The organism is Halomarina oriensis (genome assembly GCF_009791395.1).
Lineage (GTDB): Archaea > Halobacteriota > Halobacteria > Halobacteriales > Haloarculaceae > Halomarina > Halomarina oriensis.
In genome coordinates this window covers 1-53049 of the sequence record NZ_WSZK01000025.1, presented here as the reverse complement: position 1 = coordinate 53049, position 53049 = coordinate 1, and the positions used below count along the sequence as shown (strand labels likewise).

Genomic DNA, 53049 nt, shown 5'->3' with positions numbered 1-53049 from the left:
GGGAGTCGACTCCGCGGGCGAACCGTTTTCTCCCGTCGTGTCATCTCATCCATCGATGCCCGTCGCAGCCGTTTCCGACCTGCCCGTCCGAACCGTCGACCTCCCGACCGGCGAGACCGTCGGCTACCGCCACCGCGAGGGCGACGTTCCGCTCGTCCTCCTCCACGGCAACATGACCTCCTCGAAACACTGGGACCTGGTCCTCGACGCCATCGACGAGCGCTTCGACGTCTACGCGATGGACATGCGCGGGTTCGGCGCGTCGAGCTACGAGACACCCGTCGACTCGCTGGCGGACTTCGCCGCCGACGTGGGGCCGTTCGCCGACGCCGTCGGCCTCGACAGCTTCCACCTCTGGGGCTGGTCGACCGGCGGTGGCGTGGCGATGCAGTTCGCCGCCGAACACCCCGAACGCGTCGAGCGTCTCGTGTTGATGGACTCGGTGAGCACCCGTGGCTACCCGCTGTTCCACACCGACGAGACCGGCCAACCGACCGGCGAACCGATGACCACCCGCGAGGAGATAGCCGCCGCGCCCGCGCTCGCACCGGTCTATCAGGCCCACGAGACCGAGAACAGAGAGACGTTCAAAGCGGTCTGGAATCAGCTCATCTACACCGACGAACGGCCCGAAGACGACCTCTACGAGGACTACGTCGACGACATGCTCACCCAGCGTAACATCGTCGACGTCTACCACGCGCTGGCGCACTTCAACGTCAGCGACGAGACGAACGCCTACGGCGAGGGGTCGGGCCTGGCGAGCGAGATAACGCACCCGACGCTCGTCGTCCACGGCGACCGTGACCTCGTCATCCCGCGTGAGATGGCCGACGAGACGCTCGCTGACCTGCCGAACGCCGAACTCGTCGAACTCGAAGACTGCGGCCACTCGCCACCTATCGACGCGCTCGACGACCTGCTCGACGCGGTCGAACCGTTCCTGCTCGACGAGGAGGACGCGGAGGCGGCCGCGTAGTCGGTGTGTCCGACTACGGAATCCGAACCTCGTTTTCGAGCGTGCCGACGCCTTCGACCTCGATTTCGACCACGTCGCCGTCTTCGAGGGGGCCGACCCCCGCGGGCGTCCCGGTAGCGACGACGTCGCCCGGCTCCAGCGTCAGGTAGGTCGTTATCTCCTCGACGAGGTCCGGGACGGAGAAGACGAACTGGTCTCGAGAGCCGTCCTGTCGCGTCTCGCCGTTGACTCGCGCCCGGACGAACGCGTCGTCGGGCACCTCGTCGGGGGTGGCGACGACCGGACCGACCGGCGCGGACTGGTCGAACGCCTTCCCGCGGACCCAGTTTTGCTCTCGGTTCTGGTCGTCGCGGTTCGAGAGGTCGTTCAGGCAGGTGAATCCCTCGACGTACTCCATCGCGTCGTCGGCACTGACACCCTTCGCACGCTCGCCGACGACGACGGCGAGTTCCGCCTCGTGGTCGAGGCGCTCTTTCCCGCTCGGGAGGGTCACCGTCTCCCCGTGGGCGGCGACGCTGTTGGGTGGTTTGAGGAAGAGCAGCGGCCGGTCGGGGACGTCGTTGTCCATCTCGGCGGCGTGGTCGGCGTAGTTCCGGCCGACACAGACGAACTTGCTCGGCTCACACGGTGCGAGCAGTTCGACGGCGGCGGGGTCGAACGTCTCGCCGTCCGCTGTGAGTTCGGCCTCGTCGTCGAGGTCGCCGTGCAGTTCGCCGCGGTGGACGTTCCCCGTCGAGTCCCGGAAGCGTGCGAGTCGCATGCGGACGCCTTCGCGGCCGCCGAGTTAACTCCTGTTCAAACCGACCGTCCTGCCACCAAGCGTACCGTTAAGCCCGAGGCGTGAGTGGCCCCGACCGTCATGGAACTGAACTGGCACGGCCACTCGACGTGGTCGGTCACCGTCGGCGACACGGACCTGCTCATCGATCCGTTCTTCGAGAACCCGAACACCGAGATGGGTCCCGAGGACTTCGACCCGGACTACCTGCTGCTCACCCACGCCCACCAGGACCACATCGCCCACGCGGGGGAGTTCACCGACGCGACAGTCGTCGCCGTCCCCGAACTCTGTGGGTTCCTCGAAGACGAGATGGGACTGGAGAACCACATCGGCGGGATGGGGATGAACCTCGGCGGGACCGTCGAGTGCGGCGACGCGTTCGTGACGATGCACCGCGCCGACCACACCAACGGCGCGAACACGGGCTACGAGTACGACGTCGGGATGCCCGCCGGCTTCGTCGTCTCCGACGAACGGCCCGGTCCCGACAGCGACGCGACGTCGTTCTACCACGCCGGCGACACCGGCCTGATGACCGAGATGAAGGAGGTCATCGCGCCGTACCTCCAGCCCGACGCCGCCGCACTCCCCGTCGGCGACCACTTCACGATGGGGCCGTGGCAGGCGGCCATCGCCACGGAGTGGCTCGACGTCGACCACGTCTTCCCGATGCACTACGACACGTTCCCGCCCATCGAAGTCGACACCGACGAGTTCGTCGAACAGGTGGAGGCGACCGGCACCCACGCCGACGTCCACGTCCTCGACGGCGACGAGTCGTTCACGCTGGAGTGAACTGAACGACACGGGTCGTCGAACGGTCGGACGCGGCCCGTCCCCGTCGCCGTCGTGCAGTGCTGGTTGTTCGCATATTCAGAGAGTCCGACGGACAGTACATTTATCACCTTTTGTGCTCTGAATAATCACATCGAACGGCAGCGCTGCCGGTTCTCTCGGTCCATGGGTGAGCGCTCCGACTCTCCGGAGTGTGACCCACCGTCTTCGACGGGGCCGAGCCAGCAGCGTGCCGATATCGCATCCACCATGAGTAGCCAGAGCAGTCATTCACTCGCGGAGAACGCGTGGCAGAACGACGGGTCGGACCTCCAGATGCGGTTCGACCCGAGAACGGAGTCGGTCTGTGAGACCATCGTAGTCGCTGTCGCGGAGTCGCTCGGCGAGTCGCCACTGGAGATTCCGACGGTCCACGACAGCATCGACCCGGACGCACTCGACTCGCTGTTCGCGCTCAGATGCCCGGATTCGGGGGCCGCTCCACGGTGCAGGCTGGCGTTCAGGTACGCGGGCTGTCTCGTCCGTGTCTACTCGTCGGGGTACGTGACGGTAGACCCGAACGAGCGAATCTGACCGGCCACGGCTTCCGGCCGGGGCCGGTCCGTTCGGTCGGCGGACGGAGGGGCCCCCCGACGCACGAACGACCTATCTTTTTGGTCGGTCCGCGTAAGGGTCCGGACGCAATGGCAGACGTCGAAGCAACCACAACGTCCGAAGAGGGGTACACGAGTGTCAGTCGCGTCGGCGACTTCGAGTTGACCGTCGACGCGACGGGCGAGGACGGCCCGACGCCGAACCAGGTACTGGCGGCGGACTACGCCTCCTGTTTCATCCCCGCGTTCCGCGTCGGCGGGAACAAGGAGGGCCACGACGACCTCGGGAAGATCACGACGGAGGTCGAAGCCGACCTGAACGACGACGACGACCTGACCGCGATTCGCTTCGTCATGCACGTCGAAGCGGACCTCTCGGACGAGGAGTTCGACGCCATCGTCGAACGCGCCGAGGGGATCTGTCACGTCCACGACTCGCTCAAGGAGTCGCTCCACGCCGACATCACGGTCCACGGCGGCCAGTTCTGAACGACCGCTCCTCGAACCGTTGGGGCACACGACCGTCGCTCACCGACGGTCACGGGGTCGGCCGAGAAGGTGGGTCGTCGCTACTCCCGAGCGACGGCGATGTTCTTGATCGTGCCACCACACTCCGGGCACGAACCGACGTGCTCGGACGAGGCGGTGCGGTGCTGACAGTCTACGCACTCGAAGACGGCCTCCCCCGGTGTGTACGGGTCTACAGTGCTCATGCTCATACCGGACGCTCTGGAGCCGTCACGTAAACGTGTTACGTGTTAACACACTAGTATCGTCGGAGGAGGTATTAGGTGATTAAGGAGCGAGTCGGAGCGAGCAGGCGAACGTCTCCTGACGCTCGCTGGCGAACTCGACGGTGAATCCGGCGGCGGCGAACGCCTCCGTGCAGTCGTCGAGTGCGAACCGTTCGTCGAGGGGCGGGCCCTCTGCGCCCTCCCCGTTCGCGCTCCAGTCGACGATACCGACGCGAGCGTCCGGGTTCAGGACTCGGTGGAGTTCGGCGAGCGCGCCCTCGCCACTCGCGGCCTCCGTCCGCTCGTGCCGTCCGTCCGCGGGTCGCTCGGGCCCGAACTCGTGGTACGTCATCGTCGAGAACGCGCCGTCGAGGTGGTCGTCGGGGAACGGCAGGTCGTCGACGGCCGCCTCGACCGGTTCGACGTTCTGCGGGACGCCCTTCTCCCGGTAGAACTCGTGCATCTCCCGCTGGACGTCGACGGCGTAACACGTCTCGACGTGGGGGGCGACGTCGTCGGTGTAGAAGCCGGTTCCGCTCCCGAGGTCCGCGACGACGCCACCGAGGTCGAACAGCGCGCGCAGTTCCTCGGCCGAGCAGAACCGGTATCGGGACTCCGCTTCGAGGTTCGGCGCTCGGTCGGGGTCGTAGGTGTGAAAGCCCATGGTCGGTGGAAGCGGGCGACCCGCATAGTCGTAGCCCGTCCGAACCCCCGAGCCACGACCGACTGCCGGCCGTGCCGGCGTCGGATTGATACTGCTCCGTGCGCTGATTGGTGGTATGGTGCGAATCACCCCGCCCAGCGAACGGACGTGTGAGCGCTGTGGCCGCGAGGACCACTGGAACGCCGACCGACAGTCGTGGGTCATCGGCGGCGTCGAGGGTGACCCTTACTGTCTCCACGAGTGGGACATCAACGGTAACTACAACCCCGTCGCGGAGTAGACGCGGCGACGGGCGCGACGACTCCCCGGAACGAGACGAGGCGGCCCTTCAGAACGGGAGCGTGGCGACACCGGCGATGTCGAGGAGACCCAGACAGAGACCGAACAGGAACACGGCGGCGAACGGCGCGTCGAAGTGCGTCTCGGCGTGGGCGTAGAACACGCGCTGGAGAAGTTCTCCGAAGACGGCCACGACGACGCCGCCGACGGTTCCGACGACGACGGCCACCGGGAGGGACACCGACGCGGCGAACGTCGCCGCCGTCGCGTCCGCGGGTCCGAGTGCCAGCACGGCCATGCCCGACGCGAGCGCGACGTGGTAGCAGACCGGAACCTCCTCACGAACGACGAACCCCAGCAGCGCGGCGGCAGCGAGGCCGAACGCCAGCAGTGCGCTCGCGGTGAGGGACGCGAGTACCGACGCGGGGAGGCCCACCACGACGCCGAGTGCGAGGGCGCTCCGCCAGTCGGCCTGCCACGGCGCGAACGGTTCGACGACGAACCGCGTGGTCACGTTCGGGACGCCGCTCGACGACTCGGCGGGCCGGTCGTTCGACTCGACGACCCGTCCGCCGTCGGTCATCGGTTCCCGACGCTCGCCACGCTCGTACGGCGACATGTCGAGGAGTCCACTGCGAACCTCGCCGACGAGCGGGTAGCCGAGGAGGACGCGGTGGGCGAACGCAGAGAGGACGACGGCGGCCGTGATAGGGTCGAACGGGACACCGAGGGTCGCGTAGCCCCACGCGAACACCCCGCCGAGGACGCCGAACGCGCCGCCGACGGCGAGCGCCTTCGGGTGTGCCGACAGCGGCGTCGTGACGTCCTTCGCGGGATGGTAGCGGTACCCCTCGTCCATGTACCCGCGACGGACGGCGTAGGCCGCCGCCGCCACACCCCCACCGAAGAGGACGTGCGGGCCGAACCAGACGGTGTAGCCCAGCGGCGTCGGCACGGCCGCCGGAAGCGCCACGTCGGCGTACGCCAGCAGTTGACCGACGACGACGAGACAGCCGAGGACGCCGAGGGAGAGATACCCCCCTAGCGCGGCACCGAGTGCGCCGCCGACGGCAGCGACGGCGACGACTGCGACTACGCTCACGGGGTCGACCACTCACCGCTCACCTCGACGCCGTCCGTACATGTCACCCACTGACGAATCGGGATAGAAAGGCGTGTCTACTTCCCGCGACGGGGGGCCGTTCAACGGGTTTATGTTCCTCAACCGATGCAGGCGAGGTATGGAACGGCCTGGGGGACAGCGAGGGAACACCGATGCGTGATTCGCTCTGTCGAGACCTGACGGGGACGTTCGTCGGATGCGACGGGGAGCCGACGCGTGCGACCTGTAGTTTCCACGACCGACCCTGTGGACTCGCGGCGGGCGACGTCCTCCAGTTGGAGGTCGAACGGATGGACGGCGAGTGGACACCGCTCTTCCACCGCTGTCAGGGTCACGCCGTCGAGGAGTTCCCCGACGAACACACCGTCCACGGGACGGCCCAAGCGCTGGTCACCGCCCGTCTCGAACCGACCGGTGCGCATCTGCCGGGAACCGGCCGCTACCACCCGGAGGCGCTGACCATCGGTGAGGTCGAGGTACAGGACGTCTCGACGGTCGAACACGGCCGCCGCTCGCCGCTGTCGGACCGCGACGAGTTGCAGTAGACCGGTTCTCGCCGCTCAGAGCAGTCCGTCGGTGGCGTCGTCGTGGAGCGTCCGCGAGAGGTCGTCCATCAACGTCCGAAGGTTGACCGCGTCGTCACGGTTGTACGAGACGAGCGTCTCCAGGGAGTCCTCGGACCCACCTTCGTACTCGTGCCAGAGACGCACCGCGTCGCGCCCGGAGATGTCCGGTCGGTCGCGTTCGATACCGACGTCCTTCTCGATAGCCTTCAGCCCGCCCGACAGGCCGACACGGCCACAGGCGTAGCGCAGGTCGAGGTGCGGCACGTCGAGGTCCAGGTCGTAACTCGTCTCCAGGAACGGCACGTCGAACGTCGTCCCGTTGAACGTGACGAGCAACGGCGCGTCGAGCGCCTCACGAAGCGTCTCGCGCGTGAGCGGTTCCCCGACGACGGGGTCGGGGTCGTTGACCAGCGTCCGGACCTCGCCGTCGTGGAGCAGGCTGACGGTCGTCACCTGGTCGCGGTGGTGGGAGAGGCCGGTCGTCTCGATGTCGAAGAAACACGCCCCCTCGCGGAAGTCCTCGTAGAGTCGCCAGCGGTGCTGACTGGGGAACGCGGCGTCGAAGAACTGCGCGTTCCCGGACGCGAGGTGGTCTCGCCCCTCGTCGATGAACGAGGCGATGCGCTCGCCGGTCACCTCCCCAACCGCGTCTCGCTCGAACTCGTCCCAGTGGGTGATGCCCTGCTCCCACAGACGGCGTTCGGTCGTCTCCCCGACGCCCTGAACGGGGATGAAACTGTTCTCGATTCGCACGAGTCCACTCGGGCGTGACGACAACTAAGGGCTTCGATGAGTTCGAGCGCCGCCGGGGTCATCTCCTCGACGGACAGTACCGTCTCGTGGATTCTCGAACGCTCCCCGCGGTCCTCGTAGCGTGCTGTCTGCTCCTCCCCGGCTGTCTCGGCGTCGGCCCTGTCGACGCGGCGACCTGCTCGGACGGCGGGGTCGTCACGAGTCTGACCGTCTCCGTCGAGAGCGGTGCGTCGGTCGCCCGTTCGCAGTCGGTCCGAGGAGTCCCGACTACTCCTGAATGACTTCGGCCTCGGGCGACACCCGGATGAGGTGGGCGACTTCGGCGGGGAGGCTCTGCTGACCGCTCGGCCCGTCGACGGTCACCATCCCGAACGGCGCGACTTCGACGACGGCGAGCGTCGCTCCCGGACTCACGCCGGCGTCGGCGAGGTAGCGCAGTTCGTCGCTCGTCCGGTGGCGGACCCGCTGGACGACGACGCGGTCACCGACGGCACACTCGTCGAGTCGGTTCCCGGGCGCGTCGTCCAGCGGCGAGAGGTCCGCTCGCGGGATGGGGTCGCCGTGGGGGTCGACGTCCGGGTCGCCGAGCACCTCGGCGATACGGGCCTCGAACGTCTCGCTGATGTGGTGTTCCAACCGGTCGGCCTCCTCGTGGACGTCCGTCCAGTCGTAGTCGAGCGCCTCGGCGAGGTACGCCTCGATGAGCCGATGGTGTCGGAGGACCTCCAGTGCGACCGTCTCACCCTCGGCCGTGAGCCGGACGCCCTTGTACTTCTCGCGGTCGACCAGTCCGCGCTCGGCGAGTTTGTCGAGCATGCTCGTCACCGTCGGCGCGGTGACGTCCAGACGCTCGGCGATGGCGGAGGTGGCGACACGCTCGGCCGACGGGTCGTCACCCGCCTCACGCTGGAGGACGTAGATGGTCTTCAGGTAGTCCTCCATCACGGCGCTGAGCATACACGGAGAGAGCGGACAGGCGGTTAAAAACGGTTCCCCTCCGAGAGGGGCGCGGCACCGACTGTCACGCCGCCGTGAGCGTCGTCACTTCACGGTCGGGGCCGGGCGCTCGTCCACGTCGCCGTCGAGGTCGATGTCCCCGGTGACGTGGTCGACGACGAGGACGACGGCCGCGCCGACGACGGCGGCGACGAGGATGCCGGCCGTCGCCGTCGGCGTCCAGACGGTGACTTCGTCGGCCACCTCGGCGGCCGGGTAGTAGAGCGCCCCGACCATCAGCGCGACGAGGAACGTCAGCGTCGCCTCGCGGTAGTGTTCGAGCGCGTAGTCGACGGCGTGGGCCACCGAGAACAGCCCCACGACTGCGCCGAGACAGAACGTCACGACGACGGTGCCGTACTCGACGACCGGGTCGACGCTCCCACCGCGGGCCACGCCGATGAGCGAATCGACGAACGACGACAGCGTCCCCGTGAGGTAGACGTACTGCCCGAACAGGAGCAGGATGAGCGACCCGGAGACGCCCGGCAGGATCATCGCCGAGATGGCGATCGCCCCGACGACGAACAGGACCGGGAGCGTACTCGGGAGCGCGTTCCCGACTACCGCCGAGACGAAGACGCCGAGCGTGACGCCGAGGACGCCCGCGAAGAGTCGCCACGAGGTACCTACGTCTATCTGGTCGCGCAACACGACGGCGCTCGCGGCGATGAGGCCGAAGAAGAACGCGAACAGCAGTGCCGGATAGGCGTGGTACGCCCACTCGACGGCCCGTGCGACCGTCACGAGCGCCGTGACGATGCCGAGACCGAGCGCCATCAGGAACGGTACGTCCATCTCGATGAGCCGTCGGCGCAGTCGCGTGCGACCGTCGGCCGTCGTCACGCCGGGCAGGAGCGCGAGCGCCTGCGGGTCGAGGTCGGCGATGGCCGTCACCAACCGACCGTAGATGCCCGTGATGAGGGCGATGGTCCCCCCCGAGACGCCCGGCACCGCGTCGGCAGCGCCCATGGCGATGCCCCGGAGGTAGATGCCGAGGTACTCGCGGACGACCATCAGGCGACCCGTGCGACGACCGTCTCCGGGGCGGCGAGCGTCGAGGCGTTCGCCGACCCGTTGCCCGAGGTGTTCGTGCCGTTCCCGGAGGCGTTCGTGTCGTTCGACGCCGAGTCGCCGGTCGTCTCGTTACCACCGTCGGGCGAGGCCGTCACGTTCGTACCGTTGCCCGACTGGTTGCCGCCGGCCTGGACGGTCCGCTCCTCTTCGAGCGTCACCTGTGTCGCCGCGTCGTCCTCCCCGAGGACCTGCCCCTCGGTCACGGTGGCGTTGGCACCGTAGATGGTCCGGGAGAGGTCCTCACCCTGGGTGACCGCGCTGAGGCGGTACTGGCCGGTCGACCGGACGCTGACGTTCGTGTGGCCGTTCTCCGGCCCGAACTCGTCGTAGCCGGTCGTCGAGTACGGCACCGTCATGGTGAACGACCCGTCCTCGCCGGTCTGGACCTGCTGGTAGTAGGTGAACCGCTCGAACTGCGTCCCGTTCTGCGTCGGAATACGCATCTGGACGCTGGCGGTCACCGTCGCGTTCGCGGGGCCGGTTCCCTCGATGGTCGCACCGTCGACGCGCTCGAACGTCTTCACCCACGGCCCGACCTGGTTGGCCTCCTCGCTGGCGTGGACGAGGCGGTACTGCTCCAGTGCGGGCACGTACTCGGTCGGGACGCCCTGGAGTCCACCGATCTGTGCGGTGGTGTCGGTCTCGACGTACTCCTGTGCGTCGGCCATCGTGGGGAAGCGCTTGATGCTCGCGTTCTGGGGGTACGGCTGGGTCTGCTGCCCGTTGACCGTGAACGCCTCGCGCTGCCAGTCGACGACGACGACCTGCCCGTTCGTCCGCGGGGAGGCAGCACTCCCGTGGAACTGGTAGAGACGCGTTCGCATCGAGTCGTAGTGCGCCTGGTTACGGATGTAGACCTGGGGCTGGGGCTGTGTGCCCTGGAAGTACTGCTGGTAGGTGAGCGTCTCGATGAGCGCGTTCTCGCCGGGGCCGGAGGCGCTGATACCGTGGTCGCCGAACGCCGTCGGCGCGGTGTACTTCTGGGAACGCGGGTCCGCGAGTTTCCAGTCTATCATGACGTACCGGCCACCCTCGCCGTCGCCGTCGCCGTCGGTAGTCAGGACGTCGGTCGCGGCCGACTCGTTCTGGGCGAGCAGGAAGTTCGCCGCCTCGTTCGAGCCCTGCTGGAACGGGTTGGCGTTCGGGATGCGGTCACCTTCGACGGTGATGAAGTGCCCGTAGTCCCACCACGACATCACGCCGTAGGTCCCCGGACCGTACTCGTAGTCCGCGGTCCGCTCGAACGTCCCGTAGTACTCCATCGGGGCGTTGTCGGCGTTCTCGGTGCCGTACTGCCCCTCGTCGGGCGTGCTGTTGGCGAGCCACTCCAGACTGCCGTCCCACTGGGTGACCTCGCCGGGCCCGTTGGACTGTGCGGACTGTGCGGACTGGAGCGGGATGCCCTCCGTCAGCGGCCCCGAGACGGCGACGAACGGGGCGACGACGACGAGGACGACGGTGAACACGACCATGACCTGCGCGGCGCTGATGCCGTCGCCCGTGCCCGTACTGCTCTGGAGTCGGGTCGCCACGACGCCGACACCGAGCGCCGTCAGCGTTGCGACGGGAACCGCGAGGTAGTACTCGAAGCGGTTCTGGGTCAGCGTCGCCAGCACCATCAGGACGAACCACGTGACCAGCAACAGCACCTCGCCACGCGGGTCGTCGTCGAGGAGGTACAGTGCGAGCGCGCCGACCGCGACGACGACCGCCACGAAGAACGTGAAGCCGTAGCGGGCGGCGAAGAACTCGCCGGCCTGTTCGAGCGGGATGGGGCGAGCCTCGTTGACCGTCCGGACCTGTGCGTTCGCGTCCAGTCCGTAGACACGGAGGAACTGGTCGACGAAGTAGCCGAACGTGTCGGGGACCGCGAGCCACGCGACGAGTGCGACGAGCGCGATGGCACCGACGATAGCTCCGGGGAACACCGTCGAGGCGTCGGAGCGACCCTCGACGGCACGCGAGAGGCCGACGATGGCGGCCAGACCGACGGCGAGGCCGAGGAAGGCGACCGGCTGGAGGAGCGAGAAGTCCGAGGCCGAGAAGGCGAACTCGCTGACCTTCACCGCCGAGAGGAGGGCGGCCACGAGGGACATGACGATCCCCGCGATAGCGACGTGTTCGGGGCTGTGGCCCTTGAGGAAGACGAAGACGGCGTGGACGAGGAAGAACAGGCCGAGCACGGAGACGAAGAACACGGCGGGCGGCCACACCCAGACGTACAGTCCGAGGGCGACCCCGGCGAGCACCGAGTAGACGACCGTCGAACGGAGCGTGCCCCACTCGCGGGCGCGGAACTGCTCGTAGACGGGCAGGTCACGCTGGGCGACGCTGACCGCGACCATCACGCCGAGGACGGCGAGGACCTGGAACAGCACTTCGGCGATGTGGTGGTCCGAGAAGCCGACGAGACTTCGGAACAGGAACGCGCCGGGCGTCAGCGCCAGGACGAGGACGGCGATGACCCCACCGAGTTTGCCGCCGAAGCGGCGGGCGATGAAGTACGCCGGGATGGCGACGAGCGTCCCGAGGACGGCGGGGGCGAACAGGAGGGCCATCGTCGTCGCCTGGTCCTGGGGCATGAACAGGCCGAGGACGAGCGCACCGAGTGCGACCAGTTGGTCGAACAGCGTCCCGAACTGGCCGGAGGCGGTGCCGGTCGGGAAGTTCGTCCACGGGTCGAACGGCATGGTGAACGGGAAGTTCTGGACCGTGTAACTCGTCTGTCGGAGGTGGTACCAGGCGTCGTTCCCCCGGAACAGGAACTCGCCGTTCGACGAGAAGTTCTCCCACGTCTTCACCCGGTTCCACAGCATGAACGCGAGAAGCAGGGCGACCGCAGGGATGTGATACAGCTCCCGGACACGGCCGAGGACGGAGTCCGCGTCGAACGTCAGCCCGTCCTCACGCTCCGTTGGCTGACTCATTGGTTGTCAGAACGGCAAAACCCGCATAAGCCTTTTGACCTCGTGTCGGGGTGAATGGAAAACACCTTCCCACGGGACGATGCAGGGGCCTCTATGCGAGTCTCGGTCGTCGTCTGTACACACGCCACGAAGCGGTACCCGGACCTGCGAGAGGCGGTCGAGAGCGTCCTCGCCAGCGACTACCGGGACCGGGAAGTGGTCGTCGTCAGCGACGGGAGCGAGGCCGTCTACGAACGGGCAGTCGACGACTTCGGCGACCACGACGAGGTGGTCGTTCACCGCCACGAACCGAACTCGGGGCTGCTCACGGTCCGGAACGTCGGTGCGGCCCTCGCCACCGGCGACGTCGTGGCGTTCGTCGACGACGACGCACTCGTCGCCGAGGACTGGCTCACCGAACTCGTCGCCGTCTACGAGGGCAGCCTCTGGCCGTGGTCGAGTGCGGTCGACGGTGGCGAAAACGAGGTGCTCGCCGCGGGCGGCAGGATGGTCCCGAAGTGGGTCGCCGGTGAACCCGCGTTCCTCCCGGCGGAGTTCTACTGGCTCGTCGGCGTCACCCACCGCGGGTTCGCCGAGACGCCGGGTGAGGTCCGCAACACGTTCGGCTCCAACATCTCGTTTCGCGCGGACGTGTTCGAGGAGTTGGGCGGATTCGACACGAACGTCGGCGGCCGGAAGGGCGACAGACACCTCCAAGGCGGCGAGACGGAACTCTGTGCCCGCCTCCGCGAGCGGTACGGCGTCGGCGTCGAGTACAACCCCGATGCGGAGGTGGCACACAAGATATTCGACTACCGGACCGACCCCGCGTGGCTCGTCAAGCGGGCGTTCTGGCAGGGCTACTCGAAACGCGGGATGGAGGTGTTCGTCCCCGAGTCGACCGGAGAGGAAGACGAGTTCCTCGCCGACCTGCTGTTCCGGTTCGTCCCGTCGCGCGTGCGCGGACTCGTCGAGGAGTTCTCGACGGCCAAACTGCTCCAGTTGGTGATGCTGTTCGTGCTGACCGGTGCTGTGGGGCTGGGCTATCTCTACGGCCTGCTCAAGTGGCGCTGAGCGACCGCCCACCGTCACCACAGGACTAACTCGCTCGTCGGCGAGCACCAGCCATGGGTGTCGTGAACGAGGACGACCTCGACTGGACCGACCTCGACGAAGGGAACGCGCGGTTCCGACGAAAGCAGCTCGGAGCGGCCGCCGACGGGCGTGATCTGGGCTGTAGCCTGTTCGAACTCGCGCCCGGCGACGGGGCGTGGCCGTACCACTACCACACCGCCAACGAGGAGGCGCTGTACGTCCTCTCCGGCGAGGGGACGCTCAGACTCGACGGCGAGACGCACACCGTCGCTGCGGGCGACTACGCCGCGTTCCCGGCCGACGAGTCCGGTGGGCACAAGGTCGTCAACGACGGCGACGAACCGCTCCGCTACCTGTTGCTGTCGACGATGAACGACCCGGACGTCGCGGTCTACCCCGACTCGGGGAAGTTCGGCGTCTTCGTCGGTGCGCCGCCGGGGCGACGGGGCGAGCGGAGTCTCCACGGCTACTACCGACTCGCCGACGACGTGGACTACTGGGACGGGGAGTGACCAGCCACGGGCGGCGAGTCACTCTTCGACCGTCTCGACGCCCTCGCTCTCGTACTCCCACGTCAGGTCGAAGAAGCGACCGAGGCCGGCGACGAACGCGCCGTTCTCGGTGATGGCCGCCTGTCGGAGGTGGTTGGGGACGTCGTCCTCCTGAACGAGCAGGATGGCCTCGCCGCCCTCGTAGGAGAACGTCGGGTCCGCGAACGTCCCCCGCCACGGGAGCTGTTCCGTCGAGAACCGGACCGCGACGTCGTGGTCGGTGAGTCGTTCGACGACCGTCCCCTGTCGCTCGCGCTCGTCGCTCGACAGCCGGTCGGGGTGGAGGAGGAGCACCTCCACCGTGACGTCACGTTCGAGCGCGGCGGTCAGCGCCGGTTCGATGGTGTGGAAGTACTCGAACCCCTTCGAGAGGATACAGACCCGGTCGCCCGCCTCGCGGTAGATGCGGCGCGTCTCGCGTTCGGAGGGGTCGCCCACGTCGACGACGTGGAACAGTTCCTCGGTGGCGGTGATGTCCTCGCCGGCCGCCTCGAACCGTGGCTGGAACTCGGCGAGAAACGACTCGCGTTCGGTCTCGACGGCCTGGACGAACGATTCGAGTTCCTGCCGGCGGTTCTCCTCGGCCCGGTCGAGGATGGCTGCGGGGTCGTGGGGCTGGTAGTGTTTCGGTCGGCCGGGGATGATCTTGACGTAGCCCTGGTCGGCCAGCGAGTCCAGGACGCCGTAGACACGTGCCTTCGGGATACCGGTCGCCTCGGCGAGGTTCGGAGCGGTCGTCCGACCGAGCGTCAGCAGCTCGATGAGTGCGGTCTGCTCGTACTCGGTCAGGCCGAGGCGCTCGAAGACGTCCGTCTCGCTCATACTGGGACTGTCCCGTACTGGGTGGTAAAACCGCCGGTGACGCGGGCGACGGCGAGCAGCGTCGTCCCCGGAGAGCGACCGTCCTCACACGAGGCGAGGAGCCCCGTCGGTCCGGACGGCGGTGCTCAGGGGCCGATTCGGCCGTCTTCGCGGTCGACCCGGCAGGAGCAGGGCTGTCTGCCCCTCCGCTCCTCCGACCGACACCCGAAGAGATTTATACGTCGGACCTGAGTTACTCAGATAGCGAGTAACCATGAGCGACACTACGAAGACGGCTGACGAAGACCGGGCGCATCTCGAGGGCGTCGAGGACGGGTGTGGCTGTGCCGAAATCATGGACCACCTCTCGGAGCAGCGTGCTGCCGCGGCCACCGACGACGACTGACGGGGATGGCCGACCGGTCACCCCGTCCGCTTCTCGCCCTCCTCGACGAACTCCAGATCGTCGCGCGCAACGGCCTCACCTACGGCGACGACCCACACGACCACTACGACCGTGAGCGCTACGAGCGCATCCTCCACGTCGTGAGCGAGGCGTACGCCCGCGGTCTGGACCTCCCTGCCGACGAGGTGCGTGACCGCCTCACCGCCGAGGAGTTCGGTCACGTGACGCCGAAGGTCGGCGCGACGGCCGTCGTCACCGACGACGACGGGCGAGTCCTGCTCATCGAGCGACCCGAGAGCGGCGCGTGGGCGCTGCCGGGCGGTCACGCCGCGTCCGGCGAGACCCCCGAAGAGAAGAGACGGTCCGTCGGGAGGTCGAAGAGGAGACGGGCCTCGTCGTGCGACCGACCGATCTGGTCGCCGCACCGTACATCGACGCGCCGGCGTACGGGCCACACGGGGCGGTGACGCTCCTCTATCGCTGTGTCGTCGTCGACGGGGAACTCCGACCGAGTCACGAGAGCGTGCGCGTCGCCTACCGGGACCCCGAGACGGTCGACTCGTGGTTCGGCGACCACGCGTCGTACGTCGAGCGGGCGGTCGGTCGGTGAGCGCCGGCCGGCAGCTTTTTCAGCGCGTACGGACGATTTCTCGCAACGAGATGACCAACACCGACGTGTGCGTACTCGTCCCGACGCTCGACGAGGCCGAGACCATCGGCCCCGTCATCGACGGGTTCGTCGAGCAGGGGTTCGAGAACGTCCTCGTCGTCGACGGTGGGTCGACCGACGGCACCAGGGACCTCGCCCGCGAGCGTGGTGCACGGGTCATCGAACAGAGCGGCGAGGGGAAAGGTCAGGCCGTCCGCGAGGCGTTCGACTACGTCGACGTGCCGTACGTGCTGATGCTCGACGGCGACATGACCTACGACCCGGCGGACGCCCCGAAGATGCTCGAACCGCTGTTCGAGGGCCGGGCCGACCACGTCATCGGCGACCGGTTCGCCGACATGCACGACGGCGCGATGCCCCGCCTCAACCAGTTCGGCAACCGGGTCATCAACAGCGCGTTCGCCACCATCCACGGCCGGAACCTCGGGGACATCCTCAGTGGCTACCGCGCGTTCACGCTCGACTCGATTCGCCGCATCGAACTCGAATCCGACGGGTTCACCATCGAGACCGAACTCGCCGTCGAGTGCGTCAAACACGGCGTCCGGACCGCCGTCGTCCCCGTCTCCTACCACCCGCGTCCGGACGACTCCGACACGAACCTCCACCCGGTCAAGGACGGCGGCCGCATCATCTTCGCGCTGTACAGTCTGGCGAAACTCAACAACCCGCTGTTCTACTTCGGGAGCGTCGGTGTCATCAGTGCGCTCGTCGGCGTCGGCATCGGCGCGTGGGTCGGCTACGAGTGGTGGGTCGTCGGCATCTCCCACCAGGTCTACGCCGTCGTCGCCGGCGTCGCCATCCTGCTGGGCGCACAACTACTGATGTTCGCCGTCCTCTCGGACATGATCGTCGCGGTCAACCGCGAGCAGACCCACCGTCTGGAGGCGGTCGCCGACCGGCTACAGGACGACCGTACCCGCGGCCAGCCGACCGCACGGTCGTACGACGCCCTCGACGAGACGGAAGAACGGGAACTCCGCGCCGAGGACTGAGCGCCCCGGCGTAACCGGACGACGGACTGCGGCCGGTCAGAACGGGACGAGCGACCGGAGTCGTCCGACCAGCCCCGTCCGGTTCGTCAGGCGGGCCTCCTCGAACACCGGGTGGAGCGCGTTGAGCAGCGCCTGTTCGTTCGAGAACTCCTGGTCGGGAACGTCCGCGAGCGCCTCCCCCACCGTCATCGTCCGTCCAGAGGCGTCGTAGGGGACGGCGACGTCGCCGACCGCCTCACGGACGGCCGCGGTGTCCGCCGGGAAGGCGAGGTCCGACCGGTCGAGGCGGGCGTCGAGGGCCGCGATACCGAACGCGACGTTGTCCGGCTCGTCGTCGATGTCGTCCGTCGGTGGCCGTGCTCTCATTACGCCCCACTAACGTCGACAGGACCGAAAACCCTGCGACTGACTCTCACTGCTCGGCGGAGAGTCGGACGGTCCCGCTCCCCGTGACGACGACCCGGAACCCGCCGTAGCGAAACCGAACCGTCGTCTCGGCCGTCTCTCGGAAGACGGCGTCGAGCGCGTCCGGGTCCAGCGTGGCCGCGAGCGGGGTCATCGTCGTCGGCGATGCGTTGGTAGCGACCGCGACCGCTCGGACGACGGCGACGCTCGGCCGGTCGGCGGAGGGGTCGAACGAGGCCGTCAGTTCGACCGGCACGTCGTCGCTGGCGTCGGCCGCGTCCGTCACAACCAGTTCGGCGGGAGGTGGCCGGGGTTCTCCGCGAGCAGTTCGAGGAGCGGCCGAATCGACTCGTAGCGGTCCCCGCGGTGGACGAACCCACCGTCTCGGTCCCAGTCGACGACGTCCGCCTCGTCCAGTTTCGGGAGGTGGACGTGGTGGAGTTCGACGGCCGGACAGTCGTCACCGAGCAGTGTCGTCTCCGGGTCGACGATGTCGTCGTCGAGCAACGAGACCAGCACTCGACGGCGGTGGACGTCGGTGAGTAGCGCGAGCGCTTCGTCGGTCGTCGGTGTCGTGACAGCTTCGCTGTCGGCGTTCGTTGCGAGCATGGTGACGGAACGCGTGTGAACCGTGTGATGCGGTCCGTCTGTAGGAAGGACCAGAGGTCGGTCCGAACCAGGTCGGTTCGAACGCACAGTGTGTAATTTCGGTTCCACGTGAACGTGGCGGCTCCCGACAGAAAAAGCTGGTGCCAGCCGACCACAAACCGATAAGCGGCTTCGTGCTGTGGAGTGGTTATGACCGAGTACACGACCGTCTCGATTCCGAAGGACCTCGCCGTGCGCGTCGAGGAGACCATCGAAGGCACCAGTTTCTCCTCGACGAGCGACCTCGTTCGGTTCCTGTTGCGGAGTATCGTCATCCAGCACCAGCGCGAGGGGCAGTTGAGCGAAGCGGAGTTCGAGGAGATAGCCAACCAGTTGCGGGACCTCGGCTACCTGCAGTAGCGACGACCGGTCAGGCGACCGATTCGGACGGTGGCACCGCGTCGACGACGTCGACGGGGAGGCGCGTCCCCGACCGGTCGAACGCTCGAAGCTCCTCCCACGGCGGGACTCCGACGAACACGACCTCGTGGAGGTCGTCGGTCCGCTTGAGGCGGTCGTTACCGTCGGGATGGGAGACGAACCGCCCCTGAGTGCGCGGACTGGCGAGGTCCATCCCGAACACCGCACGGACCGACCCGCCCGCGTCGGGGTGGTAGAAGTGCGTGAACACGGGCGTGTCGGGATCGAGGTCCACGTCGAGTGCCTCGGCGTCCGTGACGGTCAACCCGACGGTCACCACCTGCGGGTCACGGTCGCCGGCCATCGAGAGCAACAGTTCGACGAGCCCAGTCGTGATGTAGACCACGCCGTACCCACGCTTCGGACCGCCATGAGCGCGTCGGCCGCGGACGAGGTGGTGGTTTTCTGATGTAAAGACTGTTACAATATATTTATCAACGTCGAACACAACCGAACTGACACGATGGAGAGCAAACAGCTCAAATCGTTCCTCGAGTCGCACCCGAAACTGATGGAGTACGCCTTCGCCGGCACGATGGCCGCGGGCACTATCGGCGTGGAGATGTCCACGATAGCGGCGAACAACGGCCCTTAGAACCAGTCTCGGGGGAGCTCTTCGCTCCATCTCCACTCGTCGTCGACTCTGACCGGGCAGGAACTGATATCGAGCAGCGAGCGGATGTCTCGTCCGCTCGCCGAGTACGTCGGCGTCTCGTTCCCGGCGAGGATGCTGTCGGTGTACCCCTCCAGCACCGGCGTTCCGAGACTCCCCATCCCGTAGAGCCGGTTCGGGTAGAACTGGAACGACACCTCGTACGTCTCGCGGTCGCCCCCTCCGTCCGGCCGATTCTCGAAGTACATTATCGACGTCGAACCGGCCTCCGACTGCGCGATTTCGGTGTTCCCGTCCCCGACGACGAGGTACTGCGCGCCGAAGAGGCTCTCGTCGCTAGCGACGCTGAGTGCGGCCTGGAGCGGGAACCCGGCGTTGAGCATCCGGGTTAGCATCCGACCGACGGCGGTCGCACCGGTGTTGACCACGTCTGCGACGGTGACGATGCCCCCGACGGCACCGGCGTCGATGAGCGCCATCCCCTGCTGGTAGGACGTACAGGCGTTGAGGAAGAACGCGTCGACGCCGACGTCGTCCAGCGTCGTGGCGTCGAGGTGGCCGTCGGGACAGCGAAAGCCCGCGTCGTCGATGTGGCCGATGTAGTGGAGGAAGTCGACGTCGGCGGCGAACACCTCGGCGAGTCGGTCCGTCGTCAGGTCACGGTGGACGGTGACGTCGAACGGGAGCGAGTCCCGTGAGCCGTAGACGTCGCTGGCCGTCTCGTGTTCGTCGAGCATCGTGTCGTCGTTGCAGATGACGGCCAGCGAGAGGTCCCCCTCCGTCGGTTCCTGCCGGAGTCGGTTCCGGAACGCGGCGGCGGTCACCTTGCTCGCGCCGACCGGAACGTCCGGGCCGACCCACGCCTGTTCGAGCGAGTCCGTCGGTTCGGGACGGACGAGTCGTGGGGTCGGTGGCGAAGAGAACGACCGGGTCGTGCGCTCTCGCATGAACGAGTCGATAGCCGTCGACTGTGCTTCGGCGGGCGTCACCTCCCGAGCGTCCGGCGTCCGGATGAGCGAGAGGTCGTCGAGGAGGAACGGGAGCGTCTCCAGGTTCGCGGCGACCGGTTCCACGTGGCTGGTCAGCTTCCACGTCGGCATGTGTGGTTCGAGCGTGTCGTAGGGGACCGCGAGGTACTCCCGAAGCTGTTCGGCGAGCGGTCGGTCGTACACCGCCGAGAGGTCGAACGGCAGCGCGGATTCGACCATCTTCCGCTCCTGGAGTTCGACCGGGTAGTACCCCTCGGTCCGCACGACGCAGTCGAGAAACAGCACCTGCTTCAGGACGCGTTCGACGGTCGACTCGAACCCGTTCGGGCCGTCCAGCGCGTACTCGAACTCGTCGGCGACGAGTCGTGGGTCGTCGCCCGGTTCGACCGAGGCAGCGAGGTAGTACGCCAGCGGCGTCACCGGGTAGACGGCGTCGAGCGTCGGTGGCACCTCGATGGTGACCCCGGAGTCCGGCCTGTCCAGTCCGTCGGGAATCGACAGTTCGTCGCCGAGTTGGATGCCGGGCGGGTGGCCTCTGAGCGTCGGAAACGACCGTTCGGGGGAGGTCGTCTTCAACGCCGACCCGAGGTGGGAGACGGCGGCCATCACGTCGTGTGGGTCCGTCGTGGTCGTGATGGTCGTCGCGGGCCGTTCGTGGTACGACCGGGCACCGAGCAGTACCTCGACGTCACGGCCGAACGTGAGCGAGGTCCGGTTGCCGTCGGCGTCGATGGTGAGCGGCCCCTCGACCCGGAGGTAGAGCTTGATGGGCGAGCAGAGTTCGACGCTGTACTCGCCGGCGGGGAGGTCGTGGGTCTCGAAGTGCCGCATCCCGTGGACGACGGCTCCCGTCTCGTCTCTGACGTAGGTCTCGACGACCTCCGGGTAGGAGAGTTCGGCGACGTCGACGGAGACGGCGGTGTCGACCGGTGCGGCGAAGTGCTCGTCAGCGACCGGACGAGGCGTCACCGGTCGGTCGGCGAAGAGGTCACAGCGACGACGCTCGATACGGTCCCGGACGCGGAGCTGCCCGTCCGGGCCGCGTTCGATTCGCACGAACGTCACGGTGTGGTCCTCCGCCGACACGGTGCCCCTGACATAGATACCGGAACCTATCGATGTGCGAACGAAAAGGCTTCGCCTCAGTCGAGCATGCCGCGGAGCGCGCCGAGATACGCCTTCGGCGCGCGGCGTCGGGAGCCCTCGATGGCGTCGCGGACGGCGTTCGAAGCCCGGTCCGTAACGCCGGCTCCGTGGCCGACGCGCAGTCGCTCGACGTCGAACCGGGCGAGGTCACGCGGTGGCGTCATCCGCAGCATCGGGTGGACGCCGACCCGCTCGTCGCCGGCCCTGAAGTACGTCGCCGTCCCGAGCGCTTCCGGGACGACCAGCGTGCGCTCGTCGGGGTGATAGAGGTACGCCTCCCGCCAGACGGGGGTGTCGTAGAGTTCGTGGACCTCGTAGCCGGTCGTCCCGAGTTCCGACCCGAGGTCCTCGACCGTGGCCCGGTAGTTCGAGTCGATGGAGTCCATCCACCGCGGCCGGTAGACGGGGACGTCGTGGCGACGGGCGATGGTGTCGGCGTCGCGGTTGTGTCGGTCGAGCAGGACGACACAGCCGGCGACGTCCCCGAACTCGGCCAGGAGGTCGTCGAGTCCGTCGGCGTCGACGGGGTCGACCAGGTAGACGCCCTCCTCGGTCGCCAGCGCGTGACTCGCTCGTTGCATGTCCTCGTCGGGGAACGCGAGCCACCCGACACCGCCCGCTGAGCGGTCTATCTCGGCGAGCGTCGGTGTGCCAGAGCCTTTCATCGGCATACGTCGACACACGGTCGCTCGGCGTATAAACGGTGACGACGAGACAGAACGCTGGACGGTCGGACGAGGTCGGCAGTTATTACCGCGCGGACCGACCTGGGAGTATGCTGTCGCTCCGCTGGCTCGCACTCGAAGCGAAGTACCTCGACCGGATGGGCGAGTTCTACGACGCGCACCTCGACCTCCGGACCGAGCGGACCGGGGACGAACTCCGCTGTTCGGTCGGCGAGACGACGCTCGTGTTCCGCCGGCCGACGGGCGTCCCTCGCGGCGGCGTCCACACCCACTACGCCTTCTCGACGCCGTTCGACCGGTACGACGAGTGGTACGAACGGCTCTCCTCGCGGTTCGACCTCGAAGAGCACCGCTTCGGCGAGGCGCGCTCGCTGTACTTCTACGATCCGTCGGGCAACTGCGTCGAAATCGGACAGGTCGAACGGGAGTCGGCCGGCGGGTCGGAGACGACGGGCGGGTCGGGCGGAGCGTCGGCCGACGCCCTCACCGGCGTCTTCGAGGTGGTCCTCGAAGTCGAGGACCTCGACCGAGCGGTGGCGTTCTACACCGACCTCGGGTTCGAGGTGGTCGACGAGGGAGCGAACCGCCGCCGAGTCCGCCTCACCGCCGGCCCGTTCGACCTCGAACTGTGGGAACCGCACCTCGGCATCGCCGACGCGCGTGGTGGGGTGCACGTCGACCTGGGTGTCGGTGTCGCGGACCCGACCGCCACCGCCGAGCGAGTGCGTTCGCTCGCCGTCGACGTCCGCCCCGTGGAGGACGGGCTCCGGGTTCGTGACCCCGACGGCCACTACGTCACGCTCGTGGAGGAGTGAGCCAGGGCCGGGCCGACCGATTTACGTCTCGCACGCTTCGGGGGCCCCATGGGCTACGAGCACGTCCGTGTCGACGAGTTGCCCGACGCGCCGAACCCGACCCGCCACAAGAAGGAGGTCGACGAAGCGGTGGATGCGACCGCGTTCGGCTTCAACGTCCTCACTGCCGACCCCGGTGAGCAGTTGCCGTGGGGCTACCACCGTCACCCCGACCACGAGGAACTGTTCTACGTGATTTCGGGAACCGTCGCCTTCGAGACGCCCGACCGTGAGTACCGGGTCGATGCCGGGACGGCGTTCTTCGTCGAACCCGACTCACCACAGAAGGGGGTCGCGGTCGGTCCGGACCCCGCCGTCGTCGTCGCCACTGGCGCACCGAAGCGTAGCGACGACACGACCGTCGAGGAGGAGTGTCCGGCCTGTGGCGAGACGACGGACCGAACCCACGAAGAAGCCGTCGAGGACGGCCGGCGCGTCTATCGACTGCGCTGTACGGACTGTGGCGAACAGGTCGGGACGCTCAGGCCGGGGCCGTAGGCGACCCACTCAGTCCAGTCGGTCGGTGTCGATGAGGACGCCGGGTGGCGAGACGATGAGGAACCCCCGGAAGTGGACGAGGTGCCCGCCCATGTCGCGGACGTCGCGGGCGAACCCGGCGGCGAGTTCGCGGAGTTCGCCGTCGACCGAGAGTACCAGCACCGCGCCGTTGCGGACGAGTCGCTGCCACTCCGCCGCTCCCGTCTCGCCGTCGAGGATACCGAGGACGATCTCGCCGCTGGCCGCCTCGTCGTCGGAGATCTCGCGCTCGACCGCGCCGAGGTCGAGTTCGAAGTTGCCCATGCCTGTCGGTTCGCGGGCGGGGGTAAAAAGCTGCGCTCGTTCGACCGACGTCGGTCCCACCCACCCCACTGTCCTCACCGGATACCCGTCCGAGTCCCCCTGAGCCGTACCGGGCACACATACATATTTGATTGCAATACTGTTCCGAAACTCTATATGTATCGAACCACTGGTACGTATCGATGGTCACAGACCGGTGGGTCGTTCGGTGCCTCGACTGCGATTTCCGGGCCGAGGCCCCGAACCGGTCCCTCGCAGAGGGGTTCAGTGAGGTACACGAGTCCGCCAGCGGACACGAGACGACCTTGAGACGGCCCCACACTGACGACTCCTGACTCGGTTCGGGACGGCGACACGGCCCCCACGCCTGCCGCCAGAGGCCTCCGGACACCCGGTGACGGCGACTCCTCGGAAACGCCGAGCGGTCTCGGCCGGAACCGTCGCCTTCCGACACTGTATTTGGGTCATGTTTGTTTGGGTCAATTTTATTGGAAGCATTAATGTAGCTATGACATGACGTGTCGCAATGTAGTTGTATGTCGAGAGACGATACGGCGCCGACGGTGGAAGATTCGGTCTCGTACCGGGAACGGGCCGGCAGCGACGTCCACCTCGGCACCGCTATCGTCGAGGCCGTCGCGGAGACGGACGACTGTGCCATCGAGGAGGTCGACGAACTGCTCGGTGAGGCCATCGACGTGGACGCGCTCGAACGACTCTACCGCCGCCCGGTCGCCGAGGAGGCCCCGTACGGCTACCTCCGATTCACGTACTGCGGCTACGAAGTAGAGGTCCACACCGACCGAACCATCGTCCTCCGTGCGACCGACCGGTCCTGAGGGGAAGCCCCACCGACCGGTGGCACGAACTTCGGGTCGTACCGCCGGGGTTCTAGTCGTCGCGTCGGAGGTCGCCGCCGAGGTTCTAGTCGTCGCGCACGCCCGGATTCGTCACCGCGCCCTCCGCGGCGGATCCGAACGTCGCCGCGTACTTCGCCAGCACGCCGTTCGTGTAGTTCGGCTCCGGTCGCTCCCACGCCTCACGTCGCTCCGCGAGTCGCTCGTCATCGAGGTCGACCGATAGCTCTCGGGCGTCCACGTCGATGGTCACGACGTCGCCGTCTTCGAGCAGGCCGATTGGACCGCCGACGAACGCCTCGGGGGCGACGTGCCCGATGGAGAAGCCCCGCGTCGCCCCCGAGAACCGGCCGTCGGTGAACAGCGCGACGTCCTCGGCGTGGTCCTGGCCCGCGACGGCGGCGGTGACGCCGAGCATCTCGCGCATCCCCGGCCCGCCGCGTGGCCCCTCGTTGCGGATACACAGCACGTCGCCGCTCTCGAGGTGACCCTCCTGGACGTAGCGCATCGCCGCCTCCTCGCGCTCGAACACTCTGACCGGTCCCTCGTGGCGCAGGTCGCCCTTCCCCGTCACCTTCAGCACCGCACCGTCGGGCGCGAGGTTGCCCGTCAGGATACGAATCGCACCCTGTTCGCTGAAGGGGTCGGAGACGGGCCGGAGGAAGTCCGCGTCCGACCCCTCGGACCCGTCGAGTCCCAGATGGTCCAGTTCCTCCGCGATGGTCCGCCCGGTGACGGTCATCGCCTCGCCGTCGATCAGGTCCGCGTCGAGCAGGCGCTTCAAGACGACGGGGACGCCCCCGACGTCGTGGAGGTCCTTCATCACCCGAGAGCCGCCGGGTTGGAGGTTCGCTATCTTCGGCGTCGTCCGCGATATCTCGTCGAACGTCTCGATGGAGAGGTCGACGCCGGCCTCCGCCGCCAGTGCGAGCAGGTGGAGGACGGCGTTGGTCGACCCGCCCATCGCCACCTGGAGCGCGATGGCGTTCTCGAACGAGGACGTCGAGAGGATTTCGGAGGGGGTGCGGCCTTCCTCGACGCACTCCAGTACGAGTTCGCCAGCGCGACGGGCGGTGTCGAGTCGCTCCTCGCTCTCGGCGGGGGGCGAGGCGCTCCCGAGCGGTGCGAACCCGAGCGCCTCCGAGATGGACGCCATCGTGTTCGCGGTGAACATCCCGCCACAGGAGCCAGCGCCGGGACAGGCGCTGCGTTCGAGGTCGTCGAGTTCCTCACGGCTCATCTCGCCCGAAGCGTACGTGCCGACGCCCTCGAAGACGTTCTGGACCGTCACCTCACGACCCTCGTGCTCGCCGGGGAGGATGGACCCCCCGTAGAGGAACACCGACGGCAGGTCCGTCCGGATGGCCGCCATCATCATGCCGGGGAGGTTCTTGTCACAGCCAGCGAGGGTCACCAGCGCGTCCATCCGCTCGCCGAACGAGACCAGTTCGACCGAGTCCGCGATGACCTCCCGCGAGACGAGGGAGGCCTTCATCCCCTCCGTTCCCATCGAGATGGCGTCGGAGATGGTGATGGTGCCGAACTCGATGGGCATCCCGCCGGCCTCGTCCACCGCGTCGTAGGCCGCGTCGGCCACGTCGTCGAGGTGGACGTTACACGGCGTGATGTCGGCCGCGGGGTTGGCGAGGCCGACCATCGGCGCGTCGAAGTCCGCGTCGTCGTACCCCATCGCCCGGAACATCGCCCGGTGGGGTGCTCGTTCCGGCCCCTGTGTCACCTCGGCGCTTCGGAGACGCTTCTCGCTCCCGCCACCGTCTGTGCTATCGCCACTCATACGAACCCTCACCGCCCGCGTGCTCTTGAACCCCCACAGTGGGGCAGGTGTTGCACCCTTCTGCGGGACCGGCCGGTCGTGACTCGGCCACCGTGGGCCGCCGAGGTGTCCGAGTGCGGTGCGCGCGAGCCGCTGATGGACACCGACTGGCCGACTCGGCGTCGACTCCCGGCAAGCCCTGCACCGACCGCGCTGCCGTACCACACGGGAGACGTGGATACGCCTTCAGGTCCACCAAGGACGTATTAGGCCGCGCCGGGTTGCGATTCTCCCGACTCGTGCCGATTTCTGGACGAGTGTAAGGTTCGCCGCCGGAGCAACCCTTATTACTGGTCGGTCGTTTGCGAGGGATGCAATGTCACACACGACGGAGGATACGTCGGAGACCCCGGCGGGTCGAGTTCTTCGACGGTACGCTGAGAACTTCTGCTGAGTTCGGAGCCGCACGGATTTTCGACACCACGCTGCGAGACGGCGAGCAGTCGCCACGCACCTCGTTCTCGTACGACGACAAGCGCGACATAGCGGCGCTACTGGACGCGATGGGCGTCCACGTCGTCGAGGCGGGGTTCCCGGTGAACTCCGACGCCGAGTTCGCCGCGGTACGCGACATCGCCGAGAGTGCATCGGGGAACACGGACGTCTGCGGGTTGGCCCGCGTGGTCGACGCGGACGTGGAGGCGGCGCTCGACGCGAACGTCGACGTCGTCCACGTCTTCGCGTCGACCAGCGACGTCCAACTGGCGGACTCGATGCACGCCACGCGCGAGGAGGTGGTCGAACGCTCCGTGGACGCCGTCGAGCGCGTCCGCGAAGCGGGTGCCGAGGTGATGTTCTCGCCGATGGACGCCACCCGGACGGCCCCCGACTTCCTGCGGGAGGTCGTCGGGACCGTCACCGAGGCGGGCGTCGACTGGGTGAACATCCCGGACACCTGTGGGGTGGCCACACCGGCGCGGTTCGCCACGCTCGTCGAGCAGTTCACGGAGTGGACCGACGCACGCATCGACGTCCACACGCACGACGACTTCGGCCTCGCCAGCGCGAACGCGCTGGCGGGCTTCGAGGCGGGCGCGGCCCAGGCGCAGGTGTCGGTCAACGGCATCGGCGAGCGGGCGGGCAACGCCGCCTTCGAGGAAGTCGTGATGGCCGTCGAGTCCATCCACGGCGTCGACACCGGTATCGACACGACGCGTATCACCGAGTTGGCCCGGATGGTCGAGGAGAAGAGCGCCGTACCGGTGCCGGCGAACAAGCCGGTCGTCGGCGCGAACGCGTTCGCGCACGAGTCGGGCATCCACGCCGCGGGCGTCATCGAGAACGCCGCGACGTTCGAACCCGGCGTCATGACCCCCGAGATGGTCGGCGCGGAACGCGAACTGGTGATGGGCAAACACACCGGGACCCACTCGGTCCGCGAACGCCTGCGCGAGGTCGGTTACGACCCGACCGACGAGCAGGTCCACGCGGTCACCCGGAAGGTCAAGGACTGCGGCGCGGCCAAAGAGCGCGTCACCGACGAGCGGTTCGTCGAGTTCGCCGAGTCGGTCGGCGTCGACCGCGCCCGCGAGACGGTCACGGAGGGGACGCGCTGATGGCCCGCGAGACGGTTCGCACGTCCGGCGAGCGACGGCTCACGCCGACTCGTCGCGCGGCCGGCGAAACTTGCCCGCCTACAAACGGTTATCACCGTGCGCTCGTAGGGCACGGTAATGACGCACACTCGGGGCACCGACTCGCCCGCGGTGAGCGTCGCGCTCGTGATTATTGTAGGGGTCTAGCCCCTACTGCACCCTCTCCTCAGACCACGTCCGCACCGTACTCCGACCGAGCGACCAGCACGACACACGACAGCGAGCAATGAGCGAGCGCACGAGCACATCCAACGAACAACGGTATCGACGACGCACAGACGGGGAGGCGACGGAGCCACCCGGAGAGACCACCGCGGCGACGGAACGGGAGCCACCGACCGACGCCGAGGCCGCCGAGACGACGTCCACCGAACCCACGGACTCGACCGGCGATGACGAACCGGCCGACACTGCGGTCGGGGCCCGGCCTACGGGCGCACAGGCAACGGTCGCCGCCCTCGAAGCGGCGGGCGTCGAACACGTCTTCGGCGTGCAGGGCGGGGCCATCATGCCCGTCTACGACGCGCTGTACGACGCCGACCCGTACCACGTCACGATGGCCCACGAGCAGGGGGCGGCCCACGCCGCCGACGCCTACGGGCAGGTGACCGGCCGACCGGGGGTCTGCATGGCCACCTCCGGACCGGGGGCGACGAACCTCGTCACCGGCATCGCGGACGCGAACATGGACTCCGACCCGATGGTCGCGCTGACGGGGCAGGTGCCGACCGAGTTCGTCGGCAACGACGCGTTCCAGGAGACCGACACCGTCGGCGTCACGCGTCCCATCACGAAGACGAACTTCTTCGCCGGCGAGGCCGACACCGTCGGCGCGACGGTCGGCGAGGCGCTCGCCATCGCGGCGAGCGGTCGCCCCGGCCCGACGCTCGTCGACCTGCCGAAGGACGTGACGACGGGCGAGACGACCCGGCGACCACAACCGGCCGACGAGCCGGTGACCGAGGACCCGCCCGCGGCCGACGAGGAAAGCGTCGCGCGGGCCGCACGAGCGCTCGCCGAGGCCGACCGGCCACTGATTCTCTCGGGCGGCGGTGTGACGAAGGGTGACGCGAGCGCGGAACTGCGTGCGTTCGCCACCGAGTTCGGTATCCCCGTCACGACGACGATGCCCGGCATCGGGACGTTCCCGGAGGACGAGGACCTCTCGCTGTCGTGGGCCGGGATGCACGGAACGGGCTACGCCAACATGGCCATCAGCCACACCGACTGCCTGCTCGCCGTCGGGACGCGCTTCGACGACCGCCTCACCGGCGGTATCGAGACGTTCGCGCCCGACGCGGAGGTCGTCCACGTCGACATCGACCCTGCAGAGATTTCGAAGAACGTCCACGCCGATTACCCGCTGGTCGGCGACGCGGGGACCGTCCTCGACCAGCTCGACGCGGCGCTGCCCGACGCCTTCGAGACGGCGGGACGGTCCCCGGACGACTACGAGGAGTGGCGGCAGTCCTGCACCGACTGGAAGGCGGAGTACCCGCTGACGTACGCCACGCCCGACGACGAACCGCTCAAACCGCAGTTCGTCGTGGAGGCGACGGACGAACTGACGCCCGACGACACGCTCGTCACGACGGGCGTCGGCCAGCACCAGATGTGGGCCGCGCAGTTCTGGACGTACACCGAGCCACGGACCTACATCTCCTCACACGGCCTCGGGACGATGGGCTACGGTCTGCCGGCCGCCATCGGCGCGAAGGTGGCCGCCCCGGACCGCGACGTCGTGTGTTTCGACGGCGACGGGAGCTTCCTCATGACGCTACAGGAACTCGCCGTCGCGGTCCGCGAGAACCTCGACATCACCGTCGTCGTGCTGAACAACGAGGCCATCGGGATGGTCCGGCAGTGGCAGGACGCCTTCTTCGAGGGCCGCCGGATGGCCTCGGAGTACCCGTGGGTGCCCGACTTCGCGTCGCTCGCCGAAGCGTTCGGCGCGAAGGGGTTCACGCTGAGCGAGTACGACGACACCGCCGACACGCTCCGGGCGGCCATCGAGTACGACGGTCCGAGCGTCGTCGACGCGCACGTCGACCCCGCGGAGAACGTCTACCCGATGGTGCCCAGCGGCGGCGACAACTGCCAGTTCGCCCTCTCGGAGGACCAGCTATGAGCCAGCAGGGGTCTCCCGAACGGCCGAACACGGCCCCCAGGGCGACCGGTCAGCACCCCGAGCAGCGTGACCGGCCCGCCGGACGGCGCTCCTCACAGGGTATCCGCATCGACCCGCAGGCCGAAGCGACCCACGAACCGCGACGGACGACCATCTCGGCGCTCGTGCGCCACGAACCGGGCGTCCTCGCGGAGGTGTCGGGACTGGTGAGTCGCCGGCAGTTCAACATCGAGTCGCTCACCGTGGGGTCGACGACCAACCCCGAGACGGCGCGCATCACGCTCGTCATCGACGAACCCGAACCCGGCGTCCGGCAGGTCGAACGCCAGTTGGCGAAACTGCGCCCCGTCATCTCCGTCGGCGAGTTGGACGACGACGAGGTGCGCCGAGAACTGGTCGTCCTGAAGGTCCACGGCGACCGGCCGGGCGACGTGCGGGCCGTCACCGAGATGTACGACGGGACGACCCTCGACGCCGGGCCACGGACCATCACGGTCGAGATAACGGGCGACGAGCAGACCATCGACGACGCCATCGACGCGTTCGCGCAGTTCGGCATCCGTGAACTCGCCCGCACCGGCCACACCGCGCTGGCCCGTGGCGCGACGTGGACGACCCCGGACGAACAGGAGCGCTACGAGAAACAGCGCGGTTCGGAGGGAGCACAGTGACCGAGAACCGCACGGATACGAACGGGGAGCGCGAGCGCGGAACTCTCGCAGGGAGTCGGCAACACTGCTGCCGGCGACGAGTGCGACCCGTGAGCGGCCCCGTGAAGACGACTTCGACAGACGGCAACACCGACGATGACTGACAACCACATCTACTACGACGACGACGCATCGGACGAGCACATCGAGGAGAAGACCGTGGCCGTCCTCGGCTACGGGAGCCAGGGCCACGCCCACGCGCTCAACCTCGCGGACAGCGATATCGACGTGGTCGTGGGCCTGCGCGAGGGGTCCTCGTCACGCGCCGCGGCCGAAGACGACGGCCTCCGGGTAGCGACGCCCACCGAGGCCGCCGACGAGGCCGACCTCGTGGCGATGCTCGTCCCCGACACCGTCCAGCCGGCCGTGTTCGCCGACATCGAACCGCACCTCGACGACGGCGACACCCTGCTGTTCGCACACGGGTTCAACGTCCACTACGGGCAGATAGAGCCCCCCGAGAACGTCGACGTGTCGATGGTCGCCCCCAAGTCGCCGGGCCACCTCGTGCGCCGGAACTTCGAGGCCGGCGAGGGGACGCCCGGTCTGCTCGCCATCTACCGGGATGCGACCGGTGACGCCCGCGACGAGGGACTCGCGTACGCGCAAGCCATCGGCTGTACTCGTGCCGGTGTGGTCGAGACGACGTTCCGCGAGGAGACCGAGACCGACCTGTTCGGCGAGCAGGCGGTGCTCTGTGGCGGCGTCACGGAACTCATCAAGGCGGGTTACGAGACGCTCGTCGACGCCGGCTACAGCCGCGAGATGGCGTACTTCGAGTGCATGAACGAACTGAAGCTCATCGTCGACCTGCTCTACGAGGGCGGCCTCGGCGAGATGTGGGACTCGGTGAGCGACACCGCCGAGTACGGCGGCCTCACTCGCGGGGAGGTGGTCGTCGACGACCACGCCCGCGAGCGGATGGAGCAGGTCCTCGAAGAGGTCCAGAACGGCGAGTTCGCCCGCGAGTGGATCACCGAGAACCAGGCCGGGCGGCCGGCCTACACCCAGCGCCGTACCGCCGAGAAGAACCACGACATCGAGGACGTGGGCGCGGAACTCCGCGCGCTGTTCGCGTGGGGCGAGAACGGCGGGACGAACGACGGGAACGAGGAGGCCGACGCGCCACCGGCACCAGCCAACGACTGACCATGACCGAACACACGACACGAGACGGCCGACGAGACGACGAGCATCGAGCGCGCCACCGACCGACACTCGGCGACCTCTCCCACACCAACCCACGGACCGGCGAGCGCTTCGGTGACGCGATGGTCTACCACCGTGGCCCGACGGTCGCCGCCGACGGCGGGACCGAACGGGTCGAGGAGGGCGAGCCTACCGAGGCGGACGACGAGACACTCTCCGACGTCGAACACACGCCACCGCGGGACGCCGCCGACGCGAACGGGGTCCACGAACGCGGCGGCGAACACGACGAGGAGCAGTCGGACGACGCCGACGAACAGGTATGACTGCGGCGCGTACAACCACACCATGAGCCAGCACACACTGTACGACGACGTGTGGGAGCGCCACCGCGTCCGAACGCTCCCCTCGGGACAGGACCAGCTGTTCGTCGGTCTCCACCTCGTCCACGAGGTGACGAGTCCACAGGCGTTCGGGATGCTCGAAGAGCGCGGACTGGAGGTCGCACGACCGGACCTGACCCACGCGACGGCCGACCACATCGTCCCGACGGACGACCGCTCGCGGCCCTACGGCGACGACGCCGCGGAGTCGATGATGAGCGAACTGGAGCGCAACGTCGGCGACTCGGCCATCGCGTTCGACCACCCCGACACCGGACGGCAGGGCATCGTCCACGTCGTCGGCCCCGAACAGGGGCTCACGCAACCGGGGATGACCGTCGTCTGCGGGGACTCGCACACCGCGACTCACGGCGCGTTCGGCGCGCTGGCGTTCGGTATCGGTACCTCACAGATTCGGGACGTACTGGCCACACAGACCATCGCCATGGAGAAAAAGCGGGTCAGGCGCATCGAGGTGACCGGCGAACTCGACGAAGGGGTCACCGCGAAGGACGTGATACTGACCATCATCCGCGAACTCGGCACCGACGGCGGCGTCGGCTACGTCTACGAGTACGGCGGCCCCGTCGTCGAGGCGATGGACATGGAGGGACGGATGACCGTCTGTAACATGTCCATCGAGGGGGGTGCGCGGGCGGGCTACGTGAACCCCGACGAGACGACCGACGCATGGCTCCGCGAGACGGACGCCTTCCGTGACGACCCGGAGCGGTTCGAGGAACTCCGTGAGTACTGGGAGTCCATCCGCTCGGGTCCGGACGCCGAGTACGACGACGTGGTGACCATCGACGGGAGCGCCATCGAACCGGCCGTGACGTGGGGGACGACGCCGGGACAGAGCGTCGGCGTCACCGACCCCGTCCCGGACCCGGACTCGCTCCCCGAGGGACAGCGCGACGTCGCGCGGCGCGCACAGGCACACACCGGCGTCACGCCCGGCGAGTCGATGCAGGGCTACCCCGTCGACGTCGCGTTCCTCGGGTCCTGCACCAACGCCCGCCTCGCGGACCTGCGCGACGCCGCTCGCGTCGTCCGTGGCCGGGCGGTCCACGGCGACGTGCGCGCGCTCGTCGTCCCCGGCAGCCAGCGCGTCGCCGCGAACGCCGAGGCGGAGGGGCTCGACGACGTGTTCCGGGACGCCGGCTTCGAGTGGCGTGCCCCCGGCTGTTCGATGTGTCTCGGGATGAACGACGACCAGCTCGTCGGCGACGAGGTGTGTGCCTCCTCGTCGAACCGGAACTTCGTGGGTCGGCAGGGCTCGAAGGAGGGCCGGACGCTGCTGATGAGCCCCCGGATGGTCGCCGCGGCGGCAGTCACCGGCGAGGTGACCGACGTACGTGAGCTGTCACTGGTCGGGACGGATACCGACGACCCCGCGGAGGTGACGCGATGAGCAGTGACGCGGCCGACGGCGAGACCGAGACGACCGCCACCGACCCCGTCGAGCACGTCTCGGGGACCGGTATCGCCGTCCGGGGCGACGACATCGACACCGACCAGATACTCCCCGCGCGGTTCCTGAAGGTGCTCACCTTCGAAGGGCTGGGCGAGTTCGCCTTCTTCGACCAGCGGTTCGAGGAGGTCGAGACCGACCACGGTACCGAGGAGGTGGAGACCGACCACCCGTTCAACGACCCCGAACACCGGCGGGCGTCGGTGCTCGTCGTGAACTCGAACTTCGGCTGTGGCTCCTCGCGCGAGCACGCCCCGCAGGCGCTCCAGCGCTGGGGTATCGACGCCGTCGTCGGCGAGAGCTTCGCCGAGATATTCGCGGGCAACTGCCTCGCACTCGGCGTCCCGACGGTGACGATGGACGGCGAAGCCATCGAGGCCCTCCAGTCGTTCGTCGAGGCGAACCCGGACGCCGACGTCGCCGTCGACGTGGCCGCGGAGACGGTCGCCTACGACGGTCGGAGGGTCGAGGCCGACGTCGACGACACCCAGCACCACGCCCTCGTGAACGGGCAGTGGGACACGACGGCACAGCTCGCCGCCGTGCCCGAGCGTATCGCCGAGACGGCGAACAGCCTGCCGTACCTCGACGCATCATGAGCTACGACATCGCCGTCGTCCCCGGTGACGGCGTCGGACGGGAGGTGACCCCTGCGACGGTGCGGGTGCTCGAATCGCTCGACGTGCCGTTCTCGTTCACCGAGTACGAGGCGGGCGACGGGACGCTCGCCGAGGCGGGCGAGGCGCTCCCCGAGGTGACGAGCCAGGGCGTCGAGAGCGCCGACGCGACGCTGTTCGGCGCGGCCGGCGAGAGCGCCGCGGACGTCATCCTCCCGCTGCGCGAGACCGTCGGGAGCTTCGCCAACGTCCGGCCCGTACGGGCCTATCCCGGCGTGGACGCACTCCAGCCGGAGACGGACCTCGTGTTCGTCCGCGAGAACACCGAGGGCGTCTACACCGGCATCGAGGACGAGATAACCGAGGGCGTGACGACGCTCACCCGCGTCGTCACCGACGACGCCTCCCGACGTATCGCCGCGTTCGGCTTCGACTACGCCGAGCAGCGCGGTGCCGACGTGACCGTCGCACACAAGGCGAACGTGATGCGCGTCACCGACGGGCAGTTCCTCGACTCGGTGCGCGCAGTGGGCGACGAACGTGGTGCGGAGTACGACGAACTACTGATGGACGCGCTGGCGATGCACCTCGTCCAGCGCCCCGCCGACTTCGACGTGGTGCTCTGTCCGAACCTCGCTGGCGACCTGCTGAGCGACCTCGCGGCGGGACTGGTCGGCGGCCTCGGCCTCCTCCCGAGCGCGAACGTCGGGACCGACAACGCGCTGTTCGAACCGGTCCACGGGAGCGCCCCGGACATCGCCGGACAGGGCGTCGCCAACCCCGCCGCGACGATGCTCTCGGCGGCGCTCATGCTGGAGTGGCTCGGCGAGGACGAGGCCGGTCGGCGGGTGCGCGACGCGGTCGAGGGCGTCCTCAGCGACGGGCCGCGGACGCCCGACCTCGGTGGAGAAGCGGCGACCGAGGACGTGACGGAAGCGGTCGTCGAACGGCTCTGAGTCGGTTGCTCAGTCCCGCGCGGCCGACGCGTTCGGTCGGGCGATTGCGTAGCCGCCCAATCCGACGACGAGTCCGCCGATTAGTAGGAGACCACTGTCGCCCGCGTGCCCGTTCACCGCGTTTCCGACGTAGAGCGACCCACCGACGATAGCGAGCAGCATCCCGACGAGCAGCCAGTCCTGTGTGGCCATGCCGCGGCGTTCGTCAGCGTCGACGACTCACTTCCGGTCCCGTTCCTCGGCGGCGACCTGCCGAATCTCCTCCCAGCGGCCGTTCGCTTCGAGGCGGTTCTGGAGCTGTGTCGTGTACTCGTCGACGAGTTCCTCGGCGGCCGCGGTGCGTTCTGCGTCGTCGCTCCCGCCACCGCCGCCCATCCCGAGGGCGCTCTTGATGGAGCCGAACATCCCACCGGAGGACTGCTCGCGCTGTGCGTCGGGCTGTTCGCTGGCGATACGGTCCATCTCGGGCACCACCGACGGGAGCTTCGAGGTGTCGCCGACCAGTCGCGCCTGCTCGGGGTCGTCGACGTCCTCGATGCGGAACTCCGTGGCGGTCATGACGAGGTTCCACTCCTGGTGGGAGAGCGACGACTCGGCGACCCGGTCACCGAACTCCCGGTCTTGGGCCATCCGCGCGCCGACGAGACGGTCGGTCCAACTCATACCCCGACTGGGCCGCCACGGACCATACCTCTTGGCCCGCTCACCGTTCAGAAATCCGGCAGGTCGTCGGGCGCTTCGAACTCGGATTCCCACTCGATGTACTCCGCTTTGAGCACGTCCGAGACGACGCCACCGAGTTCGGTCAGCGCGGCGTTGATGCCCGAGACGCGTGCCCACGAGTCGAGTTTCGGGTGCAGGTCGCGCTCGCGCCAGTCCTCGGGGAGGCCGGGAGCGTGGTAGCCCACCCGGTCGGCGAAGTCGTCCCAGAAGAAGTCGAACTCCCGAACCAGGTGGAGGTCCTCGACGATGGCCCACTCCGTCTCGCCGAGGTCGGTGTGCTCGGCCCACTCGCCGAACGCCCGTTCCCACGCGCCGTCGTGGAGGTACTCGTCGAGTTCCTCGCGGCGGTAGTCCTCGCCCATCACGTCGGCGTCCTCGTATTCGTCGGGGTCGAACGCCGGTTCGAGGGCGGGCGGGTCGGGCGGCGAGACGTCGAGGCTCATGTGTCGGGGTACGATAGCCGAGGAGAAAAACGTGTTCGGGACGGCGATAGCGTCGGTGCGCGGTGGCTCGCCGGTGCTCCCGTCGCCTACGCGCCGCCGTGTTCCTCGTACGGCTGGACGACGACGACGCCGCTGTCGCCCTCGAAGCGCATCTGGTAGCGCTCGCCGGACTCCTGACCGACCATGTCCGAGAGGCTCCGGTTGACCTCGACGTCGGGCGAGACACCGCTCCACGCGACGGTCGCACTGGGGTCGGTGGAGACGGGGGGTTCGAGGACGACGGGGTCGCCGTGGGTCGTGAGCGCGACCGCCCCCGGCCCTTCGAGGTAGACGTTCGTCAGGCCGCCCGCGAACGCGCCGGCGAGGCTGTCGATGCGGTCGATGCGGTAGGACAGCGACTCCTCGAACGCCAGCACGTCCTCGCCGTTGACGGTGATGGCGTCGTCCGCTTCCAGGTCGAGCACCTGGACCTTCTTCCCGCGGTCGGCGAGGTAGAGGCTCCCCTGCCCCTCGACGGTCATGATGGGCGTCCCCTCGCCGGAGGCCGCCTCCTTCAGGAAGCCCGTGATGCCGCCTTCGGCAGAGGCCTTCCCGGTGAAGTCGAGGTCGCCGTCGTACGCGATCATCGCCCCGGCTTTCGCCAGGAGCGACCCGTCGACGTCGATTTCGAGAGTGTAGCTGTTCTCCAGTCGGAACGGCGTGTCGGCCGTCTCTGCGTCGGACGTGAGTTGTTCGACGTTCATCGTCGGGGACTCGGTCGTGAGACCGTGTGCGGCAGTGTCGCAGCGACACCGCAAGAAACTACGGGAACGGGCGGCTGCCGGGCCTCCGACGGGCCGGCCCGAGTCAGTCGCTCGGTGTCGGTGTCGGCGTCGGAATCGGTCGGAAGGTCTTTCGCCCCTCCTCGAACGTCACCCGGTCGGGCGTGGTGCGGACCGAGAGCCCGTACGGTCCCCGTGGTGTCCACTCGTACCGTTCGGAGGCGTTCTCGACGGTGACCGTCACGACGTAGGTGTCGTTGGGCGTCACCGTGGGGTGGTAGAAGCCGCCACCGCTCCCGAACCCCGTCTGCACGCCGTCTTCGTCCGGCGTACCCATCGATAGCTCGGACTGGAACGTCCGTTCCACGACCACCTCGCCCGTGGCCTGGTGGACGACAGTGAGGGTGCCGCCGTACTCGACGACGGAGAACGACCCGTTCCGAGTCGTGACACCGGACTGCAGCACGCTGATCTCGGCTTCGAGTGGTTCCGGCGTCGTGTTCGTGGGGTGGGCGTCTTCCGTACGGCCGGGGGCGAGGCAGCCAGCGACGGCGGAGGGCGCGGTGAGGCTGAGGGCGGCGAGGAACGAGCGGCGATTCATTCACCGGAGCGTAGACGATGCCGCGCTAAAGTGTTGCGGACACGAGCGTGAGACCCCTACGTTCGCGTCCGCCGGGGCCGTCCCCGACCGTCTACCGGGTCGGTCGCGCGACCACCGCGAGGTGGTCCTCGTGGTACGGATCCAGCGTGGCCGTCTCCAGCACCTCGTAGCCCGAGAGCGCGTCGAGGAACTCGTCGAACACGTCTTCGGGGTCGGCCGTCACGTCCTCGGAACGGGCCTTCACGACGGCGAGCAGTCGGCCGTCCTCCCGGAGGAACTGCCGATTGCGGTTCGCCACCTCCGCCTGCCCGCGGGTCGCCACGTCCTGGACCAGTACGTCGACCGGTTCGACGACGTGGGCGTACGTCTCGGGCTTCCGGGCGTCCTTGAGCAGTGGAAAGAGGTTCTCGCGGGCTTCGGCGACGGGAAGCAGGTCCCGCGTCGGTCGTGGTGCGAACTCGACGGCGTAGGTCGGCCCGGCGAAGTCCGCGACGTGACTGACGGTGGTCCCCGACGCAGCGCCGAGGTACAGCACCGTCTCGCCGCCGTCGAGACCGGTGTCCATCCCGACCGAGAGCATCGCGCCGAGTTTCGACCGGCCGGCGTCCCAGACGCGCCAGTCGCCGTCGGTCGGTTCGCCGTACACCGGGTCACCGCGCGTGGCGAGGCGCTCACGCTCGTCGAACGGGCGGCGTTCGACGCCGTCGGGCAGTTCCGGAGTCACGCGTCGTCACCTCCCGGTTCTGGGGTGCCTTCCGGGCCACCGGCCCCCGGCGCGGGGTCGCCCGTCCGGGCGCGAATCGTGGCGATACGGTCGTCGAGGTCCGACTGTAGTTCGGGCCGCAGGTCCCCCGAGTAGTGGTCGACGCGGGCGGCGATAGAGAGTTTCCCGGCGAGCGCGCGGGCCGCCGACCCGCGCTCGTCGGGGTCGGTGTTCCGGACGTAGTCGTGGACGTAGATGACGCCGTGTTTGGGAGAGGACGCGCGACCCCGGAGGTGGGCGAACAGCGCGTCCTCCGCACCGAGCACCTGCACCGTCCCCGAGGGCTTCTTCGCCAGCGGTTCGAGACCCCCCGCGAGCGCGACGAGACGCGCGGCGAGCACGGGACCGGCCATCGCCGAGAGGTTCGGGGCGACGTCGGGTGCGGTGCGCTCGACGAACGCCCGCAGGTCGTCGCGCTCGTCGGTGAGGTCGACCACCCGCCGTGCGAGCGAGACGATACGCGCCTCGGCGGGACCGGTCGGGTCGCGTTCCGCGAGGGGACGGGCCGCGTCGACGCCCGTTCCGGCGTCCTCGAAGCGCGTTCCCGCCCACTCCGAGAGGCGCTCGGCGAGTTCGTTGGCGACGCGCTCGGTGTCGTCCATCGAGCGCACGGCGTGGACCAGTTGGCGGTCGTCGGCCGTCTCGGCCTCTCGGACGGCCCCACGGGTCGCCGCCAGCGTCGCCTCGTGGAGGCGCTGGTAGTAGTCGTCGGTGTCGGTGGCGTACCCCGCTTCGACGGCCAGCGTCGGCCACTCACGAGGGGTGTCGCCCGTCCCGTCGCGGACTCGTGCGGTCGCCTCCTCGATGTCGTCGGGGGCGAGGCCGGCGAACCACGCGTCCTCGGTGTCGCTCATGGGGGCGCTACCGCCCGGCGTCGTATAGCCGTCCCGATACGGGGAGTGGTCGTCGGACCGACCGGCCCCGTCTACACCCGCTCGACGACGGTCTCTGCCAGTCGCGTCAGTCCTCGCTCTGGGTCGTCCCCGTCGGCACCGACGAGGACGTGGTCGACGCCCATCTCCTCCAGCCGTCGGAAGTAGTCGACGAACCACTCGCTGCCGGCGCGATAGCCCTGGTGACGCGGTTCCGGGTCGGCCGCGGGGTCGTCGGCCAGTTCCGTGCGGACGACCATCGCGTACGGTTTCTCGCCGGCCGCCTCGCGCCATCGGTCGAGGTAGGAGTCGAGCGTGTCGTCGGGGAGGTGGTAGAACAGCCAGCCGTCCCCGTGGTCGCCGAGCCACTCCATCGACTGGCGGGAGCGACCGGTCGGCAGGAGGGGAACCGTCTCCGTCGTCGGTTTCGGCACGAGGTCGAGGTCACCGTCGAGTTCGCCCCACTCGCCGCTCGCCGCGGGGAACTCCTCGCTCCAGACCGTCCGGAGGCAGTCGACCGCCTCGCGGAAGCGTGCGCCACGAGCTTCGTGGTCGAGGCCGAACGCGTCGAACTCCGGGTCGCGGTCGCCCGTCGCGACGCCGAGGACGAGCCGACCGCCGGAGAGGTGGTCGAGCGACGCGGCGCTCTTGGCGACGTGGAGCGGGTGGCGAAGGGGAAGGACGACACTCGCCGTGCCGAGCGCCACCTCGTCGGTGTGGGCGGCGACGTGACTCAGCCACGTCCACGGGTCGAACGTCTGGCCCGCGTCGCCGAACCGTGGCCAGTACAGTGGCACGTCACGCGCCCAGAGCGCGTCGAACCCCAGGTCCTCGGCGTGGGCGGCCAGTCGCATCTCCTCGTCGACGTCGGGTCGGGACTCGCGTGTCCCCGTCAGCGGGAACCCGGTCCCGAAGGTCAGGTCGTCCCCGCCGAACAGTCGTCGCCAGCCGGCGTTCTCGTGGCCCTCGCTCACGGCGGTTCGTTCGGGCGGTGGGGGCAAGTGCGTGGCGTCCGGGGGTGACCGGCCGTGGCCGCGCTCCCCGGTGACGGGGACTCAGTCGTCGGCCGTCTCGCTCGCGGCGGGGGTCTTCGGGTCGAACCGGCCGGTCTGGGCGTAGGTCCCGGCGAGCAGCGCCAGGCCGGCGAGCACCGGGACGACCGCACAGGCGGCGTACAGCGGCCCGAACCCGACCGTCTCGACGAGCGGCAGGGACACCATCGGGCCGAGTCCGCCCCCGAGGTCACCGAGAACGTTGTTCGTGCCCATCGCCCGGCCCATGCGCTCGTCGGGGGTGAGGTCGGCGAGCAGGGCGACGAGCGGCCCGCTGGTGCCGCCCTGTCCCGCGCCGACGAGGACGCAGGCGACGATTAGCGTGGCGAGCGAGTCCGCGAGCGCCAGCGCGAGGAAGCCGACGAACGAGACGGCGAGGAAGGCCAACAGGACGGGGTTTCGACTCCCGTAGCGGTCGCTGACGCTTCCGCCGAGCACCATGAACCCCGAGGCGGAGAGCACCGTCACTGCCATCAGGAGCCCGGACATCCCCTGCGGGCCGTAGCCCCAGACGGAGATGCCCGTCTCGCCGAGGAAGAGGACGAGCGTCGAGAACAGCGCACCGAGATACGCGAAGTAGAGGCCGAAGTTGACGAGGCCGGCGGTGAGCGTCGGCAGCGTCGTGTCGAGGTCCCACGGCTTGACGCCGCCGCGTGGCTCCGAGACGTGCGTCTCGGGGACGAGCGCGTAGGCCAGACCGCTGGCGAGGAAGGCGAACGCGGCGGCGACGACGAACGCCGTCGAGACGGAGTAGAGGTCGCTGACGACACCACCGAGGACCAGACCGGCGGGGAAGCCGAGCGTGATGCCCCCGCGGACGATGCCCATGCTCGTCCCGCGAGACCTGCCGTCGCTCACGTCCGCGGCGATGGTGTAGGCGGTGGCGAACACCAGCGCGCTCCCGACACCCCACAGCACGCGAGCGAGGAGGAACCACACCTCGGGAAGCGAGGCGTCGATGGCGACGACGTACCCCAGTGTGGCGACGCTCTCGACGAACAGGCCGACGACGAACGGCCATCGCGTGCCGATACGGTCGACGAGCGCACCGGCCGGTCCGTTGGCGACGAGTCTGGTGAACCGGTTGGCGCTCAGGATGAGGCCGACGAGAAACGGCGAGATGCCGAGCAGTGCGCCGAGGTTCGGGAGGATGGGGAAGACCACCCCGCCACCGAACCCGACGAAGAACGTGCTGGCGACGACGGCGAGCACGACGGCTCTGGCGTCTCTCATGTGGGCACGCTCCGGACCGGGCTGGCGGTGGCCATCGTCGCTGGAATCGCTCGAACTCCGACCGGCGCACGATTATCGCTGTCGTTTCGACGGCCGGCCCGTCCGTGCCGGCCCGGTCAGAAACGAGAGCACCGGCCGGTCGAACCGCTCGCCCGCACAGACGACCGCCTCGTGACCCAGTCCGTCGAGTCGCTCGAACGGTGCGCCGAGCGGTCGTGCGGTCCGCTCGAACTCGGCCGCGGTGAAAAACGGGTCCTCGGTCCCGCCCACGACGAGCGTCGGGACCGGCGGGACGCGCTCGCTCGCGTCGTGGCCGAGACAGGCCACGGCCGAGACGTCGAAGTCGAGGCCAGCGGGCGGGTAGCCGGTCAGTCGGTCGTACGGGTAGGTCGCCGCGCGCATCGCCACTCGGAGCGGGCCGACGGCTACGGCGTCACAGCCGGCGCGATAGATGCGCCCCCACTCCCCACGAGCAGCCCACTCGCGCCACCGTTCCACCCGAGCGCGGCCGTGGGCCGAGAGCCGTGCGGCCGCGAGGCCGAGGACGAGTCGCTCGACACGGTCGGGGAAGTCCACGGCACAGTGGTGGGCGACGAACCCACCCATCGAGACGCCGAGGAGGTTCGCCGGGCGGTCGAACCCCGCCAGGAACCGCGCGAGGTCAGCGCCCATCGCACGGGTCGTGTGACCCGCCGGGAGACCCGCCGGACGACTCGTGAGGTAGACGGGGCCGGGGTAGCCCCGGTGACGCAGTCGGACGCCGAGCGAGGCGACACACCCCGCGAACCAGAGCGTGTCCGTCACCCGGAGTAGCGGGTCGTTGAGGCCGGTGACGACGACCAGTGGCGACGCCTCGACGTCGCGGGCCGGCGGGCCGACGCGGACGAACGGGTGGTCGGCCCGCCGGCCGAGCGCGAACGGACCGTCCTCGTCCCACGCGTCGTCGTTCATTCCGCGGCGAACTCCTCCGCGAGTGCCCGATTGAGGAGCGTCCCGCTCCAGTAGCCGTCGAGCGTGATGCCAGCGACGGTCACCGCGTGGTCGCGCTCGAACCAGTCCGCACCGACGGAGAACTCGTCGGCCAGCGCGTCGTCGAGTGCGCCGCCGGCGTCGCTCTCGACGCGAACTCGGTACCGGGCGGCCGGCGTCAACTCGTAGACCCGGTACGTCCGTGGCGGGAGCGTGAGGTCGACCAGCAGGAGCGTGCCGGCCGTCCCCTCGCGTCGGAGACGAAGCGTGAGGTTCCACCGGGTCGCACTCTCGTTGAGGACCGTCAGCGTGTGGCGGTCGGTGTCGTCACCGTAGCCGACCGTCGTGTGCTCGATTCGGTCCATCCGCCGGACACGGTCTATCGTCGGCGCGTAGAGCGACCGGACGACGGTACGGCGTCGAGGGGCTCTCGACTCGGAGTCGACGGCGGCGTCGGTGGGGACGGCCGCGGGGGTGACGGCCGGTGCCGGGTCGGCACCGCTCGTCCGCTGACAGCCGGCGAGCACCCCGGCGACCGGAGGCGTGAGGGCGGTTCCCACACGGAACAGCGCCTCGCGTCGTCGCATGGCGCAGTCGACGGGCGGCGACGGCAAATCGATTCCGCTCCCCGTCGTCACCCGTCGGCCGACACCGTGTCGGGAGTCGTCGGGAACTGTCGTGACCCGCACCGTCAAGAGGCCGCGAACTGAGTGTCGCGTATGCCCGAAGCCTACGTCGTCGGGGCGGGCCAGTCAGACTTCGGTTCGTTCCCCGACGAGACCTACCGGTCGCTGTTCGCCACGGCGTTCGAGGCCGCCCGTGACAGCGTCCCTGCAGGACTCGACCGCTCGGCCATCGACGAAGCCTACGTCGGGACGCTCGGCGTCGGCGGCCGCCAACTCGGCCTGCCGGGGCCGGCCGTCGCCGACCACGTCGGCCTCGACGGCATCCCGGTCACCCGCGTCGAGAACGCCTGTGCTGCCGGCGGAAGTGCCGTCAGACAGGCGGTCAACGCGATTCGTGCGGGGAGCGCCGACGTCGTCCTCGCGGGCGGCGTCGAGGTGATGACCGACGTCTCGAACGACGCCGTCCGGTTCTGGCTGGGCGTCTCCGGCGAGACGGAGTGGGAACGCCTCTCCGGGACGACGTTCTCCGGCGTCTACGCCCAGATGGCCAGCGCGCACATGGCCGAGTACGACACCACGACAGAGCACCTGAGTCACGTCGCCGTCAAGAACCACGCCAACGGCGCGAAGAACCCCCACGCGCACCTGCGCTTCGAGTGCTCGCTCGAACAGGCGACGAACGCACCCACCGTCGCCGACCCGCTCACGCTGTTCCACTGCTGTCCGACCACCGACGGCGCGGCCTGCGTCCTCGTCGTCAGCGAGGACGTCGTCGAGGAGTTCACCGACGAGCGAATCCGGGTCGCGGGCGTCGGCGCGGCCGCCGACTCCGTCGGCCTGTTCCAGCGCGACACCTACACCGCCGTCCCCGCGAGCCAGCAGGCCGCCGAGACGGCCTACGCCGAGGCCGGGATGGGGCCCGAGGACGTCGACTTCGCGGAGGTCCACGACTGCTTCGCCATCGCGGAACTGCTGGCCTACGAGGATTTGGGGTTCTGCGAACCGGGCGAAGCAGGCCCGTACGTCGAGTCCGGGGCGACGAAACTGGACGGCGAACTGCCCGTCAACCCCTCGGGCGGCCTGAAGTCGAAGGGTCACCCCATCGGCGCGACCGGGACCGGCCAACTCTCGGAGGCGTTCCACCAGCTGTCGGGCACCGCCGGCGAGCGACAGGTCGAGGGCGCACGTATCGGGTTGACGCACAACGTCGGCGGGAGCGGTGGTGCGGCCGTCGTCCACCTCTTGGAACGCGAGGAGCCACGCTCCTCGGGGGACGCGAGCGGGCCACGCCCGCGAGCGAGTGAGGACGGAGGTGAGGCACGATGACCCGACCCACCATCCGCGCCGTCGGTGGGTACGCCCCTGCTCGGCGACTCTCCGCAGACGCCATCGCCGAGGCGTGGGGCAGTTCACCCTCGGGCATCGAGTCCACGGCGATACCGGCGGCCGACGAGGACGCGCTGACGATGGGCGTCGCGGCGGCGAAGCGGGCACTCGACGCAGGCGACGTCGCCCCCGACGAACTCGACTGGCTCGGGTTCGCCACGACGACCCCACCGATGGCCGAGGGCGACCTGCTCGCACGTCTCGCCTCGATGCTCGACCTGCGCGAGGACGCCACGCTCCGACTCTACACGGGTGACGCCCGCGCCGGGACGGCGGCCCTGCTCGACGCCCCCGAGTCGGGCCTCGCCGTCGTCGCGGACTGCCCACGGGGCGAACCGGACGACGACCGGGGCCACGCGGCGGGGGCGGGCGCGGCGGCGTTCGTGATCGGCGCGGACGGACCCGCGAGCGTCGTCGACCACGCGACCCACGCCGAACCCGCACCGGGCGTGCGCTTCCGCGAGGCGGGGAGCGACCGCATCGACGGTCTCGGCGTCACGGGCTACGACCGCTCGGCGTTCACCGGTCCCGTCGCGGCCGCGAGCGAGGCGGTCACGACGGCGGACGCCGACGCCGTCGCCATCACCGCACCGGACGGGAAACGGCCCTACCGCGCGGCGGGTGCACTCGGGGTGGAGAGCGACGCCATCCGGGCCTGTGCGGTCGTCCACGACCTGGGTGACCTCGGGGCGGCGGGCGCACCGCTCGCGCTCGCCCGCGCACTCGCGGCCGGTCACGAGGCGGTCCTCTGTGTCGGCGTCGGCGGGGGCGGCGCGGACGTGCTTCGAGTCGAGGCATCGGGAGACCTGCCCACGTCGCTCGCACTCGACGCGGGCGACGAGGTGGACTACGCCCACGCACTCCGTCTCCGAGGGGAACTGAGCGACGACGCGGCCGGCACCGGTGCGGCGTACGTCACGATGCCGACGTGGAACCGCTCGCTCCCGCAGCGTCACCGACTCGTCGCCGGGCGCTGTCCCGACTGTGGGGCGCTCGCGTTCCCACCGGAGGGCGCGTGTCCGGACTGTCGTGAACTGGTCGAGTACGAGGAGACGCGCCTAGCGGAGATAGGCACCGTCGAGGCGGCGACACGCATCGGGCAGGGCGGTGCGCCGCCGGAGTTCGCCCCCCAGCAGAAGCGCGGTGGCGCGTTCGGCGTCGTCGTGGTCCGGTTCGCGGCGGCCGACGGCGACGGAGCGGTGAGCCTCCCCGGACAGACCGTCGGTGAGGTGGACGTGGATGACGAGGTTCGGGGCGTTCTCCGCCGACTCTACACACAGGAGGGCGTCACGCGCTACGGGACGAAGTTCGAGCGCGTCTGAGGCCGCCCTCGGGAGAACGAGGATTTCGGCGGGCGTGTGTCACAATCGCACGCTCCCGGCGGTTTGGCAAGGATTAAACCGCGTCGGCCGGTGACGTGAGGTATGAGTCAGGAACAGCGCCAGAAGCGCAAATGCGTCTCCTGCGGGATCAACATCTCCGGGACGACCGCGGCCGCGTTCAAGTGCCCCGACTGCGGACAGCAGATCTACCGCTGCTCGAAGTGCCGCAAGCAGAGCAACCTCTACCAGTGCCCGGACTGCGGGTTCACGGGGCCGTAATCATGGGAAAGGTCGCCGCCCGTCTCAAGGTCATGCCGAACAGCCCCGACGTCGACCTCGACGACCTCCAGGAGCGACTGGAGGACTCGCTGCCCGAGGGGGCGAAGATATCGCGCACCGACCGTGAGGACGTCGCGTTCGGTCTCGTCGCCCTGCTGCCGACGGTCATCATCCCCGACGAGGCCGGCGGGACGGAGGCCGTCGAGGAGTCGTTCGCCGACGTCGACGGCGTCGAGAGCGTCGACGTCGACCAGATGGGCCGTATCTGAACGACCGCGCGTCGATTTTCGAGGGGCCGCCGATCCGCCGAGCGTCGCGGCCGGCGGCCGGCCGAATCCTCCGCAACCAACGGAGTGAAACCCTCGTCCGCGGTTGCAGTACGTATGCGCGCGGCATCGCCCGTCGTCTCGCCGGCCGAACTCGACCGCCTCCGTGAGCTTCCGGTCGGGCGGCGGGTGACGGTCACTCGGGAGGGCGACGGGATTCCACCGGAGTTCGTCCCCGCGAAGTGGTCGCTCCCGTGGACCGCCCGTCGGGTCTACCGGGAACCCTACCCGACCGACCCGGTGGTCATGGCCGTCTTCGAGGAGGTGGTGGTGTTGCGACGTGAGCGGTTCCACCCGCACGCACACCCGCTCTACCACCTCCTGTACGACCGGTTCGTGCTGTTGGGTGTGCTGGTCGTCGCGTGGCTGGTCGCACGACGACGCCGAAAGCGTGGCAACGACCCACGTCGGTGAGCGAGGAACGCATCTTTTATGTCCGTCGTGTTGGTATCCTCGGCAAATGCCGAGTTCTAACGGCCCTTACCACGGCACCCGTCAGAAGCTGTCGAACGACCCACGCCAGCGCGGTACGTCGCCGCCCCAGCGTGCCATCCAGCAGTACGAGGAGGGCGAGAAGGTCCACCTCAAGATCGACCCCTCGACCCCCGAAGGGCGATTCCACCCGCGGTTCAACGGCCACACCGGGACGGTCGTCGGCCAGCAGGGACGCGCGTTCAAGGTGCAGATCAACGACGGCGGGAAGGACAAGACGCTCATCGCCCGCGCCGCGCACCTGACGCGCCAGCAGGAGTAGGAATGACGATATTCAAGGAAATCGTCGACGAGGAGTATCTCACGACCTCCGAGGTCAAGGAGCTACTCGCCGACATCGAGGACGAGCGAGCCCTCGACGAGGAGCGTGAGATGCGCTACGAACTCGCGCGCGCCATCGAGCACGTCAACCGGTTCGCCGAACTCGACGCCGAGGACTCGCGTGCGCTCGTCGAGGAGTTGCAGGAACACGAGAAGGTCAGCGAGTCCATCGCGTTCAAGATCGCCGACCTGCTCCCGCGGACGCGCAACGAGATGCGGTCGGTCTACGCCCAGCAGCGCTACTCGCTGTCGGGCGACGAACTCGACGACCTCCTCAACGTCGTCAAGAAGTACGTCTGAGCCACCGACGTCTCCTCGGGCCCGCGTTCGGAGCGGGCCAGTCGACGCACCCACCGTGCCAGCGGGCACGCACTCATCGTGCCAGTGGGCACGCATCCGACGTACGCTTAAATAGCTCCTCCCCGTTGTCGGTGGTATGTCCAGTACCGACAGTGGGTCGGTCGCGGTCGTCCTCGATTTCCTCCCACACGGACGGGCCGACGACGACCGTCCCCGCTCGCAGAAGTCGCCACTCGCGTACGCACTCGGTGTCGAGAACTTCGGTCTCTACGAGTGCGTCCTCGAACCGGACGTCGACATCTCGTTTGGCGACCGCATCGACGTCCACGGCGAGGGCGTGGTGACGGTCTCGCGCGTCGACCACGAGGAACTCTCCGGGGGGGGCGCGCTCGGAACTCGAGTACGCCGTCCAGGAGATCGTCGACGAGGACGAACGGCGGTTCGTCGACCACTACAACGAGGCTCAGCCCATCACGCTGCGTCTCCACCAGTTGAACCTCCTGCCGGGTATCGGGAAGAAGCTCAGGGACACCATCCTCGACGAGCGCAAGCGTCGTCCCTTCGAGAGCTTCGAGGACCTCGACGAGCGGGTCTCGGGGCTCCACGACCCCAAGGAGACCGTCGTCGAGCGCATCCTCGAAGAACTGCGCGAAGACGAGTTGAAGTACCGTTCGTTCGTCCAGTAGCGAGCACCGCCGAGGACGATGAAACGCCTTTTTGCGTCCCGCCGAACTACGTCGCGCCAATGAGCGAGCGACCGGTCACGGCGGGGACACGCGACCCCGATGCACTCATCCGTCGAGCGGGGGCGCGTGGCGACCCGAACCACGACCAGCACTTCCTCGTCGACGACCGGGTCGTCGACCGCATCCCGGAGTACCTCCCCGAGGGGGCCGACCGGAGCCACGTCCTCGAAGTCGGCGGCGGACCGGGCGTGCTGACCGACCGCCTGCTGGCGAGCGCCCCGGCGGACGGTCGGGTGACCGTCGTCGAACGCGACCCGATGTTCGCGGGGTTCCTCCGCGAGGAGTTCGCCGACGACATCGACGAGGGGCGGTTGTCCATCCTCGAAGGCGACGCGCTCGAAGTGGACCTGCCCGACGACGTGACCGCGAGCGTCTCGAACCTGCCCTACAGCGTCTCCTCGGAGATTACCTTCCGCCTCCTGCCGCTCGGTGTCCCGATGGTGCTGATGTTCCAGCGGGAGTTCGCCGAGCGGATGGCCGCCGACCCCGGCACCTCGGAGTACGGCCGCCTGTCGGTGACGGCGGGCCACTACGCCGACGTGGCGGTGGTCGAACCGGTCCCGAAAGAGGCGTTCTCGCCCGCACCGGCCGTCGAGAGTAGCGTCGTCCGCGTGACGCCGCGTGCTCCCGACTACGACGTCCCGAACGCCCAGTTCTTCTTGCAGTTCGTCACCGCCGTCTTCACCCAGCGTCGGAAGACGGTCCGCAACGCGATTCGCAACACGGCGCACATCTCGGAACTGGACGACGCGGACGCGGTGGTCGAGCGAGCGGACGAAGACCTGTTGAGCGCGCGGGCGGGTGACCTCTCGCCCGCGGACTTCGCCGCACTCGCCGCACTCGCGTGGGAGTACGGGGAGCCACGCTGATGCAGAGCGGTGGCGTCCTCGATGGGCAGGTGAACGACGTTCTCGTCACGTTGCTGGCGCTGGCGGCGCTCCTGTTCGTCGGGAAGCTGATACTCCGTCTCGGCGACCCGCTAGAGCGGCGTCTCAGTGCCGAGTCCGCCGACGCCACCCAGTCTATCCTGTTCACCGTCGCGACCGTTCTCACCGGCTGGTTCCTGCTGACGACGTGGGACGCGAACGGTCAGTTCCTCGACAACCTCGACCTCCCGAGCGTCGATGCCGGGAAGGCGTGGGCCCGGGTCATCGTCGCGGGGTTGAGCGTCGTAGTCGCCTACACGCTCACCCGAATCAGCAAGACGCTGCTGGTCGAACGCGACGGTGATTACATTACGGGACACCGACAGGAAGCGTTCTACCACGTCGCGCAACTCGCCATCTATCTGTTGACGATCCTCGTCTTGCTGGCACTCGCGGGCGTCAACCCGCGTGACCTCGTGCTCAGCGCGGGGGCACTGGGTGTCGTCCTCGGCCTCGCGGCCCGTCAGACGCTCGGTGCGGTGTTCGCGGGCTTCGTCCTGCTGTTCTCCCGGCCCTTCGAGATCGGCGACTGGGTCGAGATGTCCGAGCGCGAGGGTATCGTTCGGGACGTGAGCCTGTTCAACACGACGCTGCGGACGTTCGACGACGAGTACGTCATCATCCCGAACGACGAGGTCACCTCGAACGACATCGTCAACCGCTCGCGGATGGGTCGCCTGCGCGTCTCGCTGGAGGTGGGCGTCGACTACGAGACGGACGTCGAGGAGGCCGTCTCGCTCGCCGAGGAGGCGATGCGTGACCTCGACGAACTGATGGAGACGCCCGGTCCCCGTGCGGTCGTGACGCGGTTCGGGGACAGTGCGGTCGTGCTCGAACTCCGGTTCTGGATTCAGAACCCGAGTGCGGCCCGCTACTGGCAGGCCAAGAGCGTGGTCGTCGAGGCCGTCAAGACCCGCTTCGAGGCCGAGGGCGTCGGGATTCCGTTCCCACAGCGCGTCCTCTCGACGCGCCCGGAGGCGACGTTCGAGGCCGACGTCGACACATCGGTGCGCGAACGCGAACAGGCGACCGGAGGTGGCGACTGATGGTCGACCGCGAGACGGCCACCGAGCAGGTCTACCAACCGGCGGAGGACTCCCACCTGCTCGCGGAGACGGCCGCCGAGGAACTCGCGGCGCTCCCCGGCGACGCCCGTGTCGTGGACGTCGGAACCGGGTCGGGGTACGTCGCCGCACACGTCGGCGAGCAGACCGGTCTCGACGTGCTCGGCGTGGACATCAGTCCGCTCGCGGTCCGGGAGGCCCGAGACCACGGCGTCGGCGTCGTCCGGTCGAACCTGCTCGACGGCCTGACCGGCCCGTTCGACGCCGTCACGTTCAACCCGCCGTACCTCCCGACCGACCCGGACGCCGAGTGGGACGACTGGATGGAGTACGCGCTGTCGGGAGGGCCGGACGGCCGGCGGGCCATCGACCCGTTCCTCGACGACCTACCACGGGTGCTCGCTCCCGACGGCCGGGCGTTCCTGCTCGTCTCCTCGCTGACGGACGTCGGGGCCGTCACCGCGCGAGCGGCCGAGAACGGGCTTGCGGCCCGAGAAGTCGCCGAGGAGTCGTTCCCGTTCGAGCGACTGGTCGTCCTCGAACTCGCCCACGCTGAATAACTGTTGGGAATAGCGCCAACAGGAAAATATTATCACCGGTCGTTTCGTAGCGGCGGGTGATGACCGAACTCGTTGCGACGACGACGGGGCTGTTCCCGCTGCCCGACTGGGCGAAGTCGGAGTTGGCGGACCTCAAGGGCCACCAGAAGGACGACCTGGTCAGCGGTGACGAACCGCCGGCCGTGGTCGAGCAGTACGACCGGGCACGCGCGGAGGTCGTGGACCGACAGCAGGCGGCCGGACTGGACCGCATCGTCGAGGGGCAACTCCGGTGGGACGACGTCCTCGCGCACCCGCTGGCCGTCGCCGAGAACGTCGAGACGCAGGGTATCGTCCGCTACTACGACAACAACAACTTCTACCGCGAACCGGTCGTGACGGGCGACCTCTCGCCGACCGGTGACCTCGCGGCGGACCTAGAGGCCGCCGAGGTTCCGGGCGACCAGTTACAGGCCGTGGTTCCCGGCCCGTACACGCTCGCGGACCTCGCCACCGACGACCACTACGGCGAGGGGTTCCTCGACGCCATCACCGAGTTCCTCGTCGGCGAAGTCGAGCAGTTCCCCGACCACGCGACCCTGCTCGTCCTCGAACCGTCGCTGGTGGAGGAACCCCCCGAAGACGGCGAGGACGAACGTGCCAGCGAGGCCATCGACCGCGTCGTCGGGGCGTCCGACGCAGAGAGCGTCGTCTACCCGTTCTACGGTGCGCTGAGCGAGAAGACGCACGCACACCTGCTCGACGCCGACGTGGACGCAGTGGGCTACGACTTCGTCAGCGACCACGAGGACAACCTCTACAACATCAACGAGTACGGGACGACCGACTCGGTGGCGCTGGGGTTCGTCGACGGGCAGAACACGAGCGTCGAACAGCCGGACCTGCTCCGCCAGCGCGTGGAGTGGGTCGACGAGAACACCCCCGCCGCGACGTTCGACCGGGCGTTCGTCCTGCCGAACACCGAGACGTTCTACCTGCCGACCGAGCGGTTCGAGGCGAAACTCGATGCACTGGGTGCGCTGACCCGCACCGAGGAGGTGACCCAATGACACGAAACCCAGCAGCCAACCGCGAGCAGTTCCGCCCGGCCGACCACCCGAACGACCACTTCATCCTCACGACCGTCGTGGGGAGCTATCCGAAGCCGAAGTGGCTCAACCGCGCCCGTGACCTCCACCACGGCGAGTTGGAGGTCAAGGCGGCCGACCGCGCCAGCGACGAACCGCGCGGCAGTTTCGACATCGACGTCGACTTCGACGAGGACAACTGGCAGGAGGCGAAAGACGACGCCTCGCGGCTCATCACCCACGAACACGAGCGAGCGGGCCTCGACGCCGTCGTCGACGGCGAGATGCGGCGCAACGAGATGGTCGAGTACTTCGCCCACCGTATCGCGGGCTACGAGTTCCACGGCCCGGTCAAGGTGTGGGGACACAACTACTTCGACAAACCCAGCGTGGTCGACGAAGTCGAGTACGACGAGACGTGGCTGGTCGACGAGTTCGCGTTCACCGACGACGTCGCCCAGCGCCCGGTCAAGGTCCCCATCACCGGGCCGTACACGCTGGCGAACTGGTCGTTCAACGAGCACTACGACGACGAGGCCGAACTCGCGTTCGCGCTGGCCGAACTCGTCAACACCGAGGTGGAGAAACTCGTGGAGGCGGGCGCACGCTACGTCCAGATAGACGAACCCGCACTCGCCACGACGCCCGACGACCACGCCATCGTCGGCGAGTGTCTGGAGTACATCACCGAGGGCATCCCCGACGACGTGCGCATCGGCCTGCACGTCTGTTACGGCGACTACTCGCGTATCTACCCGGAGATTCTCGACTTCCCTATCGACGAGTTCGACGTGGAACTCTGCAACGGCGACTACGACCAGATAGACGTCTTCACCGAACACGAGTTCACCGCGGACCTGGCGCTGGGAGTCGTCGACGCTCACACCGCCGAGGTCGAACCCGTCGAGGACGTCGTCGAGAACATCCAGCAGGGCTTCGAAGTCGTCCCCCCCGAACAACTGACCGTCTCGCCGGACTGCGGGCTGAAACTCCTGCCTCGGACGGTCGCCTACGGCAAGATGGAGAACATGGTCACGGCGACCCGGCAGGTCGAGGCCGCCCTCGACGACGGCGACATCGACCTCTCGGGGGGTCGCCGCGCGCGCCGGACGACTGAACGGTCGGGCTCTCTTTCCCGGGCGATTCGTGGCAGGCGCACGCCGCGCGAACTTACATGTAAAGGTAGAG

At 68.7% G+C, this 53049-nt stretch carries 66 protein-coding genes and 1 pseudogene; 39 read left to right on the top strand and 28 right to left on the bottom strand.

The window, feature by feature from the left end; all coding sequences use genetic code 11:
* Positions 1-55: 55 nt before the first annotated feature.
* Positions 56-979 carry an intracellular short-chain-length polyhydroxyalkanoate depolymerase gene (gene phaZ / locus GQS65_RS14745; protein ID WP_158205398.1) on the top strand — a complete coding sequence of 308 codons (924 nt, stop codon included), beginning with the start codon at positions 56-58 and terminating at the stop codon, positions 977-979.
* 13 nt (positions 980-992) lie between these two features.
* On the opposite strand, the gene GQS65_RS14740 is transcribed toward phaZ, so the two are convergent.
* On the bottom strand, positions 993-1739 hold the full coding sequence (locus GQS65_RS14740; protein ID WP_158205397.1) for a fumarylacetoacetate hydrolase family protein: 747 nt from the start codon (positions 1737-1739) through the stop codon (positions 993-995).
* Positions 1740-1838: 99 nt separating this feature from the next.
* On the opposite strand from GQS65_RS14740, the gene GQS65_RS14735 reads away from it, so the two are divergent.
* The 3 genes from GQS65_RS14735 to GQS65_RS14725 all read left to right on the top strand — a co-directional run bounded on the left by GQS65_RS14735 (position 1839) and on the right by GQS65_RS14725 (position 3637).
* The gene (locus GQS65_RS14735; RefSeq protein ID WP_158205396.1) at positions 1839-2555 is read left to right on the top strand and encodes a metal-dependent hydrolase; all 717 of its coding nucleotides are present in this window, start codon (positions 1839-1841) and stop codon (positions 2553-2555) included.
* 249 nt (positions 2556-2804) lie between these two features.
* Positions 2805-3128 (top strand): HalOD1 output domain-containing protein, encoded by a 324-nt coding sequence (locus GQS65_RS14730; protein ID WP_158205395.1) that lies wholly within the window; start codon positions 2805-2807, stop codon positions 3126-3128.
* 110 nt (positions 3129-3238) lie between these two features.
* Entirely contained in the window at positions 3239-3637 is a 399-nt protein-coding gene (locus GQS65_RS14725; protein ID WP_158205394.1) for an OsmC family protein, read from the top strand.
* 80 nt (positions 3638-3717) lie between these two features.
* On the opposite strand, the gene GQS65_RS14720 is transcribed toward GQS65_RS14725, so the two are convergent.
* Positions 3718-3861 (bottom strand): rubrerythrin-like domain-containing protein, encoded by a 144-nt coding sequence (locus tag GQS65_RS14720; protein WP_158205393.1) that lies wholly within the window; start codon positions 3859-3861, stop codon positions 3718-3720.
* 82 nt (positions 3862-3943) lie between these two features.
* Positions 3944-4546 carry a class I SAM-dependent methyltransferase gene (locus tag GQS65_RS14715; RefSeq protein WP_158205392.1) on the bottom strand — a complete coding sequence of 201 codons (603 nt, stop codon included), beginning with the start codon at positions 4544-4546 and terminating at the stop codon, positions 3944-3946.
* 115 nt (positions 4547-4661) lie between these two features.
* Between GQS65_RS14715 and GQS65_RS21445 the strand changes: the two genes are divergently transcribed.
* Positions 4662-4826 carry an HEWD family protein gene (locus GQS65_RS21445; protein ID WP_199268477.1) on the top strand — a complete coding sequence of 55 codons (165 nt, stop codon included), beginning with the start codon at positions 4662-4664 and terminating at the stop codon, positions 4824-4826.
* A gap of 48 nt (positions 4827-4874) precedes the next feature.
* Here the strand turns inward: GQS65_RS21445 and GQS65_RS14710 are convergent, their stop codons facing one another.
* Positions 4875-5927: a hypothetical protein gene (locus GQS65_RS14710; RefSeq protein ID WP_158205391.1), complete on the bottom strand. Its 1053-nt coding sequence runs from the start codon at positions 5925-5927 to the stop codon at positions 4875-4877.
* A gap of 173 nt (positions 5928-6100) precedes the next feature.
* Here GQS65_RS14710 and GQS65_RS14705 point away from each other — a divergent pair, with 173 nt between their 5' ends.
* The gene (locus tag GQS65_RS14705) at positions 6101-6493 is read left to right on the top strand and encodes a hypothetical protein (RefSeq protein WP_158205390.1); all 393 of its coding nucleotides are present in this window, start codon (positions 6101-6103) and stop codon (positions 6491-6493) included.
* 15 nt (positions 6494-6508) lie between these two features.
* On the opposite strand, the gene GQS65_RS14700 is transcribed toward GQS65_RS14705, so the two are convergent.
* A complete protein-coding gene (locus tag GQS65_RS14700) occupies positions 6509-7267 on the bottom strand; it encodes a ribonuclease H-like domain-containing protein (protein ID WP_368280236.1) in 759 nt (252 codons plus the stop codon).
* A 14-nt stretch (positions 7268-7281) separates the two neighbouring features.
* Here GQS65_RS14700 and GQS65_RS14695 point away from each other — a divergent pair, with 14 nt between their 5' ends.
* On the top strand, positions 7282-7548 hold the full coding sequence (locus GQS65_RS14695; RefSeq protein WP_158205388.1) for a hypothetical protein: 267 nt from the start codon (positions 7282-7284) through the stop codon (positions 7546-7548).
* Here the strand turns inward: GQS65_RS14695 and GQS65_RS14690 are convergent.
* From GQS65_RS14690 to GQS65_RS14680, 3 genes are all read right to left on the bottom strand, one after another.
* Positions 7535-8224 (bottom strand): metal-dependent transcriptional regulator, encoded by a 690-nt coding sequence (locus GQS65_RS14690; RefSeq protein WP_158205387.1) that lies wholly within the window; start codon positions 8222-8224, stop codon positions 7535-7537. The two genes, GQS65_RS14695 and GQS65_RS14690, sit on opposite strands and share 14 nt — an antisense overlap.
* Before the next feature lie 84 nt (positions 8225-8308).
* The gene (locus GQS65_RS14685; protein WP_158205386.1) at positions 8309-9280 is read right to left on the bottom strand and encodes a DUF368 domain-containing protein; all 972 of its coding nucleotides are present in this window, start codon (positions 9278-9280) and stop codon (positions 8309-8311) included.
* Complete coding sequence (locus GQS65_RS14680) at positions 9280-12267, bottom strand: oligosaccharyl transferase, archaeosortase A system-associated (protein ID WP_158205385.1); 2988 nt, start codon at positions 12265-12267, stop codon at positions 9280-9282. Before GQS65_RS14680 ends, GQS65_RS14685 begins: the two co-directional genes overlap by 1 nt.
* 93 nt (positions 12268-12360) lie before the next feature.
* Here GQS65_RS14680 and aglG point away from each other — a divergent pair, with 93 nt between their 5' ends.
* Both aglG and GQS65_RS14670 read left to right on the top strand, forming a co-directional pair.
* On the top strand, positions 12361-13320 hold the full coding sequence (aglG, locus tag GQS65_RS14675) for a glucosyl-dolichyl phosphate glucuronosyltransferase (protein ID WP_158205384.1): 960 nt from the start codon (positions 12361-12363) through the stop codon (positions 13318-13320).
* 53 nt (positions 13321-13373) lie between these two features.
* A complete protein-coding gene (locus GQS65_RS14670) occupies positions 13374-13853 on the top strand; it encodes a cupin domain-containing protein (RefSeq protein WP_158205383.1) in 480 nt (159 codons plus the stop codon).
* A gap of 18 nt (positions 13854-13871) precedes the next feature.
* On the opposite strand, the gene GQS65_RS14665 is transcribed toward GQS65_RS14670, so the two are convergent.
* A complete protein-coding gene (locus GQS65_RS14665; protein ID WP_158205382.1) occupies positions 13872-14714 on the bottom strand; it encodes a TrmB family transcriptional regulator in 843 nt (280 codons plus the stop codon).
* 253 nt (positions 14715-14967) lie between these two features.
* Between GQS65_RS14665 and GQS65_RS21945 the strand changes: the two genes are divergently transcribed.
* Genes GQS65_RS21945 through aglJ form a run of 4 tightly spaced genes read left to right on the top strand, consistent with a single transcriptional unit; the run spans position 14968 to position 16764 of the window.
* Positions 14968-15099 (top strand): hypothetical protein, encoded by a 132-nt coding sequence (locus GQS65_RS21945; protein WP_267902923.1) that lies wholly within the window; start codon positions 14968-14970, stop codon positions 15097-15099.
* 5 nt (positions 15100-15104) lie between these two features.
* The gene (locus GQS65_RS14660) at positions 15105-15566 is read left to right on the top strand and encodes an NUDIX hydrolase N-terminal domain-containing protein (RefSeq protein WP_233265144.1); all 462 of its coding nucleotides are present in this window, start codon (positions 15105-15107) and stop codon (positions 15564-15566) included.
* Complete coding sequence (locus tag GQS65_RS21695; protein WP_368280232.1) at positions 15497-15709, top strand: hypothetical protein; 213 nt, start codon at positions 15497-15499, stop codon at positions 15707-15709. The genes GQS65_RS14660 and GQS65_RS21695 overlap by 70 nt, the downstream gene beginning before the upstream one ends.
* Positions 15710-15759: 50 nt before the next feature.
* Positions 15760-16764 carry an S-layer glycoprotein N-glycosyltransferase AglJ gene (gene aglJ / locus GQS65_RS14655; RefSeq protein ID WP_158205381.1) on the top strand — a complete coding sequence of 335 codons (1005 nt, stop codon included), beginning with the start codon at positions 15760-15762 and terminating at the stop codon, positions 16762-16764.
* 36 nt (positions 16765-16800) lie between these two features.
* Here the strand turns inward: aglJ and GQS65_RS14650 are convergent, their stop codons facing one another.
* Genes GQS65_RS14650 through GQS65_RS14640 form a run of 3 tightly spaced genes read right to left on the bottom strand, consistent with a single transcriptional unit; the run spans position 16801 to position 17778 of the window.
* Complete coding sequence (locus GQS65_RS14650; RefSeq protein WP_158205380.1) at positions 16801-17130, bottom strand: DUF5789 family protein; 330 nt, start codon at positions 17128-17130, stop codon at positions 16801-16803.
* A 46-nt stretch (positions 17131-17176) separates the two neighbouring features.
* Entirely contained in the window at positions 17177-17455 is a 279-nt protein-coding gene (locus tag GQS65_RS14645) for a HalOD1 output domain-containing protein (RefSeq protein ID WP_158205379.1), read from the bottom strand.
* Positions 17452-17778 carry a DUF7344 domain-containing protein gene (locus tag GQS65_RS14640; protein ID WP_158205378.1) on the bottom strand — a complete coding sequence of 109 codons (327 nt, stop codon included), beginning with the start codon at positions 17776-17778 and terminating at the stop codon, positions 17452-17454. Before GQS65_RS14640 ends, GQS65_RS14645 begins: the two co-directional genes overlap by 4 nt.
* Before the next feature lie 189 nt (positions 17779-17967).
* On the opposite strand from GQS65_RS14640, the gene GQS65_RS14635 reads away from it, so the two are divergent.
* Positions 17968-18177 (top strand): ribbon-helix-helix domain-containing protein, encoded by a 210-nt coding sequence (locus GQS65_RS14635; RefSeq protein WP_158205377.1) that lies wholly within the window; start codon positions 17968-17970, stop codon positions 18175-18177.
* A 10-nt stretch (positions 18178-18187) separates the two neighbouring features.
* Here the strand turns inward: GQS65_RS14635 and GQS65_RS14630 are convergent, their stop codons facing one another.
* On the bottom strand, positions 18188-18583 hold the full coding sequence (locus GQS65_RS14630; protein ID WP_368280228.1) for a hypothetical protein: 396 nt from the start codon (positions 18581-18583) through the stop codon (positions 18188-18190).
* Positions 18584-18700: 117 nt separating this feature from the next.
* On the opposite strand from GQS65_RS14630, the gene GQS65_RS21940 reads away from it, so the two are divergent.
* Positions 18701-18832 carry a hypothetical protein gene (locus GQS65_RS21940; RefSeq protein WP_267902922.1) on the top strand — a complete coding sequence of 44 codons (132 nt, stop codon included), beginning with the start codon at positions 18701-18703 and terminating at the stop codon, positions 18830-18832.
* Here GQS65_RS21940 and GQS65_RS14625 read toward each other — a convergent pair.
* The gene (locus GQS65_RS14625) at positions 18829-20904 is read right to left on the bottom strand and encodes a hypothetical protein (protein ID WP_199268476.1); all 2076 of its coding nucleotides are present in this window, start codon (positions 20902-20904) and stop codon (positions 18829-18831) included. The genes GQS65_RS21940 and GQS65_RS14625 overlap by 4 nt on opposite strands.
* A gap of 77 nt (positions 20905-20981) precedes the next feature.
* The gene (locus GQS65_RS14620) at positions 20982-21656 is read right to left on the bottom strand and encodes a hypothetical protein (protein ID WP_158205376.1); all 675 of its coding nucleotides are present in this window, start codon (positions 21654-21656) and stop codon (positions 20982-20984) included.
* Positions 21657-21760: 104 nt separating this feature from the next.
* On the opposite strand from GQS65_RS14620, the gene GQS65_RS14615 reads away from it, so the two are divergent.
* Together GQS65_RS14615 and GQS65_RS14610 are read left to right on the top strand one after the other, a co-directional pair.
* The gene (locus tag GQS65_RS14615; RefSeq protein WP_158205375.1) at positions 21761-22486 is read left to right on the top strand and encodes a VOC family protein; all 726 of its coding nucleotides are present in this window, start codon (positions 21761-21763) and stop codon (positions 22484-22486) included.
* Between the two features lie 48 nt (positions 22487-22534).
* Complete coding sequence (locus GQS65_RS14610; protein WP_158205374.1) at positions 22535-23023, top strand: cupin domain-containing protein; 489 nt, start codon at positions 22535-22537, stop codon at positions 23021-23023.
* Positions 23024-23032: 9 nt separating this feature from the next.
* On the opposite strand, the gene GQS65_RS14605 is transcribed toward GQS65_RS14610, so the two are convergent.
* The gene (locus GQS65_RS14605) at positions 23033-23326 is read right to left on the bottom strand and encodes a DUF5779 family protein (protein WP_158205373.1); all 294 of its coding nucleotides are present in this window, start codon (positions 23324-23326) and stop codon (positions 23033-23035) included.
* Between the two features lie 563 nt (positions 23327-23889).
* On the opposite strand from GQS65_RS14605, the gene GQS65_RS14600 reads away from it, so the two are divergent.
* Complete coding sequence (locus GQS65_RS14600) at positions 23890-24165, top strand: HalOD1 output domain-containing protein (protein WP_158205372.1); 276 nt, start codon at positions 23890-23892, stop codon at positions 24163-24165.
* Positions 24166-24250: 85 nt separating this feature from the next.
* On the opposite strand, the gene ilvD is transcribed toward GQS65_RS14600, so the two are convergent.
* Positions 24251-25978 (bottom strand): dihydroxy-acid dehydratase, encoded by a 1728-nt coding sequence (ilvD, locus tag GQS65_RS14595; protein WP_158205371.1) that lies wholly within the window; start codon positions 25976-25978, stop codon positions 24251-24253.
* A 350-nt stretch (positions 25979-26328) separates the two neighbouring features.
* Here ilvD and GQS65_RS14590 point away from each other — a divergent pair, with 350 nt between their 5' ends.
* From GQS65_RS14590 to GQS65_RS14555, 8 genes are all read left to right on the top strand, one after another.
* The gene (locus GQS65_RS14590) at positions 26329-27573 is read left to right on the top strand and encodes a LeuA family protein (protein WP_158205370.1); all 1245 of its coding nucleotides are present in this window, start codon (positions 26329-26331) and stop codon (positions 27571-27573) included.
* 265 nt (positions 27574-27838) lie between these two features.
* Positions 27839-29740 carry a biosynthetic-type acetolactate synthase large subunit gene (gene ilvB, locus GQS65_RS14585; RefSeq protein ID WP_158205369.1) on the top strand — a complete coding sequence of 634 codons (1902 nt, stop codon included), beginning with the start codon at positions 27839-27841 and terminating at the stop codon, positions 29738-29740.
* Positions 29737-30411 (top strand): acetolactate synthase small subunit, encoded by a 675-nt coding sequence (gene ilvN / locus GQS65_RS14580; protein WP_158205368.1) that lies wholly within the window; start codon positions 29737-29739, stop codon positions 30409-30411. The genes ilvB and ilvN overlap by 4 nt, the downstream gene beginning before the upstream one ends.
* A 135-nt stretch (positions 30412-30546) precedes the next feature.
* The gene (gene ilvC / locus GQS65_RS14575) at positions 30547-31599 is read left to right on the top strand and encodes a ketol-acid reductoisomerase (RefSeq protein WP_158205367.1); all 1053 of its coding nucleotides are present in this window, start codon (positions 30547-30549) and stop codon (positions 31597-31599) included.
* Between the two features lie 2 nt (positions 31600-31601).
* Positions 31602-31925, top strand: a complete 324-nt coding sequence (locus tag GQS65_RS14570; RefSeq protein ID WP_158205366.1) for a hypothetical protein — start codon at positions 31602-31604, stop codon at positions 31923-31925.
* A 22-nt stretch (positions 31926-31947) separates the two neighbouring features.
* Positions 31948-33396 (top strand): 3-isopropylmalate dehydratase large subunit, encoded by a 1449-nt coding sequence (leuC, locus tag GQS65_RS14565; protein WP_158205365.1) that lies wholly within the window; start codon positions 31948-31950, stop codon positions 33394-33396.
* On the top strand, positions 33393-34055 hold the full coding sequence (gene leuD / locus GQS65_RS14560) for a 3-isopropylmalate dehydratase small subunit (protein ID WP_158205364.1): 663 nt from the start codon (positions 33393-33395) through the stop codon (positions 34053-34055). The genes leuC and leuD overlap by 4 nt, the downstream gene beginning before the upstream one ends.
* Complete coding sequence (locus GQS65_RS14555) at positions 34052-35029, top strand: isocitrate/isopropylmalate dehydrogenase family protein (RefSeq protein WP_158205363.1); 978 nt, start codon at positions 34052-34054, stop codon at positions 35027-35029. Before leuD ends, GQS65_RS14555 begins: the two co-directional genes overlap by 4 nt.
* A gap of 9 nt (positions 35030-35038) precedes the next feature.
* Here GQS65_RS14555 and GQS65_RS14550 read toward each other — a convergent pair whose 3' ends face one another.
* The 11 genes from GQS65_RS14550 to GQS65_RS14500 form a co-directional block, all read right to left on the bottom strand.
* Positions 35039-35221: a hypothetical protein gene (locus tag GQS65_RS14550; RefSeq protein WP_158205362.1), complete on the bottom strand. Its 183-nt coding sequence runs from the start codon at positions 35219-35221 to the stop codon at positions 35039-35041.
* A gap of 27 nt (positions 35222-35248) precedes the next feature.
* Positions 35249-35692, bottom strand: coding sequence for a DUF5799 family protein (locus GQS65_RS14545; RefSeq protein WP_158205361.1), 444 nt, complete (start codon positions 35690-35692; stop codon positions 35249-35251).
* Between the two features lie 47 nt (positions 35693-35739).
* Positions 35740-36195 (bottom strand): hypothetical protein, encoded by a 456-nt coding sequence (locus GQS65_RS14540; RefSeq protein ID WP_158205360.1) that lies wholly within the window; start codon positions 36193-36195, stop codon positions 35740-35742.
* Between the two features lie 86 nt (positions 36196-36281).
* Positions 36282-36938: an AIM24 family protein gene (locus GQS65_RS14535; RefSeq protein ID WP_158205359.1), complete on the bottom strand. Its 657-nt coding sequence runs from the start codon at positions 36936-36938 to the stop codon at positions 36282-36284.
* 103 nt (positions 36939-37041) lie between these two features.
* Positions 37042-37557 carry a hypothetical protein gene (locus GQS65_RS14530; protein WP_158205358.1) on the bottom strand — a complete coding sequence of 172 codons (516 nt, stop codon included), beginning with the start codon at positions 37555-37557 and terminating at the stop codon, positions 37042-37044.
* Between the two features lie 91 nt (positions 37558-37648).
* On the bottom strand, positions 37649-38281 hold the full coding sequence (locus tag GQS65_RS14525; RefSeq protein WP_368280219.1) for a fibrillarin-like rRNA/tRNA 2'-O-methyltransferase: 633 nt from the start codon (positions 38279-38281) through the stop codon (positions 37649-37651).
* Complete coding sequence (locus GQS65_RS14520; RefSeq protein WP_158205357.1) at positions 38278-39174, bottom strand: NOP5/NOP56 family protein; 897 nt, start codon at positions 39172-39174, stop codon at positions 38278-38280. Before GQS65_RS14520 ends, GQS65_RS14525 begins: the two co-directional genes overlap by 4 nt.
* Before the next feature lie 71 nt (positions 39175-39245).
* Positions 39246-40166, bottom strand: a complete 921-nt coding sequence (locus tag GQS65_RS14515) for a TIGR03571 family LLM class oxidoreductase (RefSeq protein WP_368280216.1) — start codon at positions 40164-40166, stop codon at positions 39246-39248.
* Between the two features lie 81 nt (positions 40167-40247).
* Positions 40248-41477, bottom strand: coding sequence for an MFS transporter (locus GQS65_RS14510; RefSeq protein ID WP_158205355.1), 1230 nt, complete (start codon positions 41475-41477; stop codon positions 40248-40250).
* A gap of 72 nt (positions 41478-41549) precedes the next feature.
* On the bottom strand, positions 41550-42428 hold the full coding sequence (locus GQS65_RS14505; protein ID WP_199268475.1) for an alpha/beta fold hydrolase: 879 nt from the start codon (positions 42426-42428) through the stop codon (positions 41550-41552).
* Positions 42425-43033 (bottom strand): hypothetical protein, encoded by a 609-nt coding sequence (locus GQS65_RS14500; RefSeq protein WP_158205354.1) that lies wholly within the window; start codon positions 43031-43033, stop codon positions 42425-42427. The genes GQS65_RS14505 and GQS65_RS14500 overlap by 4 nt, the downstream gene beginning before the upstream one ends.
* Positions 43034-43165: 132 nt before the next feature.
* On the opposite strand from GQS65_RS14500, the gene GQS65_RS14495 reads away from it, so the two are divergent.
* The 13 genes and pseudogenes from GQS65_RS14495 to GQS65_RS14435 all read left to right on the top strand — a co-directional run.
* Positions 43166-44398, top strand: a complete 1233-nt coding sequence (locus tag GQS65_RS14495; protein WP_158205353.1) for a thiolase domain-containing protein — start codon at positions 43166-43168, stop codon at positions 44396-44398.
* Positions 44395-45780, top strand: coding sequence for a zinc ribbon domain-containing protein (locus tag GQS65_RS14490; protein ID WP_158205352.1), 1386 nt, complete (start codon positions 44395-44397; stop codon positions 45778-45780). The genes GQS65_RS14495 and GQS65_RS14490 overlap by 4 nt, the downstream gene beginning before the upstream one ends.
* Positions 45781-45882: 102 nt before the next feature.
* Positions 45883-46059 carry an HVO_2753 family zinc finger protein gene (locus tag GQS65_RS14485; RefSeq protein ID WP_158205351.1) on the top strand — a complete coding sequence of 59 codons (177 nt, stop codon included), beginning with the start codon at positions 45883-45885 and terminating at the stop codon, positions 46057-46059.
* A 2-nt stretch (positions 46060-46061) separates the two neighbouring features.
* Positions 46062-46328, top strand: coding sequence for an elongation factor 1-beta (locus tag GQS65_RS14480; protein ID WP_158205350.1), 267 nt, complete (start codon positions 46062-46064; stop codon positions 46326-46328).
* 114 nt (positions 46329-46442) lie between these two features.
* Positions 46443-46799: a hypothetical protein gene (locus GQS65_RS14475; protein WP_158205349.1), complete on the top strand. Its 357-nt coding sequence runs from the start codon at positions 46443-46445 to the stop codon at positions 46797-46799.
* Between the two features lie 46 nt (positions 46800-46845).
* The gene (locus tag GQS65_RS14470) at positions 46846-47139 is read left to right on the top strand and encodes a 50S ribosomal protein L21e (RefSeq protein WP_158205348.1); all 294 of its coding nucleotides are present in this window, start codon (positions 46846-46848) and stop codon (positions 47137-47139) included.
* Positions 47140-47141: 2 nt separating this feature from the next.
* Positions 47142-47498 (top strand): RNA polymerase Rpb4 family protein, encoded by a 357-nt coding sequence (locus tag GQS65_RS14465; protein WP_158205347.1) that lies wholly within the window; start codon positions 47142-47144, stop codon positions 47496-47498.
* Positions 47499-47634: 136 nt separating this feature from the next.
* A pseudogene (locus tag GQS65_RS14460) lies at positions 47635-48184 on the top strand (DUF655 domain-containing protein).
* Positions 48185-48243: 59 nt separating this feature from the next.
* A complete protein-coding gene (locus GQS65_RS14455) occupies positions 48244-49113 on the top strand; it encodes a 16S ribosomal RNA methyltransferase A (RefSeq protein WP_158205346.1) in 870 nt (289 codons plus the stop codon).
* Positions 49113-50216: a mechanosensitive ion channel family protein gene (locus GQS65_RS14450; protein WP_158205345.1), complete on the top strand. Its 1104-nt coding sequence runs from the start codon at positions 49113-49115 to the stop codon at positions 50214-50216. Before GQS65_RS14455 ends, GQS65_RS14450 begins: the two co-directional genes overlap by 1 nt.
* Complete coding sequence (locus GQS65_RS14445; RefSeq protein WP_158205344.1) at positions 50216-50794, top strand: HemK2/MTQ2 family protein methyltransferase; 579 nt, start codon at positions 50216-50218, stop codon at positions 50792-50794. The genes GQS65_RS14450 and GQS65_RS14445 overlap by 1 nt, the downstream gene beginning before the upstream one ends.
* Before the next feature lie 59 nt (positions 50795-50853).
* Entirely contained in the window at positions 50854-51843 is a 990-nt protein-coding gene (locus tag GQS65_RS14440) for a 5-methyltetrahydropteroyltriglutamate--homocysteine methyltransferase (protein ID WP_158205343.1), read from the top strand.
* A partial coding sequence (locus GQS65_RS14435; RefSeq protein ID WP_158205342.1) for a methionine synthase occupies positions 51840-53049 on the top strand: 1210 nt, incomplete at its 3' end. The genes GQS65_RS14440 and GQS65_RS14435, both read left to right, overlap by 4 nt.

Excerpts from the sequence above, each read along its gene's own strand:
- phaZ (WP_158205398.1), top strand. The coding sequence starts at position 56 with ATGCCCGTCGCAGCCGTTTCCGACCTGCCCGTCCGAACCGTCGACCTC.
- GQS65_RS14740 (WP_158205397.1), bottom strand. The coding sequence starts at position 1,739 with ATGCGACTCGCACGCTTCCGGGACTCGACGGGGAACGTCCACCGCGGC.
- GQS65_RS14735 (WP_158205396.1), top strand. The coding sequence starts at position 1,839 with ATGGAACTGAACTGGCACGGCCACTCGACGTGGTCGGTCACCGTCGGC.
- GQS65_RS14730 (WP_158205395.1), top strand. The coding sequence starts at position 2,805 with ATGAGTAGCCAGAGCAGTCATTCACTCGCGGAGAACGCGTGGCAGAAC.
- GQS65_RS14725 (WP_158205394.1), top strand. The coding sequence starts at position 3,239 with ATGGCAGACGTCGAAGCAACCACAACGTCCGAAGAGGGGTACACGAGT.
- GQS65_RS14720 (WP_158205393.1), bottom strand. The coding sequence starts at position 3,861 with ATGAGCACTGTAGACCCGTACACACCGGGGGAGGCCGTCTTCGAGTGC.
- GQS65_RS14715 (WP_158205392.1), bottom strand. The coding sequence starts at position 4,546 with ATGGGCTTTCACACCTACGACCCCGACCGAGCGCCGAACCTCGAAGCG.
- GQS65_RS21445 (WP_199268477.1), top strand. The coding sequence starts at position 4,662 with ATGGTGCGAATCACCCCGCCCAGCGAACGGACGTGTGAGCGCTGTGGC.
- GQS65_RS14705 (WP_158205390.1), top strand. The coding sequence starts at position 6,101 with ATGCGTGATTCGCTCTGTCGAGACCTGACGGGGACGTTCGTCGGATGC.
- GQS65_RS14690 (WP_158205387.1), bottom strand. The coding sequence starts at position 8,224 with ATGCTCAGCGCCGTGATGGAGGACTACCTGAAGACCATCTACGTCCTC.
- GQS65_RS14685 (WP_158205386.1), bottom strand. The coding sequence starts at position 9,280 with ATGGTCGTCCGCGAGTACCTCGGCATCTACCTCCGGGGCATCGCCATG.
- GQS65_RS14680 (WP_158205385.1), bottom strand. The coding sequence starts at position 12,267 with ATGAGTCAGCCAACGGAGCGTGAGGACGGGCTGACGTTCGACGCGGAC.
- aglG (WP_158205384.1), top strand. The coding sequence starts at position 12,361 with ATGCGAGTCTCGGTCGTCGTCTGTACACACGCCACGAAGCGGTACCCG.
- GQS65_RS14670 (WP_158205383.1), top strand. The coding sequence starts at position 13,374 with ATGGGTGTCGTGAACGAGGACGACCTCGACTGGACCGACCTCGACGAA.
- GQS65_RS14665 (WP_158205382.1), bottom strand. The coding sequence starts at position 14,714 with ATGAGCGAGACGGACGTCTTCGAGCGCCTCGGCCTGACCGAGTACGAG.
- GQS65_RS21945 (WP_267902923.1), top strand. The coding sequence starts at position 14,968 with ATGAGCGACACTACGAAGACGGCTGACGAAGACCGGGCGCATCTCGAG.
- GQS65_RS14660 (WP_233265144.1), top strand. The coding sequence starts at position 15,105 with ATGGCCGACCGGTCACCCCGTCCGCTTCTCGCCCTCCTCGACGAACTC.
- aglJ (WP_158205381.1), top strand. The coding sequence starts at position 15,760 with ATGACCAACACCGACGTGTGCGTACTCGTCCCGACGCTCGACGAGGCC.
- GQS65_RS14650 (WP_158205380.1), bottom strand. The coding sequence starts at position 17,130 with ATGAGAGCACGGCCACCGACGGACGACATCGACGACGAGCCGGACAAC.
- GQS65_RS14640 (WP_158205378.1), bottom strand. The coding sequence starts at position 17,778 with ATGCTCGCAACGAACGCCGACAGCGAAGCTGTCACGACACCGACGACC.
- GQS65_RS14635 (WP_158205377.1), top strand. The coding sequence starts at position 17,968 with ATGACCGAGTACACGACCGTCTCGATTCCGAAGGACCTCGCCGTGCGC.
- GQS65_RS21940 (WP_267902922.1), top strand. The coding sequence starts at position 18,701 with ATGGAGAGCAAACAGCTCAAATCGTTCCTCGAGTCGCACCCGAAACTG.
- GQS65_RS14620 (WP_158205376.1), bottom strand. The coding sequence starts at position 21,656 with ATGCCGATGAAAGGCTCTGGCACACCGACGCTCGCCGAGATAGACCGC.
- GQS65_RS14615 (WP_158205375.1), top strand. The coding sequence starts at position 21,761 with ATGCTGTCGCTCCGCTGGCTCGCACTCGAAGCGAAGTACCTCGACCGG.
- GQS65_RS14610 (WP_158205374.1), top strand. The coding sequence starts at position 22,535 with ATGGGCTACGAGCACGTCCGTGTCGACGAGTTGCCCGACGCGCCGAAC.
- GQS65_RS14605 (WP_158205373.1), bottom strand. The coding sequence starts at position 23,326 with ATGGGCAACTTCGAACTCGACCTCGGCGCGGTCGAGCGCGAGATCTCC.
- ilvD (WP_158205371.1), bottom strand. The coding sequence starts at position 25,978 with ATGAGTGGCGATAGCACAGACGGTGGCGGGAGCGAGAAGCGTCTCCGA.
- GQS65_RS14590 (WP_158205370.1), top strand. The coding sequence starts at position 26,329 with ATGCAATGTCACACACGACGGAGGATACGTCGGAGACCCCGGCGGGTC.
- ilvB (WP_158205369.1), top strand. The coding sequence starts at position 27,839 with ATGAGCGAGCGCACGAGCACATCCAACGAACAACGGTATCGACGACGC.
- ilvN (WP_158205368.1), top strand. The coding sequence starts at position 29,737 with ATGAGCCAGCAGGGGTCTCCCGAACGGCCGAACACGGCCCCCAGGGCG.
- ilvC (WP_158205367.1), top strand. The coding sequence starts at position 30,547 with ATGACTGACAACCACATCTACTACGACGACGACGCATCGGACGAGCAC.
- GQS65_RS14570 (WP_158205366.1), top strand. The coding sequence starts at position 31,602 with ATGACCGAACACACGACACGAGACGGCCGACGAGACGACGAGCATCGA.
- leuC (WP_158205365.1), top strand. The coding sequence starts at position 31,948 with ATGAGCCAGCACACACTGTACGACGACGTGTGGGAGCGCCACCGCGTC.
- leuD (WP_158205364.1), top strand. The coding sequence starts at position 33,393 with ATGAGCAGTGACGCGGCCGACGGCGAGACCGAGACGACCGCCACCGAC.
- GQS65_RS14555 (WP_158205363.1), top strand. The coding sequence starts at position 34,052 with ATGAGCTACGACATCGCCGTCGTCCCCGGTGACGGCGTCGGACGGGAG.
- GQS65_RS14550 (WP_158205362.1), bottom strand. The coding sequence starts at position 35,221 with ATGGCCACACAGGACTGGCTGCTCGTCGGGATGCTGCTCGCTATCGTC.
- GQS65_RS14545 (WP_158205361.1), bottom strand. The coding sequence starts at position 35,692 with ATGAGTTGGACCGACCGTCTCGTCGGCGCGCGGATGGCCCAAGACCGG.
- GQS65_RS14540 (WP_158205360.1), bottom strand. The coding sequence starts at position 36,195 with ATGAGCCTCGACGTCTCGCCGCCCGACCCGCCCGCCCTCGAACCGGCG.
- GQS65_RS14535 (WP_158205359.1), bottom strand. The coding sequence starts at position 36,938 with ATGAACGTCGAACAACTCACGTCCGACGCAGAGACGGCCGACACGCCG.
- GQS65_RS14530 (WP_158205358.1), bottom strand. The coding sequence starts at position 37,557 with ATGAATCGCCGCTCGTTCCTCGCCGCCCTCAGCCTCACCGCGCCCTCC.
- GQS65_RS14520 (WP_158205357.1), bottom strand. The coding sequence starts at position 39,174 with ATGAGCGACACCGAGGACGCGTGGTTCGCCGGCCTCGCCCCCGACGAC.
- GQS65_RS14510 (WP_158205355.1), bottom strand. The coding sequence starts at position 41,477 with ATGAGAGACGCCAGAGCCGTCGTGCTCGCCGTCGTCGCCAGCACGTTC.
- GQS65_RS14505 (WP_199268475.1), bottom strand. The coding sequence starts at position 42,428 with ATGAACGACGACGCGTGGGACGAGGACGGTCCGTTCGCGCTCGGCCGG.
- GQS65_RS14500 (WP_158205354.1), bottom strand. The coding sequence starts at position 43,033 with ATGCGACGACGCGAGGCGCTGTTCCGTGTGGGAACCGCCCTCACGCCT.
- GQS65_RS14495 (WP_158205353.1), top strand. The coding sequence starts at position 43,166 with ATGCCCGAAGCCTACGTCGTCGGGGCGGGCCAGTCAGACTTCGGTTCG.
- GQS65_RS14490 (WP_158205352.1), top strand. The coding sequence starts at position 44,395 with ATGACCCGACCCACCATCCGCGCCGTCGGTGGGTACGCCCCTGCTCGG.
- GQS65_RS14485 (WP_158205351.1), top strand. The coding sequence starts at position 45,883 with ATGAGTCAGGAACAGCGCCAGAAGCGCAAATGCGTCTCCTGCGGGATC.
- GQS65_RS14480 (WP_158205350.1), top strand. The coding sequence starts at position 46,062 with ATGGGAAAGGTCGCCGCCCGTCTCAAGGTCATGCCGAACAGCCCCGAC.
- GQS65_RS14475 (WP_158205349.1), top strand. The coding sequence starts at position 46,443 with ATGCGCGCGGCATCGCCCGTCGTCTCGCCGGCCGAACTCGACCGCCTC.
- GQS65_RS14470 (WP_158205348.1), top strand. The coding sequence starts at position 46,846 with ATGCCGAGTTCTAACGGCCCTTACCACGGCACCCGTCAGAAGCTGTCG.
- GQS65_RS14465 (WP_158205347.1), top strand. The coding sequence starts at position 47,142 with ATGACGATATTCAAGGAAATCGTCGACGAGGAGTATCTCACGACCTCC.
- GQS65_RS14455 (WP_158205346.1), top strand. The coding sequence starts at position 48,244 with ATGAGCGAGCGACCGGTCACGGCGGGGACACGCGACCCCGATGCACTC.
- GQS65_RS14450 (WP_158205345.1), top strand. The coding sequence starts at position 49,113 with ATGCAGAGCGGTGGCGTCCTCGATGGGCAGGTGAACGACGTTCTCGTC.
- GQS65_RS14445 (WP_158205344.1), top strand. The coding sequence starts at position 50,216 with ATGGTCGACCGCGAGACGGCCACCGAGCAGGTCTACCAACCGGCGGAG.
- GQS65_RS14440 (WP_158205343.1), top strand. The coding sequence starts at position 50,854 with ATGACCGAACTCGTTGCGACGACGACGGGGCTGTTCCCGCTGCCCGAC.